At 51.4% G+C, this 57,671-nt stretch carries 48 protein-coding genes and 1 riboswitch (1 of these 49 running past the window's edge); of the genes, 14 read left to right on the forward strand and 34 right to left on the reverse strand.

Features of this window, described 5'->3' with window-relative positions:
* Nucleotides 1-163 precede the first annotated feature (163 nt).
* The 7 genes from ACFQ2I_RS13085 to metA all read right to left on the reverse strand — a co-directional run bounded on the left by ACFQ2I_RS13085 (nt 164) and on the right by metA (nt 7,751).
* Nucleotides 164-337 (reverse strand): hypothetical protein, encoded by a 174-nt coding sequence (locus ACFQ2I_RS13085; RefSeq protein WP_377564786.1) that lies wholly within the window; start codon nt 335-337, stop codon nt 164-166.
* A 75-nt stretch (nt 338-412) separates the two neighbouring features.
* Nucleotides 413-955, reverse strand: a complete 543-nt coding sequence (locus ACFQ2I_RS13090; protein WP_377564787.1) for a 3D domain-containing protein — start codon at nt 953-955, stop codon at nt 413-415.
* 64 nt (nt 956-1,019) lie between these two features.
* A complete protein-coding gene (gene thrS / locus ACFQ2I_RS13095) occupies nt 1,020-2,954 on the reverse strand; it encodes a threonine--tRNA ligase (protein ID WP_377564788.1) in 1,935 nt (644 codons plus the stop codon).
* 381 nt (nt 2,955-3,335) lie between these two features.
* Nucleotides 3,336-4,265: a putative sporulation protein YtxC gene (locus tag ACFQ2I_RS13100; RefSeq protein ID WP_377564789.1), complete on the reverse strand. Its 930-nt coding sequence runs from the start codon at nt 4,263-4,265 to the stop codon at nt 3,336-3,338.
* Nucleotides 4,266-4,397: 132 nt separating this feature from the next.
* Nucleotides 4,398-5,534, reverse strand: a complete 1,137-nt coding sequence (gene mqnC, locus ACFQ2I_RS13105) for a cyclic dehypoxanthinyl futalosine synthase (protein WP_377564790.1) — start codon at nt 5,532-5,534, stop codon at nt 4,398-4,400.
* Between the two features lie 115 nt (nt 5,535-5,649).
* The gene (locus ACFQ2I_RS13110) at nt 5,650-6,807 is read right to left on the reverse strand and encodes a PLP-dependent transferase (RefSeq protein ID WP_377564791.1); all 1,158 of its coding nucleotides are present in this window, start codon (nt 6,805-6,807) and stop codon (nt 5,650-5,652) included.
* Between the two features lie 26 nt (nt 6,808-6,833).
* The gene (gene metA / locus ACFQ2I_RS13115; protein ID WP_377564793.1) at nt 6,834-7,751 is read right to left on the reverse strand and encodes a homoserine O-acetyltransferase MetA; all 918 of its coding nucleotides are present in this window, start codon (nt 7,749-7,751) and stop codon (nt 6,834-6,836) included.
* Between the two features lie 83 nt (nt 7,752-7,834).
* A riboswitch (SAM riboswitch) is annotated at nt 7,835-7,939 on the reverse strand.
* Between the two features lie 397 nt (nt 7,940-8,336).
* Between metA and corA the strand changes: the two genes are divergently transcribed.
* From corA to ACFQ2I_RS13135, 4 genes are all read left to right on the forward strand, one after another.
* A complete protein-coding gene (corA, locus tag ACFQ2I_RS13120) occupies nt 8,337-9,272 on the forward strand; it encodes a magnesium/cobalt transporter CorA (protein ID WP_377564794.1) in 936 nt (311 codons plus the stop codon).
* A gap of 92 nt (nt 9,273-9,364) precedes the next feature.
* Nucleotides 9,365-10,267, forward strand: a complete 903-nt coding sequence (locus ACFQ2I_RS13125) for a LysR family transcriptional regulator (protein WP_377564795.1) — start codon at nt 9,365-9,367, stop codon at nt 10,265-10,267.
* A gap of 17 nt (nt 10,268-10,284) precedes the next feature.
* Nucleotides 10,285-11,094, forward strand: coding sequence for a histidinol-phosphatase (locus tag ACFQ2I_RS13130; protein ID WP_377564796.1), 810 nt, complete (start codon nt 10,285-10,287; stop codon nt 11,092-11,094).
* Nucleotides 11,095-11,457: 363 nt separating this feature from the next.
* Nucleotides 11,458-11,751, forward strand: a complete 294-nt coding sequence (locus ACFQ2I_RS13135) for a winged helix-turn-helix transcriptional regulator (RefSeq protein ID WP_377564797.1) — start codon at nt 11,458-11,460, stop codon at nt 11,749-11,751.
* 105 nt (nt 11,752-11,856) lie between these two features.
* Here ACFQ2I_RS13135 and ACFQ2I_RS13140 read toward each other — a convergent pair whose 3' ends face one another.
* Genes ACFQ2I_RS13140 through ACFQ2I_RS13150 form a run of 3 tightly spaced genes read right to left on the reverse strand, consistent with a single transcriptional unit; the run spans nt 11,857 to nt 15,875 of the window.
* The gene (locus tag ACFQ2I_RS13140) at nt 11,857-12,618 is read right to left on the reverse strand and encodes an SDR family NAD(P)-dependent oxidoreductase (protein WP_377564799.1); all 762 of its coding nucleotides are present in this window, start codon (nt 12,616-12,618) and stop codon (nt 11,857-11,859) included.
* Between the two features lie 17 nt (nt 12,619-12,635).
* Complete coding sequence (gene ilvD / locus ACFQ2I_RS13145; protein ID WP_377564800.1) at nt 12,636-14,366, reverse strand: dihydroxy-acid dehydratase; 1,731 nt, start codon at nt 14,364-14,366, stop codon at nt 12,636-12,638.
* Nucleotides 14,367-15,875 (reverse strand): M81 family metallopeptidase, encoded by a 1,509-nt coding sequence (locus ACFQ2I_RS13150; RefSeq protein ID WP_377564918.1) that lies wholly within the window; start codon nt 15,873-15,875, stop codon nt 14,367-14,369. It abuts the gene before it with no gap.
* A gap of 184 nt (nt 15,876-16,059) precedes the next feature.
* Here ACFQ2I_RS13150 and ACFQ2I_RS13155 point away from each other — a divergent pair, with 184 nt between their 5' ends.
* Complete coding sequence (locus tag ACFQ2I_RS13155; RefSeq protein ID WP_377564801.1) at nt 16,060-16,725, forward strand: GntR family transcriptional regulator; 666 nt, start codon at nt 16,060-16,062, stop codon at nt 16,723-16,725.
* Nucleotides 16,726-16,831: 106 nt separating this feature from the next.
* On the opposite strand, the gene ACFQ2I_RS13160 is transcribed toward ACFQ2I_RS13155, so the two are convergent.
* From ACFQ2I_RS13160 to ACFQ2I_RS13185, 6 genes are all read right to left on the reverse strand, one after another.
* Nucleotides 16,832-20,041, reverse strand: coding sequence for an S-layer homology domain-containing protein (locus tag ACFQ2I_RS13160; RefSeq protein ID WP_377564802.1), 3,210 nt, complete (start codon nt 20,039-20,041; stop codon nt 16,832-16,834).
* Between the two features lie 202 nt (nt 20,042-20,243).
* Nucleotides 20,244-21,011, reverse strand: a complete 768-nt coding sequence (locus ACFQ2I_RS13165) for a class I SAM-dependent methyltransferase (protein WP_377564803.1) — start codon at nt 21,009-21,011, stop codon at nt 20,244-20,246.
* A gap of 100 nt (nt 21,012-21,111) precedes the next feature.
* A complete protein-coding gene (locus ACFQ2I_RS13170; RefSeq protein ID WP_377564804.1) occupies nt 21,112-22,977 on the reverse strand; it encodes an SLC13 family permease in 1,866 nt (621 codons plus the stop codon).
* A 205-nt stretch (nt 22,978-23,182) separates the two neighbouring features.
* Complete coding sequence (gene sdhB, locus ACFQ2I_RS13175) at nt 23,183-23,950, reverse strand: succinate dehydrogenase iron-sulfur subunit (protein WP_377564806.1); 768 nt, start codon at nt 23,948-23,950, stop codon at nt 23,183-23,185.
* 2 nt (nt 23,951-23,952) lie between these two features.
* Nucleotides 23,953-25,716 (reverse strand): succinate dehydrogenase flavoprotein subunit, encoded by a 1,764-nt coding sequence (gene sdhA / locus ACFQ2I_RS13180; protein WP_377564807.1) that lies wholly within the window; start codon nt 25,714-25,716, stop codon nt 23,953-23,955.
* A gap of 24 nt (nt 25,717-25,740) precedes the next feature.
* Complete coding sequence (locus ACFQ2I_RS13185; RefSeq protein WP_377564808.1) at nt 25,741-26,412, reverse strand: succinate dehydrogenase cytochrome b558 subunit; 672 nt, start codon at nt 26,410-26,412, stop codon at nt 25,741-25,743.
* A 203-nt stretch (nt 26,413-26,615) separates the two neighbouring features.
* Between ACFQ2I_RS13185 and ACFQ2I_RS13190 the strand changes: the two genes are divergently transcribed.
* Both ACFQ2I_RS13190 and ACFQ2I_RS13195 read left to right on the forward strand, forming a co-directional pair.
* Nucleotides 26,616-27,557 (forward strand): LysR family transcriptional regulator, encoded by a 942-nt coding sequence (locus ACFQ2I_RS13190; protein WP_377564809.1) that lies wholly within the window; start codon nt 26,616-26,618, stop codon nt 27,555-27,557.
* A 145-nt stretch (nt 27,558-27,702) separates the two neighbouring features.
* Nucleotides 27,703-29,337 (forward strand): CPBP family intramembrane glutamic endopeptidase, encoded by a 1,635-nt coding sequence (locus ACFQ2I_RS13195; RefSeq protein WP_377564811.1) that lies wholly within the window; start codon nt 27,703-27,705, stop codon nt 29,335-29,337.
* A gap of 664 nt (nt 29,338-30,001) precedes the next feature.
* Here ACFQ2I_RS13195 and uvrC read toward each other — a convergent pair.
* Nucleotides 30,002-31,996, reverse strand: coding sequence for an excinuclease ABC subunit UvrC (gene uvrC, locus ACFQ2I_RS13200; protein WP_377564812.1), 1,995 nt, complete (start codon nt 31,994-31,996; stop codon nt 30,002-30,004).
* 163 nt (nt 31,997-32,159) lie between these two features.
* Between uvrC and ACFQ2I_RS13205 the strand changes: the two genes are divergently transcribed.
* Nucleotides 32,160-32,306, forward strand: coding sequence for a YqzM family protein (locus tag ACFQ2I_RS13205; RefSeq protein WP_262677537.1), 147 nt, complete (start codon nt 32,160-32,162; stop codon nt 32,304-32,306).
* Between the two features lie 62 nt (nt 32,307-32,368).
* Here ACFQ2I_RS13205 and dnaI read toward each other — a convergent pair whose 3' ends face one another.
* The 3 genes from dnaI to ACFQ2I_RS13220 form a co-directional block, all read right to left on the reverse strand.
* Complete coding sequence (gene dnaI / locus ACFQ2I_RS13210; RefSeq protein WP_377564813.1) at nt 32,369-33,328, reverse strand: primosomal protein DnaI; 960 nt, start codon at nt 33,326-33,328, stop codon at nt 32,369-32,371.
* A gap of 88 nt (nt 33,329-33,416) precedes the next feature.
* A complete protein-coding gene (locus ACFQ2I_RS13215; protein ID WP_377564814.1) occupies nt 33,417-34,946 on the reverse strand; it encodes a helicase DnaB in 1,530 nt (509 codons plus the stop codon).
* Nucleotides 34,947-35,078: 132 nt separating this feature from the next.
* Nucleotides 35,079-35,390 (reverse strand): YuiB family protein, encoded by a 312-nt coding sequence (locus tag ACFQ2I_RS13220; RefSeq protein ID WP_377564815.1) that lies wholly within the window; start codon nt 35,388-35,390, stop codon nt 35,079-35,081.
* A gap of 198 nt (nt 35,391-35,588) precedes the next feature.
* On the opposite strand from ACFQ2I_RS13220, the gene hemQ reads away from it, so the two are divergent.
* A complete protein-coding gene (gene hemQ / locus ACFQ2I_RS13225) occupies nt 35,589-36,335 on the forward strand; it encodes a hydrogen peroxide-dependent heme synthase (protein WP_377564816.1) in 747 nt (248 codons plus the stop codon).
* 156 nt (nt 36,336-36,491) lie between these two features.
* Here hemQ and ACFQ2I_RS13230 read toward each other — a convergent pair whose 3' ends face one another.
* Both ACFQ2I_RS13230 and ACFQ2I_RS13235 read right to left on the reverse strand, forming a co-directional pair.
* A complete protein-coding gene (locus ACFQ2I_RS13230; protein WP_377564817.1) occupies nt 36,492-36,755 on the reverse strand; it encodes a hypothetical protein in 264 nt (87 codons plus the stop codon).
* Nucleotides 36,755-37,948, reverse strand: coding sequence for an NAD(P)/FAD-dependent oxidoreductase (locus ACFQ2I_RS13235; protein ID WP_377564818.1), 1,194 nt, complete (start codon nt 37,946-37,948; stop codon nt 36,755-36,757). Before ACFQ2I_RS13235 ends, ACFQ2I_RS13230 begins: the two co-directional genes overlap by 1 nt.
* A 390-nt stretch (nt 37,949-38,338) precedes the next feature.
* On the opposite strand from ACFQ2I_RS13235, the gene ACFQ2I_RS13240 reads away from it, so the two are divergent.
* Nucleotides 38,339-39,346 carry an NAD(P)/FAD-dependent oxidoreductase gene (locus ACFQ2I_RS13240; RefSeq protein WP_377564819.1) on the forward strand — a complete coding sequence of 336 codons (1,008 nt, stop codon included), beginning with the start codon at nt 38,339-38,341 and terminating at the stop codon, nt 39,344-39,346.
* A 426-nt stretch (nt 39,347-39,772) separates the two neighbouring features.
* Here ACFQ2I_RS13240 and sda read toward each other — a convergent pair whose 3' ends face one another.
* The 3 genes from sda to ACFQ2I_RS13255 form a co-directional block, all read right to left on the reverse strand.
* Complete coding sequence (sda, locus tag ACFQ2I_RS13245; RefSeq protein ID WP_377564820.1) at nt 39,773-39,922, reverse strand: sporulation histidine kinase inhibitor Sda; 150 nt, start codon at nt 39,920-39,922, stop codon at nt 39,773-39,775.
* Between the two features lie 268 nt (nt 39,923-40,190).
* On the reverse strand, nt 40,191-40,913 hold the full coding sequence (locus tag ACFQ2I_RS13250) for a YheC/YheD family protein (RefSeq protein WP_377564822.1): 723 nt from the start codon (nt 40,911-40,913) through the stop codon (nt 40,191-40,193).
* Nucleotides 40,914-41,063: 150 nt separating this feature from the next.
* Entirely contained in the window at nt 41,064-43,211 is a 2,148-nt protein-coding gene (locus ACFQ2I_RS13255) for a DNA topoisomerase III (RefSeq protein ID WP_377564823.1), read from the reverse strand.
* Nucleotides 43,212-43,427: 216 nt separating this feature from the next.
* Between ACFQ2I_RS13255 and ACFQ2I_RS13260 the strand changes: the two genes are divergently transcribed.
* Entirely contained in the window at nt 43,428-44,600 is a 1,173-nt protein-coding gene (locus ACFQ2I_RS13260; protein WP_377564824.1) for a metallophosphoesterase, read from the forward strand.
* Between the two features lie 84 nt (nt 44,601-44,684).
* Here the strand turns inward: ACFQ2I_RS13260 and ACFQ2I_RS13265 are convergent, their stop codons facing one another.
* Both ACFQ2I_RS13265 and ACFQ2I_RS13270 read right to left on the reverse strand, forming a co-directional pair.
* The gene (locus tag ACFQ2I_RS13265; RefSeq protein ID WP_377564825.1) at nt 44,685-44,924 is read right to left on the reverse strand and encodes a hypothetical protein; all 240 of its coding nucleotides are present in this window, start codon (nt 44,922-44,924) and stop codon (nt 44,685-44,687) included.
* A gap of 223 nt (nt 44,925-45,147) precedes the next feature.
* A complete protein-coding gene (locus ACFQ2I_RS13270) occupies nt 45,148-47,382 on the reverse strand; it encodes a helix-turn-helix domain-containing protein (protein ID WP_377564826.1) in 2,235 nt (744 codons plus the stop codon).
* A 190-nt stretch (nt 47,383-47,572) separates the two neighbouring features.
* Here ACFQ2I_RS13270 and ACFQ2I_RS13275 point away from each other — a divergent pair, with 190 nt between their 5' ends.
* The 3 genes from ACFQ2I_RS13275 to ACFQ2I_RS13285 all read left to right on the forward strand — a co-directional run bounded on the left by ACFQ2I_RS13275 (nt 47,573) and on the right by ACFQ2I_RS13285 (nt 51,048).
* On the forward strand, nt 47,573-48,481 hold the full coding sequence (locus ACFQ2I_RS13275) for an ABC transporter permease (protein WP_377564827.1): 909 nt from the start codon (nt 47,573-47,575) through the stop codon (nt 48,479-48,481).
* A 24-nt stretch (nt 48,482-48,505) separates the two neighbouring features.
* Nucleotides 48,506-49,384 carry a carbohydrate ABC transporter permease gene (locus ACFQ2I_RS13280; RefSeq protein ID WP_377564828.1) on the forward strand — a complete coding sequence of 293 codons (879 nt, stop codon included), beginning with the start codon at nt 48,506-48,508 and terminating at the stop codon, nt 49,382-49,384.
* Nucleotides 49,385-49,458: 74 nt separating this feature from the next.
* Nucleotides 49,459-51,048 (forward strand): extracellular solute-binding protein, encoded by a 1,590-nt coding sequence (locus tag ACFQ2I_RS13285; RefSeq protein WP_377564829.1) that lies wholly within the window; start codon nt 49,459-49,461, stop codon nt 51,046-51,048.
* A gap of 55 nt (nt 51,049-51,103) precedes the next feature.
* Here ACFQ2I_RS13285 and ACFQ2I_RS13290 read toward each other — a convergent pair whose 3' ends face one another.
* The 7 genes from ACFQ2I_RS13290 to ACFQ2I_RS13320 form a co-directional block, all read right to left on the reverse strand.
* Entirely contained in the window at nt 51,104-53,071 is a 1,968-nt protein-coding gene (locus ACFQ2I_RS13290) for an ABC transporter permease (RefSeq protein WP_377564830.1), read from the reverse strand.
* Nucleotides 53,046-53,822 (reverse strand): ABC transporter ATP-binding protein, encoded by a 777-nt coding sequence (locus ACFQ2I_RS13295; RefSeq protein WP_377564831.1) that lies wholly within the window; start codon nt 53,820-53,822, stop codon nt 53,046-53,048. The genes ACFQ2I_RS13290 and ACFQ2I_RS13295 overlap by 26 nt, the downstream gene beginning before the upstream one ends.
* A gap of 122 nt (nt 53,823-53,944) precedes the next feature.
* Entirely contained in the window at nt 53,945-55,033 is a 1,089-nt protein-coding gene (locus ACFQ2I_RS13300; protein ID WP_377564833.1) for a sensor histidine kinase, read from the reverse strand.
* The gene (locus ACFQ2I_RS13305) at nt 55,030-55,800 is read right to left on the reverse strand and encodes a response regulator transcription factor (protein WP_377564834.1); all 771 of its coding nucleotides are present in this window, start codon (nt 55,798-55,800) and stop codon (nt 55,030-55,032) included. Before ACFQ2I_RS13305 ends, ACFQ2I_RS13300 begins: the two co-directional genes overlap by 4 nt.
* Before the next feature lie 154 nt (nt 55,801-55,954).
* Nucleotides 55,955-56,260 carry a hypothetical protein gene (locus ACFQ2I_RS13310; protein ID WP_377564835.1) on the reverse strand — a complete coding sequence of 102 codons (306 nt, stop codon included), beginning with the start codon at nt 56,258-56,260 and terminating at the stop codon, nt 55,955-55,957.
* A gap of 26 nt (nt 56,261-56,286) precedes the next feature.
* Nucleotides 56,287-56,826 carry a DoxX family membrane protein gene (locus ACFQ2I_RS13315; protein ID WP_377564836.1) on the reverse strand — a complete coding sequence of 180 codons (540 nt, stop codon included), beginning with the start codon at nt 56,824-56,826 and terminating at the stop codon, nt 56,287-56,289.
* A gap of 108 nt (nt 56,827-56,934) precedes the next feature.
* A protein-coding gene (locus ACFQ2I_RS13320; RefSeq protein WP_377564837.1) for a PAS domain-containing sensor histidine kinase crosses the window boundary here: on the reverse strand, nt 56,935-57,671 show its 3' portion. 385 nt of this gene lie beyond the right edge of the window; only the last 737 of its 1,122 coding nucleotides appear in the window; its start codon lies off the right edge, out of view — the gene reads right to left on this strand; it ends in the stop codon at nt 56,935-56,937.

A 57,671-nucleotide genomic window follows, 5' to 3' on the forward strand; every position in this document is an offset into this window, starting at 1 on the left:
TTAAAAAAGATGACCCCTGTTCAATACAGGAATCATCTTTTGTCTGCCTCGTAAATCTTCAATACCACTCTTTTTTAAAGTGTCCTTGACAGAGGGTCCAGATTAGGGATATCTCCCTCTGGCTTCTCTTTTTTTTCAACTTATGGACGATACAGATAGCTTGCTATTGCTGATTTTGTTGATTTTGTTGATTTTGATTTTTTTGCATTGCATTCGCTTGGTTAGCTGCGTTTGCACCATTGTTAGTGGCATTCTGGTTGAACTCTTCTGCGAATTCAGCGTTATATTGTTGGTTATTTTGCTGCGCTGTCGCTTTGTTGTTTTTGTTTTTTGCCATTGCTATCACCTCCCCGTTCAGCTTTAGTATGGCAATTGAATCTCAATTTATTCAGGAGAATTTACTACTTAACCATTAAGATTCCAGATAAGCCTGGGGTATCGTCTTGTCCGCTTGCACAGCCCGATTGATCTCATTGAGCCAAGCCTGGCTCAGCTTGCCGGATCCCCGTCTCAGCACCTGGACCTCCACTTTTCGTTTGCCCCACTGTTCATATACTTCCTTTATCGTGTCAAAATAGAGATCAATCCGTCTGCCTTTAATGGCCGATCCTGTGTCTGCGACAACACCGTACCCGTATCCCGGGATGAACAAAAGGGTTCCGATTGGCAGTACCTTGGGGTCTGCAGCGATTGTCGATACGCCGTCGCGCCGCACTTTCACCCCTGAATACGTAATGCCGTAACCGGGATGTCCGGGCCGCTTGCCTGTAGATTCATATCCCGCCGTATAGCCGGTGGCAATCACTTCAACCATCTCTACCTTGTCAACAACTTGCTTCAGCCCGGCAGGCTCCGCTGCCGCTTCCAGCTTCGTGAAGGGGCTCATCGCAACATATAGAGCTGCAAGCACCATGACCAGCATTTTCCTCCAATATGCAAAAAAGCTTGTAGCCATCTGGGTAACTTCCTCCTTCTAAAGAAGAAGATTACCCAAAGCTACAAGTCTTATTCCTGTAAAATTATTCCTTATTGTCAATTTCCTTAGTTAGCAACGCAATCAGTTCAACTAGCGCCATGGAGCCGATATCTCCTTCGCCACGCTTGCGGACCGATACGGAGCTGGCATTCATCTCGTTCTCTCCCACGACAAGCATATACGGCGCTTTCTCCAGCTGCGCTTCGCGGATCTTGTAACCCAGCTTCTCGTTACGCAGATCGCTCTCGACACGAATACCGGCTTCCCGCAGCATCTCGGCCACTTCACGGGCATAAGCCTCGTATGCGGTCGATACGGGTATAACCTTCGCTTGTACCGGCGATAGCCATAATGGCAGCGCCCCGGCGAAGTTCTCCAGCAAGTAAGCCGTCATTCGCTCCATCGTACTGATAATGCCCCGGTGAATGACGACCGGACGATGCTTCTTCCCATCCTCGCCGACATATTCCAGCTCGAATCGTTCCGGCAGCAGGAAGTCTAGCTGAGCCGTAGACAGCGTCTCTTCCTTGCCCAGTGCCGTCTTGATCTGCACATCCAGCTTCGGACCGTAGAAGGCCGCTTCACCTTCCGCCTCGAAGAACGGCAGCTTCAGTTCCTCCACAACCTCGCGCAGCATGCGCTGCGACATTTCCCACATCTCATCATTCTGGAAGTACTTCTCCGTATCTTGCGGATCACGGTAGGACAAGCGGAAGCGATATTCCTTAATGCCGAAGTCTTCATATACTTTGCGGATCAGATTGACGACGCGTGCGAACTCTTCTTTGATTTGATCCGGGCGACAGAAGATATGCGCATCATTCAATGTCATCGCGCGAACGCGGTGCAACCCCGTCAATGCGCCGGACATCTCGTAGCGGTGCATCGTGCCAAGCTCCGCGATGCGGATCGGCAGATCGCGATAGCTGCGCATGCCGCTCTTGTACACCATCATATGATGGGGACAATTCATGGGTCGCAGCACGAGTTCCTCGTTGTCCATGACCATCTTCGGGAACATGTCCTCGCTGTAGTGCTCCCAATGGCCGGATATTTTGTACAGGTCGACATTGGCCAGCACCGGCGTATAGACGTGCTCGTAACCGAGTCGCTCCTCCAGATCGACGATATAGCGCTCCATCGTTCTGCGCACCTTCGCACCGTTAGGCAGCCATAGCGGAAGCCCTTGGCCCACCTCGCGAGAGAAGGAGAACATGTTCAATTCACGTCCCAGCTTGCGGTGATCTCGCTTCTTCGCCTCCTCCAGGAAGTGCAGATGCTCATCCAGCTGCGCCTTCTTCGGGAATGCCGTACCGTATATACGCTGCAGCATCTTGTTCTTGGAATCGCCGCGCCAATAAGCGCCGGCAATGCTGAGAAGCTTGAATGCCTTGATCCGACCCGTCGACGGCAGATGCGGTCCGCGGCACAGATCGAAAAATTCACCCTGATCGTACATCGTAATGACAGAGTCCTCGGGCAGATCGTTGATCAACTCCAGCTTCAGATGATCTCCCAGCTCCTCATAGATGGATAACGCTTCTTCCCGGCTAACTTCGCGGCGGCGAATATCCAGATTCTGACCGACGATCCGGTTCATCTCCTTCTCGATCTTAACCAGATCCTCAGGCGTAAGCGATTGCTCCATATCGATATCGTAATAGAAGCCGTCTTCGATCACAGGTCCGATGCCCAGCTTTACATTCTTCTCTCCAAATATACGCTTGATCGCTTGCGCCATCATATGAGCCGTGCTATGACGGTATACTTCCATTCCATCCGCAGAATCCAACGTGACAATCTCAATCTGAGCGTCCTGCTGAATCGGCGTATACACATCTACAGTTTTTCCGTTCAATTTGCCTGCGATCGCATTCTTCCGCAGCCCCGGGCTAATGGAGCCCGCCACTTCTTCAATCGTAGTCCCGGCAGCGTACTCTCGCACCGCTCCGTCGGGAAAAGTCACTTTCACACTCATTGCCATTGCCTCCTATAATTGATGTAACGCTATATGACCAGCCCCCGCGAAACACAAAAAAAGCACGCATCCCGCAAAGGGACGAGTGCTTGTGCTCGTGGTTCCACCCTACTTCAACCCGGATCGCCGCATGCCTGCATCCATGGTCCTCGTATGCTCTTATAACGGAGAGTTCCGGTACGGCTTACTGCCGCTCGCTTCATGAAAGAAACAGCGTGTTCAGCTATACAGCTACATAAGGGGTATATCCGCCAGCGTCTTGGAAGGAACTTGCAGCCCCGGGTTCCTCTCTCTGAACCAATCGCGATTGGCAGATACTTGTCTTTGTCATTGCTGTTGCATCGTATATGGTCAACATTATAGCCCTCCAGCAGCCATACGTCAAGGCTGGATCAGTTCGTGTAGGCTTCTGGAGCAAGCCGAGCAACCGACGCACACCGTTACTCGACCATCGAATATCGTCTCGATTGTGCGGATGACTCCCATCTCTGGCAGACGAGTATGAATACGAATTTGCTTGGGCGATGCCGATATAAGCGAGCTGATCACCATATCCTCAATATTCATTTCCGTCTCCAGCATTTCCGCAACGATCCGGTCTCCTTGCGGCTTGCAATCGATCAGTTTGAAGCTTTCATTGTACATGACGAATTCATGGCCGCCTTTATGGAGCAGATGCACAAGCGGAATTTTGGTCTCCTGTAGCTGAACGAAATACTTCAGCAACGAAATGAATTCCTGATATTGCTTGTCAAGCACATATTCATCCATGGCATATTCCACAATTTCCGTAAGCTCCGTACGGTAAGATGCTACACGAAAGGTCAGGAAGCCCTTCAAGTTCAATTCCCCATCCATCTGCAAATAGTGATGCAGCTCATCCGCTATCTTGCTCTTTCTTCTGGCGCGATCCGCATCGTGGAATCTTTTCCCCATTCCATCCCAATCATTGCCGAACAACAGCTCGTGGCAATACTTCTCGATGATGGAAGTGTCAATAGCGGGGTTGCTGCTATATTTTTTTCGAATCATGCTGGATAGTAACAGCGGCTCCAGTTCATTAATGACGAACTCGGCAATAATCCCCGCTGCCGCTTCAAATATGGCTGGCCCATGCTCCTGCAATCTGAACTGCGGCAATACGCCTTTGCAGCCAATGGATTCACGATTATTCATGTGAACTTCCACTAGAGGAGCTCCTTTCCCGTCAGCCATATGTAGTTCATTTATCAACCCTGTCAGCAATTGCTGTTTCAACTTGTCAATGCCGTCATGAAGACTTGCCTGCAACGTTACGGAGAACAAGTCCATGCGCTCACCCCTTTCCTTCCGTTACAGTATATGGCCTGAGAGTGCCGTATATACGAAGGAAAGATTGGTACAAGAGGATAATGAGAAAATAAAAATTCCCCCTTTCGCCTATAAAGACAAGGGGGAACGCTCCTAATTCTGCATGACGAAATCCTTGTCCGCTCTGTCGGATTCGTTGTACATGCGCAGAATATTGTATTTCGTATCGCGCTGGGCCGGAATTTTGCCCGCTTCGCGAATCAACTTCAAGATCAGATCGATATTGACCTTATGCGTCGTGCCGGCAGCGGATACGACATTCTCCTCAATCATCGTGCTTCCGAAGTCATTGCAGCCATATTGGAGCGACAACTTGCCCATCTCTGGCCCCATCGTCACCCACGACGATTGGAAGTTATCGATGTTGTCCAGCATAATACGGCTGACTGCGACAATACGCAAATATTCTTCCGGGCTTGCTTTCTCCAGCTTCAAGTTCGTGTTGTCCGGCTGGAACGGCCACGAGATGAAGGCCAGGAACCCCTTGGAATCGTAACCGCTAGAGATGCATTCATCCTGGGCGTCGCGCACCCGCAGCAGATGCAGTGCCCTCTCCTCGATACTCTCGCCAAGTCCGTATACCATCGTTGCCGTCGTGTTCATACCATGACGATGGGCCGACTTCATGACATCCATCCATTCCGTCCACGAGCCCTTCAGTCTGCTAATTTTCCGCCTGGTACGATCGTCCAGAATCTCCGCTCCGCCGCCGGGAAGAGAATCCAGCCCTGCCGCCTTCAGCTCGGCAACCACCTGATCCAGGGAAAGACCGTCCGACACGTCCTTCATCTTCATAATTTCCGCCGGAGAGAAGGAATGCATCGTAATGTTCGGGAAGCGGACTTTAATTTTGCGCAGCAAATCTGTGTAATAAGTAAACGGCAGATCGGGATTCGTTCCGCCTTGCATCAATATTTCCGTACCGCCTACGTCTACTGTTTCCTGAATCTTCTGCAGTATGGTATTGTCGTCCAGCACATAGCCTTCTCCAGACTTCGGAGACCGGTAAAATGCGCAGAAGCGGCAGTACACGTCACATATATTCGTATAGTTGACGTTACGTCCTACTACGAATGTCGTAATGGGGTCGGGATGCCGCCGCAGCATCAGCTGATTGGCAGTATGCCCCATCTTCTCTATCGCGTCGGAAGCAAGCAGCTCCATACATTCGTCCATGTTAATTCGCTCGCCTCTTAGAGCTTTGTCCAGTATTGGGTCTATCGCGCTCATCCGCCAGACCTCCTTAAATTTGCTTATCCTATCAATCGTAACATAGAAGCTTCTTCGCAGTCACCCACCTGATCAAGGGTCAATATGTCAAAAAAGCGAATAATGATGTCAGCTTCTATTGTTCCAATTCCAGTCTGGCCGCTTCCAGCGCCTGCTCCAAATCCGCAATCAGGTCGTCGGCATGCTCGATTCCGACAGAGAAGCGAAGCAGCCGGTCGTCGACGCCCACCGCTCTGCGAATCTCCTCCGGAATATCAGCATGAGTCTGTACGGCGGGATAAGTCATTAGCGACTCGACGCCACCCAGGCTTTCCGCGAAAGCGATCAATCGGATATGACACAGCACCGGCTCTACATAGCGGGCATCCTTCAGACGGAAGGAGAAGATGCCGGTATTGCCCGATGCCTGCCGCTTCTGAATGTCATGTCCGGGATGATGCGGCAACGCCGGGTAATAGACGTCCTCGACAGCAGGATGCTCCAGCAAGTATTCCGCGATTGTTGTCGCATTGTATTCATGACGCTCCATACGGAGCGCAAGCGTCTTCATGCCGCGCATAAGCAGCCAGGAATCCTGCGGTCCCAGCACCGCTCCGATAGAATTATGCAGAATCGCCATCTCCGAGGACAACTCTTCACCCTTGGTAACAATGAGTCCCGCAAGCACATCGTTATGACCGCCCAGGTACTTGGTTGCACTATGCACGACGATATCCGCCCCCAGCTCGATCGGCCGCTGCAAGTAAGGCGTCAGCAGCGTATTGTCCACGATCGACAGAAGCCCCTTGCTCTTCGCCCAGCTGCATGCCCGCTCCAGATCCGTTATCATCATTAGAGGATTGGTGGGCGTCTCGATCAATAGCGCTCGCGTATTGACCTGCAACGCAGCCGTCATGTCGTCGATATCGTTCGTATCTACATAAGAAGCGCTGACACCGAATCGGCTCATAATTCTCTCCAGTAGCCGGTAGGTGCCGCCGTACAGATCTAGCGATACGATGAGGTGATCGCCTTGACTGAAGTAAGCGAATACCGTCTGCAGCGCCGCCATACCGGAACTGCACGCGAAGCCGGCATCCCCTTTCTCCAGCTGTGCCGTAGCTTCCTCCAGCACTGCACGTGTCGGGCTCTTCGTACGGGAATAATCGAAGCCCGTGCTCTGTCCCAGCTTGGGATGCCGGAACGCGGTTGCTTGATAGACAGGACAGCTAACCGCACCCGTTTCAGGGTCCACTTGCGAACCGATTTGCGCCAACTGACTTTCCATTTTCATAGTCGATCGCCACTCCTATTCTTCATCTATATCCCGCCGCCAAGCTCATACGGGGTTTGCTGATATACATAATAATTAAGCCAATTGGAATACAACAGATTGGCATGCGCTCTCCACGTTGCAAGCGGCATCGCCGAGGGATTATCGCCCGGGAAATAATTGCGCGGCAACGCGCATGTCATCCCTTTCGCGATATCCCGGTCATATTCGAATTTCAAGGAGGTAGGATCATATTCAGAGTGGCCGGTCACGAATATTTGACGGCCGTCCTTCGACGCTACGATGTACACGCCCGCTTCCGGCGACTCCGACAGTATCTCCAGTCTGTCTACACGCGCAATATCTTCGCGGCGCACCTCCGTATGACGAGACTGCGGGACGAAGAACAGCTCGTCGAACCCTCTCAGCAGCGGTACGTTGCGCTTCTCGATCGTATGAGTGAAGACGCCGAACATCTTCTCCTCCAGCTCGTACTTCGGGACGCCGAAGTGATGGTACAAGCCCGCTTGCGAGGCCCAGCATATATGGAAAGTAGACGTCACGTGACGCTTGCTCCAGTCCATAATCGTCTTGAGCTCTTCCCAATAGGTGACCTGCTCGAACGGCAGGTGCTCTACGGGAGCTCCCGTAATAATCATGCCGTCGAAATATTGATGGGCGATTTCATCGAAGGTTTTGTAGAATGACTCCAAATGCTCCGTAGACGTGTTCTTGGAAATGTGCGTAGCGGGATGCAGCAGCACCACTTCCACCTGAAGTGGCGTATTGCCGATTAACCGCAGCAATTGCGTTTCTGTCGTTTCCTTCGTAGGCATCAAATTCATTATCGCTATGCGCAATGGACGAATATCCTGATGGTAGGCTACGCTTTCGTCCATGACAAATATGTTCTCGTTTGTTAGTATTTCCTTTGCCGGCAAATGGTCAGGCACTTTAATCGGCATTGTTCATCACTCCTCCTGGTCGTTATGATCGAAAAAAGGACCCTTTCTCTTGAGAGAAGGGGCCACACGAAAAAAATGGACCTCTCTCATCTCTCAGAAACTGTTCGTTTCCGCAAGAATTAGCACCGTGCTTCATGCCGGTTGCCGGGCTTCATAGGGCTAGTCCCTCCGCCTGCTCTTGATAAGAAAGTTACCTATTCTGTTGTTGTAGTTATAACTAGCTTATACTTTAATGCATTATGCAATCGCCGTCAAGCGTCAGCTTGCATAAGTTGTATGAAGAGGGATCGGTCCCATTTTCTCCTTGAATGATAAGCCCTCGCAGGAGTATACTAGACAAGGATTGACATGAAGAACAATGAGGACAGAGGGGTGAATGGCGATAATGGAAGGGGACGAACGATCAGTCCGGGACATCAATTGCCAGGCAGTCTGCCGGCATAGACTCCGCTGCAGCCCAATCGCTATAGATACCCTGCACTTCGATTAAGCAGTATGCCGGAGTGAACGGAGCGATGAAGCGCGATACAGCATGCAGCTTGCCCGCCGGCAGTCTCCTGCAAGAAGCGAGAGGAGATACTGCGTATGAAAATCAGACATGTAAGCAATGGCGTATTCAGCACGATCGATCATATTGAACAAACCCTTGTCGCACCGGCAGAGGGCTTCTATTGGATTGACGCCGACGTAGAGGATCTCGTAGAGCTCCAGCCGCTGTTCGGCATGCACGATCTGGCTGTAGAGGATTGCTTGAACGAAGAAGAACAGCGTCCAAAGATTGAAATATACGAGCATCACTATTTCATCGTCATTAACAGCATTCGGTTCGATGACGAAGAAATTTTCCTGAGGGCTCTGAACATCTTCCTTGGCAGGCATTATATCATTACCGTTACAAAACAAAAAATCAACGAACTGCGCACATTTAAACCGATTCTATGGGAACAGGAGGTCAACCAGCCCGATCAGTTCCTGTATTATCTGGTCGATCTGGTCGTAGACAATTACTTCCTGGTAGGAGATCGTATCGACACGCGTATCGAGACGCTGGAAGAGGACATTCTTATGCATACGAAGAAATCCCATCTGAACGAAATTATCGGTCTGCGAGGCGAGATTCTGTGGGTCAAGAAGGTGCTTGGCCCGCAACGCGAGGTCATCGCCACCTTGAACAAAAAAGAGCTAAAGCTCATCGACGATCAGCTGCAAAAATATTTCAGCGACGTCTACGAAAACGCTCTGAAAATCGCGGAATCATTCGATACGTACCGCGACCTGATGGGCAACCTTCGCGAGGCGTACCAGTCCTCCCTGTCTAGCCGTGCTAATGAAATCATGCGTGTCTTCACAGCCATTACGACGATTTTCATGCCTCTTACCTTTATTACCGGCATATACGGCATGAACTTTGATAACATTCCCGGACTGCATTTCCGTTACGGCGCGTATATTTTGCTTGGCGTTATGCTATTGCTCGGTTTATGTATGGCAATTGTTTTTCGCAAGAAGGAGTGGCTGTAGCGCCATTCCTTTTTTTTGATGGCAATCGGAATTTTCGTTATAATGAGAAAGCCAGTGTGCTTTCGACTGTTGAAAGGAGGGAATAACTGGTTATGAATATGAGCCAACTGGAAACACTGCTCACCATATCCAAAACGATGAGCTTCCGCAAGGCTGGCGAACTGCTTAACTTGACTCAGCCCGCCGTCTCCGCTCAAATCAAAAGCCTGGAAGACGAATTCAAAACCATGCTGATCGATCGCAATCAGCCTGTTACATTAACAGACCACGGTAAAGTATTCCTGGAGCATGCGGAGCAAATACTATCTATCGTAGAAGAACTGAAGATGAAGCTGTCCGACTTGAACCAGACGCCGCAAGGACATATTATATTGGGAACAACCGCATCTATAGCCGTTCAAATATTACCGCGTGTACTGTCCTATTTCCAAAATCAATATCCGCTTATTAAAACAACAATATATACGATGCCTTCTACACAAGTGATGAACAGTGTCGAGAGCGGCACTCTGGATGTAGGCATTACTTACTTGTCTGAGAAAAATCCCAATATCGATTCATCCATCCTATATTATGACACGTTCGAGCTTGTCGTCTCGCCTGATCACCCCTTAAGCCACTTGAATCATACCACTATCGACAAATTGAAAGACGTGCCTATGATAATGCTGGCTCCCGACACGCTGGGCCGCCGCTTCGTAGACGGTATCTTCAGCAAGTACAATATCCAACCGAATATCGTCATGGAGTTGTCCAGCAGCGAAGAGATCAAGCGTATGGTGGAGATCGACCTTGGCGCCGCTATCGTATCCAAGCTGTCGATTCCCAACGAATTGAGGCTGGGTACGCTCAAGATGATCAAGGTAAATGAACTGGAGACGCCTCATCCCGTAGGAGTCGTGTACAAGTCGGGCCGTTACTTGAATACAGCCATGCGGCAATTTCTAAGCGATTTGAAAGGAATGCCGGAGCATCACTTCATTAGCAGCGAGTAAACGAGGAGGAATGAAAAGTGAAATTCGATTTACATACCCATCATTTTCGATGCGGTCATGCCGACGGCAACATTGAGGATTATATCGTAGCAGGGATAGATGCCGGGCTGAAGGTCATCGGCATCTCCGATCACAGTCCGTTCTTCTATCACGACGAGGATCAGCCCTTTCCCGGAATTGCCATGGCTACAAGCGATTTGCATCATTATGTAGAGGAAGTGCTGCGCCTGAAGCGAAAATACGAGGGCCGCATCGAAGTGCTGCTGGGCATGGAGTCGGACTACTTCGCTGAACATGCCGATGTCTATCGCGAAGCGTACCGGGACATCCCGTTCGATTACTTGATCGGCTCAGTACACCAAGTCAGGGGCGTCAGCATATTCAACCGCAATCGCTGGAAGAAGCTTGATGAAGCGGGCCATGTAGTGGAGAAGGAAACGTATTACGATCTGATCAAGCAATCCGCGCGAAGCGGCATGTTCGATATATTGGGGCATATCGATGCGATGAAGGGCTATTATCCGGCCTTCTCCGCAATTCCCGCTGCGGACAGCATCGATGACTGCCTGCGGACGATCGGTGAGTGCGGCGTCTCGATCGAGATCAACACTTCCGGCAGTACGAAGGATGTAGGCGGCTGGTATCCGTCTGACGATATTTTGGAGCGGGCGCTCCACTTCGGCGTTAACGTCACCTTCGGGTCGGATGCGCACATCCCCGGGCGTGTCGGCGACGAATGGGAGCTCGTGGCGAAGCGGCTGAAGGAGATCGGCTTCAAGCAATGGCTTTTTTACCGCCAGCGGCAGCCCGTCATTGTGCCGTTGTAATACTGTTTTTCGCTTAACAGGACAACCTCCCTCCCGCCTGACTGGTGGCTCGGGAGGTTTTTTTAGAGTCTCGATTTTCCTGCGCTGGCACCGAGGCAGCCTAGCTTTAGAAGCGATTTATAGACCAGACAAAAAAAAGCGGACCTGCTCTCGGCAGGTCCTCAATATATGATATGAAAAGGGGGTCTTGCTACTATAATACCCCCTGGATGTAAAACGAACGTAACAGAAACATTTCATTTGTGTAACAAATGCTGGAGTGTGTCGGACATGTCCCGTCATACGGTTCAAACTTACTTTTTGTTCGTTAATATGTTACAATATTGAATAAGAAACGGGGTGATAGCATTGGATTATTCTACAATGTGCCCAAGGTACGAAGCCGCGGCCGATCTGCTAGGGAAGAAATGGACAGGAAGAATTATATTTGTCTTGCTCGGAGGACCAAGACGGTTCAAGGATATGAAGGAACAAATTCCAGAGATGAGCGACAAGATGCTTACAGACCGCATGAAGGAGCTGGAGACATTAGGTATCGTCAATCGCCACGTCTACCCGGAAATGCCGGTGCGAATCGAATATGAGCTCACGGATAAAGGAAGAGACCTGAAGCCAGTCATCCAATCTATTCAAAAATGGGGAGAACAGTGGATGTAACAGCAACTGGAATCTTCTCATGCACGAAGGAAAGAAGCCTCTAGTCCTCATAATCGAGGAACTGGAGGCTTTCTTGTTGACTATGTCCTAGCAGGAGCATCGTAATTAATGCATGATCCAGCCGCCGTCCACGTTAATTGTCTGACCCGTCAGGAAGTCGCTGTCAGCGGATGCGAGAAAAACGAAGCTTCCCTCCAGATCAGAGCTGTTCATCCGTCGGGCGAACGTCTGCCTGGCTGCCAGAAAATCTTCAATGCCGATTAGCGCCTCTGCCCCCACCTTCTCCTCCTCCGTCTCCGTCCAGACAGCTCCGGGAGTAATGCAATTCACATTTATCCCATACGCTCCCACTTCCCGCGCAAGCGCACGGGTGAAGCCGACGACAGCGCCTTTGGAAGCAACATAATGAAGGAATTCCGCTTGTCCTGTGAAGTAGGTAATGGATGATACGTTAATGATTTTGCCGTATTGATTATCTTTCATGGATGGAAATACCGCTTTCGCACACAAAAACTGAGATTTGACATTCACATTCATAATATGATCCCATTCATCAGACGTAATCTCATACCACTTCTTCCGGGGATCAATCGCCGCATTGTTAACCAATATATCCACCTTGCCGTAGCGACGAATCGTCTCGCCTACCATCTCCAGCACATCCGCTTCAAGGGACACATCCGCTTGATGAAAGAACGCCTCTCCTCCTGCTCTCCTGATCTCCTCAACGAGCTCGCGTCCATGCTCAGCATGGGCTATATCGTTAACGACAACCGTTGCACCCTCCTCTGCGAAGCGCTTTGCAATAGTGGCTCCAATAGAGCGCGCAGCTCCGGTAATAATAGCCGTTCTCCCTTGTAATCTCATGCCTGATTCCTCCTCGTTCATGAGCAAGATCCGCCTTCCAATGCAGGTCGCGCCGATCGAGTATATTGCAATAATGCTCCCTTATGATTCATCTTGGGCGGAGCCCAGCTGCTCATACGTCGTTCGATAATTGCTTTCACTTCATCTGAAGACTGCCGCTTGCCTTCCGTACCCACAATATCGATTGATCGGTTCGGAATATCGATCAAGATGATATCGTTATCCTGCACGACGGCAATTGGACCGCCATCCATCGCCTCTGGGCCCAAATACCCGACGCAAGGCCCCCTCGTAGCGCCAGAGAACCTGCCGTCCGTCACTAATGAAGTCGTACGAGATAGCTCGGGATCGGATGCAATAAGCTCCGACATGAAGAACATCTCCGGCATGCCGACCGCCTTCGGCCCTTGATAACGAATAATAATAATATCGCCGGGCACAATTTCCTTCGCGAGAAGCGCGTCCACTGCCGAACGCTCCGAATCGAACACTTTGGCGGGGCCACTATGTACCTGCATCTCCTGCACAACTGCCGACTTTTTGATCGTGCATCCGTTCGGAGCTAGGTTCCCTTTCAATACGGCAAGCGAGCCTTCCGTCTTCAACGGCTTCTTGTACGGATAGATGACATTGCGCCGATTCAGCTTGTAGTTCGCCAGGAACATCTCTGCGAATCTGGGCATCTCATTATTGCGGAACGCTTCCAGATTATCACGAATCGTGTGTCCCGTCACGGTTAATTGATCCAGATGCAGCTCATTCTTCAGCTCCTGCATGACGGATGGAACACCTCCCGCATACCAGAACAACTCGGTTGGATATTGCCCCGCTGTCTTCGTATCGACAAGCACCGGTATATTGCGATGAATACGGTCGAATGTGTCCGCGTCAAGCTCGATTCCGATCTCCCTGGCGATCGCGATGAGATGCATGACCGCATTCAGTGATCCGCCGACCGCGGAGTGAATCATAATCGCATTCTCGAACGCTTCGCGCGTCAATATGCTTGACGGCGTAATGTCTGCCTCCACAAGCCGCATCACCTGCTGACCCGCCGCACGGGCGGCACGCTTGATCTCGGCATTCGTCGCCGGAATAAGCGCCGACCAAGGCAGCGCAAGGCCAAGCGCTTCCGCCATGACCTGCATGGTAGCTGCCGTGCCCATATATTGACATGCCCCGCAAGTTGGACAACAAGAGCGCTGGAATGCCAGGAATTCCTCCTTCGTCATTTTATTCTGATCCACTTCCACGCTCATATGCCACAGCTCTTCATTGGAGCGCATGCAGGGCCCCGCGCCCATGGCGCCTCCGGGCACATGAATGGCGGGAATATTAAGCCGCGCTATCGCCATAAGATGCGCAGGCACGGCCTTGTCTCCCGCAGACGACAATACCATCGCATCGAACGGTGTAGCCATGGCGTGAATCTCTACCATCGACGCAATCATATCCCGGGACAGCAAGGAATAGTGCATGCCATTGTGAGCTTGCGCTACGCCATCGCAAATATCGGTCGTCGTATACAACGCGGGCTTGCCGCCCATCTGAAAAACGCCTTTCTCCACCTCGCCTACCAGTTCACCGAGATGATAAGAGCTGGGATGACTGGCCCCATGCGTGCTTTCCACAAGCACCTGCACTTTGTCCAGATCTTCGACCGACCAGTCCATCGACATCCGAAGAGCATCCCCTTCGAAGCTGATCTTCCGCGCTTTCTGACTCTCTAGTTCCCTTCTATCGTCCATCTATCTCTCCGCCTTTCCTGAGCCGCCGCTCTTCTCGCTTGTCCACTGGAATGTCTGATCGAACGGATACATCGGCCTCTCAATTCTGTGATAAGTTAATGATAATAAATTAGCCGTGCTGCTGCCTGGAGTGTCCAGAATATAAATATGATCGGACAGCTTCTCGTACTCTGCCCGGAATTGATTCGCCGACTTGACCATCACGATATCGTAAGCCAGAGGCTCCAGTCCCATGGAACGATACATGGCAGGGTCTCCTGTGAAAGTAGGCTTCTCGGACAGCAGCACCGTAATCGTGCCGATCTGGAACACAACGCATCTTCCCATGTCGCCTGTCGTATTCTCAGCATAGCCTTGACCGAACCGGAACTTCCCGTCTCCGATGCGCCGAACGGTTCCCTTCACTTGCAGCGGCTCACCTCCGCCGACATGCACGGAATAGCCCAAGCTGAGCAGCGCATCACTTCCAACACCCGCTTCAATCGCCCGGGCAACGGCAGGCGCATCCACCATCGTTATGAGACAGGTAAGCTTGTCCTCCATACCCATGGAGAGCAGTTGCTTCAGCACTGCATTGCTGTCTCCTGTCGAGCCTGCGCCTGGACTGTCCGCCGAATCGGACATGATGATCGGTTGCCCGCTCTTCTCGGTTAATGCGATCTCTGCAACTTCCTCTACGGAATACAGCCGTACATCGAATTGTTCTCTGAGTTGCCATGCGAGATCGGCCAACCGCGCCGCCTCCCTCTGCGCGCTTAATTCATCAGGTCCAACGACGACGGCAGCGAACCCCATCTCCTGAATATCCAGCCAAGGTTGAACCGGGAACAGAGAGGACGCAAGCGAGCAACCCGACAGTTCCCCCTTCTCCGCCTCCCGCCACAATTCGGCGAACGGACCGCGCAGCGTACCTCCATTCTCTGCCGGCACAATCATCGGTACTTTCACCATCGCAATGGAAGGGACAACTTGCTGACGTATTATGGAGAACAGCAGCTTCGCCGCTCGCGAGCCGGTCTCGATGAAATCAATATGAGGAAATGTTCGGAATCCAATGAGTCCATTAACTTGCTCAACCATCCTTGAAGTGACATTGGCATGTAAATCCAGCGAAATCACAAGCGGGACATCGTCTCCAATAACATTTCTTATAACGCCTAACAATTCACCTTCCACATCATCGCAGCCCTCCGCCACCATCGCCCCATGGAAAGCAAAGTAGACTCCATCGTAATTGTCTGCCTTCCGTAGATGATCTTCCACAATTCCCTTCAACTGCTGAAGCGCATCTTTCTTGAATGTGCCGGATGAGACCGCATGGCCGAACACCGTTGGGATGCAGTTGACCCCTTCTTCCTTCGCTGCTTGATAGAAGCCGTTAATTTCATTGGCAACGTTCATGCTCTCTAATTCACTGCCCTGCACGTATAATTGATTATAGAAATTCTCCATCGTGCTCGGAGATGGGCTAAATGTATTGCTTTCTTGCGATATTCCTCCGACCAGCACCCGCAATGATCGCCACCCCTTTCGGATTTTTATGGTTACACTATACACCCATTTTGTATTATTGTCTACAATCTTACAAACTTATTTTAGAATGTTGTCTATCATATCGTTTACTTCCATCTTTCAATTCAGTAGTATATAAAGATACATAAAATGAAGTTATGAAAGAGAGCGGGTAAGTAAAATGAGTGAATTCCGATTCGAAGAGCAAAAAACAACATCACTTCGTCATAAAATCACGGAAGAAATTCGCAAAGCCATCTTCCAAGGCAAGCTTAAGCCGGGCGACCGGCTGCGCGAGACCGAAATGGCGAATCAAATGGGAGTCAGTAGAGGGCCGATCCGGGAAGCGATCCGCATGCTGGAACAGGAAGGCGTGCTTTATTCCCAGCCTTATAAAGACACAATGGTGGCGGAAATTTCTCGTGAGGAAGTAACGGAGGTGCTGCTTCCGATGCGGTTGACGCTGGAGACGTTCGCGATTTCCAAAGCACTGCCTGCACTAGATGATCAGCACATAGCGAATCTGAGCCAATTGATTGAGGATATGAAGAAAGCGGCCGCAGACAACGATCTGTACAGGCTGGCGGATTGCGATCTCGCGTTCCATGAATACTTGCTGACGATGTCGGAGATGCCGAATATGCTTGGCATTTGGACTTCCATCTGCAATCGTATCCGATTGCACTTTATTGTAGAGGGAAGAGCTTATGAGGATTTCACCCCTTTACTGCAAGATCATGAATTGCTGTTGCATACGATCCTCGAAGGCGATATGGAACGAATAAAACCACTGCTTGCGCACCATATTTTGGGTGACCCGAGTGCAGGAGGACACCGTCACGGCTAAATATCGCGGATGCGAAAAAAAGGTTATCCTGACGAAGCACTTGTTAGTGCTTCGTCGGATAACCTTTTCATATACCAGGGTAATCCATCGTCAGACTAAATTTACTTTAGATTAAACCCGCCTTCTCAAGCAGGCGCTGAACAATAACCGCGACCTCGGCATTGGTCAAGTAAGCGTCAGGCGACAGCTCATGCTCGCTTCTGCCTCTGATGATGCCAAGCTTCACATTCAAGGCGATACTTGCCATCGCCCAGTCGGAGGCTTCTTCGATATCGTTGAATTGCTCCAGCAATACTGCCGTTTCCTGAGCGGAAAGCTCGCTGTGCAAGCCTGCAATTTGCATAGCGTGAGCCATCGATACCATAACCTGCTCTCGTGTCATCCGCTCTACTGGACGGAAGGAGCCGTCTTCGTACCCGCTCAGCAGCCCATAATGATAGGCGGTCGCAATGGCATCATAATAGGCATTCTTCGCAGATACGTCCCCGAATGGAGTATCGCCGCTTACGGAAGGGAGTCCAAGCGCCTTGACGATAATCGCGGCAACCTCTTCACGCGTAATGTCCTGATCCGGCATATAGCTTCCATCCCGGGATCCGTTGACAATCATACGCGAACCCATATCATTCACTGCGTCTCTCGACCAGTGATCGGATACATCCTGATATTGTGTAGAATTGCTGATAACCGCATACGTTCCGTTCAGCATGCTGTTTATTTTGACGAAGTACTGCCCATTTCTCTCTACAACTTGTGTAGGGACATGATGATAAGTCCCGTCCGGTGTAATAATTATTGCTGTCGCAATAGAATCTGCTTCTGACTCCGATATCGCAATGAATCTCTCCACATAGGTTGCGAACAGCTCTACAGGAACGGTGCGATCATTATACTGAGCGCTTACGTCAAAACGCATTGGCGGGACGGCAAGCGTGTATCCGCCTTCTTCTGCGGCTTTTTCCAGCAAGGCTATGTCCTCATCGGACAACATCTCCAACGCAATGGAGATAATCAGTTTATCCAAATCCGATTGCGCTCCCGCTTGCCGCGCTAATTCAATCAAGTTCATTTGCTCTGCCGGAAGCCGATAGGTGCCCGTATCGGTTGTGACCTCAAGCATCGCCTGCTTCAGGATTAGCTGCTCCATCACTTTCCCGTTCAGCTGGCTTATCCATGCATCAGCCGAGAAGGCGATTGGAATGTGGATGACGACACCAGCTTCGGAAGCGGCAAGCTGCTTCAACAGCTCCTCTTCATCCACCGTCAACGTTGCCGTGCTGCGTCCATTGCTCTTGTACGACTTGATTGTTCCAATCAAGTATTTGACTCCATCAATGTATACTTCGGCATTGTTGCCGGACCCCTGTTCTGGATTTGAAGTGGATACAGGAACCATGAACGGGGTAGCGGATACTTCATTGGAAGCGGCGCTGACTCCTCCTTCGTTCCCAGCCTCCACTTTGAAATAATAAGTGGTTCCGTTCTGAAGCCAGTTCATGGTGTAGGTGCTGTCGGTGACGGTAACATCGGGCATGGCGTTGTAAACGCCCGGTGCAAGCCCTTTATAGACGTTATAGTACGTAGCGCCTGTTACTGTATCCCATTTCAACAATACGGTTGTATTGCCTGCTTGAGCGGACAGATTCTGCGGATTGGCCGGCGCATCTGGCAAGTTGACAGCTTGGGTCACCTGGAAAGTGACAGGCGTCATATTGTCTGCGCTAACCGTTACCGTCCCTGTATAAGTACCGGCGGGCAGTCCATTGTTCGCTTGAACGGTAAATGTCGTAGAAGGCTCGCCATCGTTCAGCATCTGGAGCTGTGGTTGCGTGATGATAAAGTCCGCACGATCCACTAACGCGGACAAATTGTTCAGATCCTGGTTGCCGGTTCGCGTAATCGTAATGGTCTTCACCTCTTGCGTACCATCCCCGTAATGCAGCATCAATGGCGCAGCCGACCAATTCGTAATTGGAGCTATGGTGTACGTCTGGATCGGCAGTATCGTTACGCTTACATGGAAAGACTTTGATTCAAGATCATCGGCCGATACTGTGATCGTTTCCGTGTATGTACCGGGGATTAGTGATAGATTTGGGCGAATCTGGAACACCGTAGAAGTACTGTTTTGTCCCAGCGCATTCGAATTGATCGTCCCAATCATAAAGTTGCTGTCAGCCCCCGCACTGGACTCCACCTTCAGACCCGCAATGGCGCTATGTCCAATTTTTTGCAGCGTAATATTCTGGGCCATGTTGTCGATAACGGTGTTGCTATACCCTTCTATCAGCGTCGGGAACGTTACCGTGCTGGTGGATACCGTAAAGTCTGTCGTTGGGTCGGGCACCACCGTAACGCTTACTTGGAACGACTTCTGCGTTATGTCGTCGGCAGAAACGGTGAACGTCTCGCTGTACGTGCCTGGAGTCAAATTCAAGTGAGGGCGAATCGGGAATACCGTCGATATTACACCGGAACTCATTGTGTTCGGATTAATTATCGGAATCATGAATTTCGTTGCAGCTTCTGCGCTGGATTCCACCTTCAGACCTGTAATGGCGCTCTTCCCCGGATTGGTTAGCGTAATATTATGAGCCACACTGTCGATTACTGTGTTGCCATACCCTTCAATCAATTGCGGGAACGTTACCGAGCTTGGGGACACCAACACGTCCGTCAGCGGATCGCGCACAACCGTAACACTAACCTGGAACGTGTGCGAGATGTCATTGTCTGCGGATACAGTAATCGTCTCCGTATATGTGCCAGACTTGAGGAACATGTTCGGGTAGATCTCGAATACGGTGGACGATATGTCAGATCCTAACGCATCTTTTCCAACATTTTCAATTGTGAACTTCGACTTATCGCCACCGCTCGCCGTGACGCTGAGGTTCGTTATTGCGCCGGTGCCTACTTTGGTTAGTGTTATATCTTCAACCATCGCATCTCTAGTATTCCTATCATAGCCTTCCGTCAGACTCTGGAATGTCAGAGTTCCTGTTTCCGATACGGTTATCCCTGTTGCCACAGGTGTTGGTGTTGGTGTTGGTGTTGGTGTTGGTGTTGGTATCGGGGGTAATGTTGGTATCGGCGGTGGTGTGAATATTGGCGGTGGTGTGAATATTGGCGGCGGTGTGAATATTGGCGGCGTTGGTATCACACTCGACTCCATTATCGGTGGTGGTTCCAACGGATCTGCCGCTACCGATACACTCCCCATCCCTCCAACGTTGACGATACCAATGAGATAACAGAGCACAATAAACGAAATAAATCCTTTTCTGAAAATAAAACTGTGGCGACTAGCCTTCATCCATACACACTCCTCCTAGAAGAATAAATTACATTAATTACCAACTATTAATTACCAACTTACCCCCTTCGACAATTATAGTCAATTAGTGCTATGTTGGCTATAAAAATTAAATATTCATTATAAAGATATGATCATGTAAATAGTAAAATAGACTCTGTAATCATGTTTAAATGATTTCAGAGTCTTAGCAGATCAACTTCTATTGACGTGTCGCTTCGAACACAAATGCTTGCCCGGAATGACCAGGCTGCTCCCCGAGCTTAAAATCTGCAGATACAATCACATCTCTGAAGCCGATCTCCGCAAGCACGAGCTTGAATTCCTCCACACCATACCAACGAAGTGCAAATCGCTGCAATTCTGTCTGGACTAATGCTCCGTCGCGCCACTTCTCATACTTCAGATGGGATACGGTATATTGATGCAGGAAATCCGCCTCGACCAGCTTCTCCTCCAACGTTATGATCTCTCCGCCAGGCATATGGAATGTTGAGGTTCCTGAAAATTTACCGCATTGGAAGTCGGTGTCGGGCAGAAACAAATCCAGAATGAGCCGCCCTCCCGGCAACAAATGCTCGTAAAGACGCCGCAAGGCAAGCAGAGACTGCTCACGCTGTTCGATTAGCAGGAAGGAGCCGCTTGGAATAATGATCGCTTCATAGCGATGCGGCAACGCAAGCTCCTGCAAGCCGGACTCGTACAAGTCCGCTGTCAGCCCCCTGTCTTCACAACGCTTGCGGCAGCTTGCCAGCATATCGGAAGAATAGTCCACTCCGTCTACTGCAAGACCGGTCTCCAGCAGCGGAATCATCACCCGCCCCGAACCGGCCATAGCTTCCAGTATGCGGCCATTGCAGCCAGTGAGTCGCTTCAGATAATAATCGATATCCCCATTAATGGACTGACCGATCGCCTTCGTATGATCATATACCTCCGTACATAATGGCCCGTAATTGCTGAATGACATCTCCAATCCCCCCGTTCATCCTAAATGGGAGTATACACCATATCAGCCGTCACTCGCGAGGAATAATCTCTTATAATCATTATGTCTCGTAACTATGGAGTTAGAAAGGAAAAAACAGCGGCAATACCAGCACCATAATGATGCCAAGCAGCACCTGTGCCGGCAATCCGATGCGCACATAATCCATAAACGTATAGCGTCCCGCAGACATAACGAGCGCATTGGGCGGCGTGGAGAACGGCACGGCGAAGCAGATGCTCGCAGCCAGCGTGACGGCAAACAAGTACGGCACCGGATTGACGCCAAGCTGAAGAGCCGCACCCAGCGCAATAGGAGCAAACAATACAGCCGATGCAGTATTGCTTATGAACAAGGTGACGAAGGATGTGGCGAAATATACGCCTGCAAGCAAGGCAAGCGGACCGAAGCTTCCCAAGCTGAGCACAAGCTTATCCGATATTAGCGCTGCCGCTCCCGTCTTCTCCACCGCGATCGACATCGGAATCATTCCGCCGATCAGCACAATGCTTTCCCAATTGACCGTCTTGTAAGCTTCTTCCATATTGCGCAGACAGCCCGTAGCTACCATAAGCACCGCTGCGATCATGACAGATATGACCGCAGGGAATATATCCGCTATCATAAGGACGACCATTGCGATCATAATCACAGCCGCAATCGGAGCTTTGTGGCTGAGCGGAACGGAAGCCTCCGCTTCCTCCGGCTGTCCGACGACGACTACGTCAGCATGTTCCTGGGACAGCTTCGCAATGCTCTTCCAAGCTCCTTGCACCAGCAGGGCGTCGCCGGAACGCATCCTCTCCTCCTTCAGCTCATGAAGCAGGTATTCGCCTCTGCGCTGGATGCCAAGTATATTCAAGTTGTATTGCTCGCGGAAGCCGGAATGCTTGACAAGTTGATTGATATGCTTGGAGTTCGGCGGTATTAGCACCTCCGCAATCCCTACCTCCGCAGAAGCAAATCCTTCCGTAGGCAACTGTTCCCGCTCCGCCGCATGCTGCCCCATCAGCTCAAGTCCGCAATCGTTAGCGAATGACTCCACCTGTTGGAAAAATCCCTTCACATATAATATATCGTTCTCCTCTATAATCGTATCCGGTCCCGCTACTTCTCCGTTCAACGTCTTGAAGAAGGGATTCTTGTGGGAGGACTTCCGTCTCACTTCACTAATATGTATACCGTATTGACTCGTAAGGGACAGCTCTTTGAGCGACTTGCCTATAAGAGCACAATTCATCTTCGCTTGTACGCGGTACAGATTGTCCGACAAGCTGTACTGCTGCGCCAGCTCCTGAAGGGAGCGCCTCTTCTTGCCTCCTTCTTTATCGATGCTGGACTTGGGCAGCAGGAACTTGCTAAGTACAATAATTAAGACTGTGCCTGCTATTAGGGCTACTGTTCCTACAGGTGTGAAGGAGAAGAAAGTCAGTTCCGTCACGCCAGCCTTCATCAGTGTCTCTCGAATGACCATATTCGGCGGCGTGCCAATCAGAGTCAGCGTCCCTCCCAGACTGCTGGCGAATGCAAGCGGCATAAGAAGCCTTCCTGGGCTGACTCCTGCGCTCATCGCCAAGCTGACGACAATCGGGAGCATGACCGCGACAGTTCCCGTATTGCTGACGAAAGCGCCGATAAAGGAGCTGGCCAGCATGACCGTTACAAGCAGCTTCGTCTCATTCTGGCCCGCCAGCTTAAGCAATCGCCCGCTCACCTGCCGGGCGAGTCCTGTATGGAAGATGCCTCCTCCGACGATAAACAAGCCAATCATCATAATGACGACGGAATTAGCAAAGCCAGACAAAGCTTCAGCCGGATTCAATATATCCAGTACAACCAATAGGATAAGCGCCATGATAGCAACCATATCCGATCGTATCTTGCCGCTGGCGAACAGGGCAGCTGAGCCTGCAAGTATAGATAGCGTAATTAACATCTCCGTATTCATGACCAGATACCCCTTCTATCACCGTTTGTCGCCGCTTCAATCGCAACATGCCTATAATAGCACAAGTCAGGATCAGCCGTATGTGACGTAACTCATACTGCCATGCTGGGCAAGGGAATGATTATCCGTATGCATGTACGATAAAAAGCAAGGCTGCTCCTCAAGCGGCAAACCGCTTGAGGAACAGCCTGATAAGTGCTATGTGCTACATGCCTAGCCACTTCTTGAACAGATGCTTCGTCGTATCCTTGTTGATCGCTGCGATCGATGTCGTCAGCGGGATGCCCTTCGGACAGGAGCGAACGCAGTTCTGCGAGTTGCCGCAGCCTTCGATGCCGCCATCTGTCATAAGCGCGTCCAGACGCTCGTCCTGATTCATCTCGCCCGTCGGATGAGCGTTGAACAGTCGAACCTGCGAGATGGCAGCGGGACCGATAAAGCTGTTGCGATCGTTCACGTTCGGACAGGATTCCAGACAAACGCCACAAGTCATGCACTTGGAGAGTTCATATGCCCATTGGCGCTTGGATTCTGCCATACGCGGACCGGGACCAAGATCGTATGTGCCGTCAATCGGGATCCATGCTTTCACCTTCTTCAAGGCGGTGAACATGCGCTCGCGATTGATAACCAGGTCACGCACGACCGGGAAGGTACGCATCGGCTCCAGGCGGATTGGCTGCTCCAGCTTATCAACAAGAGCGCTGCACGCCTGGCGCGGCTTGCCGTTGATCACCATGGAGCAAGCGCCGCACACTTCTTCCAGACAGTTGGAATCCCAGCATACTGGCGCCGTGCTCTTTCCGTCAGACTTGACGGGATTACGCTGTATTTCCATCAGCCCACTGATCACATTCATGTTGGGACGGTATGGAATTTCGAATTCTTCCGTATAAGGCGCGGAATCCGGCGTATCTTGGCGTGTAATAACGAATTTTATCGTTTTCTTAGCAGCAGCAGTCGTTTCGGCCATCATTATTCTCCTTTCTTCTTCTTTTTATCCGTTGTGTAGTCGCGCTTGCGCGGAGCAATCAGGCTGACATCGACGTCCTCATAGGAGATCTTAGGACCGTCCGGCGTCCAGTCTGCAATCGTCGACTTCATGAATTGATCATCATTGCGATCCGGGAAGTCCGGCTTGTAATGCGCGCCGCGGCTCTCGTTCCGCATCAGGGCGCCCAGCGTCATCGCTTCAGACAGCTCAATCATGTTCCACAGCTGGCGTGTGAAGGCTACGCCGGCATTGTTCCATTTCGCTGTGTCATTAATGTTGATGTTCTGATAGCGCTGCTTCAGCTCTTTAATTTTGTTGATCGTCGCTTGCAGCTTGTCGTTGAAGCGGACGACGGTCATATTGTTCGTCATCCATTCGCCCAGCTCCTTATGCAGCACATAAGCGTTCTCCGTACCGTTCATGCTGACAATGCGATTGTACTTGTCGTTATGACGCTTGTTGTCACGATCGAATACTTGGGAGGAGATGTCATCAGACAATTTGTCCAGCCCTTTAATATATTCCACAGCTTTCGGACCAGCTACCATGCCTCCGTAGATCGCGGACAGCAACGAGTTCGCGCCCAGACGGTTCGCGCCGTGGTATTGGTACTCGCACTCTCCTGCCGCGAACAGGCCAGGGATATTGGTCATCTGATTGTAATCGACCCACATGCCGCCCATGGAATAGTGAACGGCCGGGAAGATCTTCATCGGTATCTTGCGCGGATCGTCGCCCATGAATTTCTCATAGATCTCGATAATGCCGCCAAGCTTGACGTCCAGTTCCTTCGGATCCTTGTGAGACAAATCGAGATATACCATATTCTCGCCATTAATGCCCAGCTTCTGATCGACGCACACAGCGAATATCTCACGAGTCGCAATGTCCCGCGGCACAAGGTTGCCGTATGCCGGGTATTTCTCTTCCAGGAAGTACCAAGGCTTGCCATCCTTGTATGTCCATACGCGCCCGCCTTCGCCGCGCGCGGATTCCGACATCAGACGTAGCTTGTCGTCGCCTGGAATAGCCGTCGGATGAATCTGAATAAATTCGCCGTTGGCGTATTTCACGCCTTGCTGATACACAGCGCTCGCCGCAGTACCCGTATTAATGACTGAGTTCGTCGTCTTGCCGAAAATGATGCCAGGTCCGCCGGACGCCAGAATAACCGCATCCGCTCTTACCGTATGCACTTCCATCGTACGCAGATCCTGTGCGGATACGCCGCGGCATACGCCGTCGTCGTCCAGCACAGCGCCCAAGAACTCCCAATGCTCGAACTTGTTGACCAGACCCGCTGCTTCCCAGCGACGTACTTGCTCATCCAGCGCATAGAGCAGCTGCTGGCCAGTCGTTGCGCCGGCAAATGCGGTCCGATGGTGCTTCGTGCCGCCGAACCGGCGGAAGTCAAGCAAGCCTTCCGGCGTACGGTTGAACATAACGCCCATCCGGTCCATCAAGTGAATAATGCCAGGCGCCGCATCGCACATCGCCTTCACCGGCGGCTGATTGGCGAGGAAGTCGCCGCCGTATACCGTATCGTCAAAGTGCTCCCAAGGGGAGTCGCCTTCGCCCTTTGTATTAACAGCGCCATTAATGCCGCCTTGCGCACACACGGAGTGAGAACGCTTGACGGGCACAAGCGACATGAGATCGACATGCATGCCGGCCTCCGCCGCTTTGATCGTAGCCATCAAGCCTGCAAGACCGCCGCCAACGACGATTACTTTATTTTTTGCCATTATGCTTCGCTCCTTGTCTTCAAACTATCCGATGTTGCTCCAAGCCGCAGCTGCGCTTGCAGCTTCCTTGAACTCATCGCCGCCGAACGCGATCAGCGAGAGAATGAACAGGGCAGATACGATTACGAATACGCCCATGCAAATGTAAGACGAGATGCGCTGCGCTCTCGGTCCGATCGTAATTCCCCAGCTGATGAGGAACGCCCATAGGCCGTTGCTGAAGTGGAACACCGCCGCCAGCACACCGATCACATACAATACGAACATAACCGGACTGGTCGAGATCGCATGCATGGTCGAACCAAGCTCTTCATGGGTAAGATTGCCAAGGTACACTTGCATCCTCGTCTGGTATACATGCCAGAAAACGAATACAAAAGTTATCACCCCGGTAATCCGCTGGGCCGTGAACGCCCAGTTCCGACCATACTGGAAGCGCCCCGTATTGGAGTTGGATTGATACGCTACGTACAGGCCGTAAATACCATGAAACAATAGCGGTAAGTAGATGCCGAAGATTTCCAGCAACGGCAGCAGCGGCAAGCTGTTGATCAGATGCACGCCATTGTTGAAGCCCTCAGGTCCGCGCTCGAACGCTTGATAGTTCGTCACCGCATGCACGACAATAAACCCGCCCAAGGGAATAATGCCCAGCAGCGAGTGCAGCTTGCGCGAGAAGTACGAATTTCCTTTCATCTCATTCTGTTCTCCTTTCAAGACTGTGAATGCTTCATCTGTTGTCCATAAACCATTCTACATTGTACCTCTAGCCTGTACCCCCGTCAACAAATGTTGACACAGATTTGCCATACTTCCATCCTACTCCTTTTCAGCTTATAATGGAATTGCTTATTTTTTATTAGTTGTTATAACAATACAACATAAGAGAGGGACGCAATATGAATGAAGAACTGCACATCTTCTCCGTCATCGTGGAGCAATCCAGCATGAACAAGGCGGCCGTCTTGCTTAACATCTCTCAACCCGCCTTATCCCGCAAGCTGGCCAAGCTGGAAGAGGAGATCGGCGTGGAGCTGTTCCGACGCGTCGGGAAGCGGCTGGAGCTCACTCGAATCGGCCAATTGACCTATGAATACGCGCTGGAGCAGCGTGAGCTGTATATGCATTACTTGAAGACAGTAGCTGAATTCAAGGAAACCGGTCGCACCTCGCTGACGATTGGAGCTAGCTTGACAACGCTGCAGACGACATTGCCAGACATCATCCAGTCGCTGACGAGCGCACATCCCGAAGTTGATATTAAAGCGATCACAGGCAAAACGCATGAAATCGTCGCTGCTGTTCGTGAGCATCGCGCCGAGCTAGGACTAGTGGCTTCCACCATCGACGATCCGTCGCTTACTTGTCTGCCCTTGTTCGACGACCATCTCATGCTGGTGCTGCCTCGCAATCAAGTGATCACGGAGAAAGGGAGGCTGGACATCGAAGATCTCGGCGGCATGCCGATGATCCTGTTCGCCAAGGGAACCTGGTACCGCCTGCTCACTGACGAGTTGTTCGAGAGCTATAAGCTGTCGCCTGACGTGCGCATGGAGATCGACTCCTTCGAAGCGATCCTTCGCTTGCTTCATACTTGCCGCGCGGGAACGCTATTGCCGCAGTCCTATCTGCGCGAGCAGCTGCTCGTTGACAATGAACTGGTCGTCATCCCGATTCGCGAGCTGGAGAATGCGAAGCGGACGACCTCCCTGATCTTCGGAGAGGCGGACGACTTAAGCCCGGCTGTGAGAATGTGCATTAACGAAATCGCCGTCAAATTCCCTGGCAGCAAGAAAAGCAGAGGCTACGGGTATGAGGTGACGCGCAAATCATTAAAATAAGCAGCCGTCTCCTTTCTATAGTTATTTCCATTATACTGGGCTGAAATCCAATGAATTTGCATATGCCATTAAGGAGATGATGGCATATGCATTCTCTATTGTGATATGGTAATGAAGGACTGAGACATCTATATTGAGGTGAGCTATGACAACACTGATCAAAGAAAAAGAATGGAAGAAATACATACTGGCGGCAATTCTGTTCTCGATTCTATTCGTCGTCTTGGAAGTAGTTCCAATGATCGCATCCACATCCACGATGCCTTACGATAATGGCGTAATAGCGAAAGAAGAGGCGGCTAATCAAGCTTCCATCTTCGCCGAGAGGTTAACGGGCCGCAGCGTTAAGAGCGCTCATGCGTTCCATCAAAGCGACAAGCTGCTCAACGGTTACTTGGCGAAAGAGAAGCTCATCGAGCAATATGTGAACGAATATGATGGGAAGTTCCCAACCGACACGTTCCAGGTCAATGTGACCTTCACCGAGGGCGGCATAGGCTTCCTGTATGTCCATATGTATACCGGTGAAGTCGTTGCTTGGAATATGTTGCCGGATGAGTCCATCCCCAGTCAGCAGCTCCGGAATACCAATATCACCGAGCTGATGATGGAGCGAGGACTGAACGGAGCAGAGGTAGACCGTCTATGGGTAGCTGCTGGGGAGGGCTGGGTAGCGAATCTGCCACAGTATAAGATTGGCGAAGCGGAGCTTCAAGTGACAGCGAGAGCAGGCGTGATTCAGGATCAGACGGTGGTTACCCAGTTCAAGCCTACGTTCCATGTACCGGACAGCTATGATCAATATGTGAAGAAGCAAGACTTCTGGGCAGGCGTTCTCACGAGTGTGGGTTATCTGCTCATGAGTATCGTGCTATGCATACTGGCTATTATTTACGCCATTCTTTATCGCAAGCATACGTCCTTCAAATACGGCATCGTGCTGACGATCATTTTCCTGATCACCTACATCATCATGAACGTCAATATGCTGGACGGCATAAGAGCAAGCAGCGGCGAGGAATATATGGGAGAAGGCTTCGTCTTATTCACCACGTTGTTCATGCTGCTGATGACCATTCCGATGGCAGGCTCGGTCTATATCTCCATCGTTGCCGGAGATGGACTCTGGAGAGCGCAAGGCTTCCGGGTGTGGCCCCGCTTCCGTGAAGCCGGATACGGTCAATATGTATGGCGCAGCGTTGGGCTGTCCTACCTGCTTGCGCTCATTATGCTTGGTCTGCAACCGATTATCTTCCGTGCTCTGGAGGCGATTATTGGCACTTGGGGTACGAGTGATGTAACAATGTCGCCATATAACATGAAGCTGTTGTGGCTTATGCCTGTATTGGCATGGGCGGCGGCAATCTCGGAGGAAGCCGTCTTCCGCTTCTTCGGCATCGGGCTGTTCCGCAGATGGTTCAGGCATACGTTCGCAGCGGCTATTCTACCGACCTTGTTCTGGGCGCTGGGTCACGTCATGTACCCGTTCTATCCATCCACGACAAGGTTGTTCGAGCTTATGATTATAGGCCTGTTGTTCAGCTTCATTTTCGTCAAGTACGGGTTCATTACGGCGATGTTCACCCATGCCATATTCAACAGCGTAGCCGTAGGCAGCAGTCTGTTCATGGTTGGCAACACAGTTGATGTGATCTCCGCGATCTTCTTTATTCTCTTGCCGGTGCTCATCGCCTATCTGATTAAGAAGTGGCATGAGAAGCGAGCAGGCGGCACACCGGCCATCACGTCGGGCGTGCCGGACCCCACCTCGCGCTTTTAGCGCGCCTAACGTAGTTATTTGCTTAAACGTTGTTTGATGGCATGAAGAATTAGCTTGAGAAGCCCCCTTACTCCACTTGCCCATGGAATAAGGGGGCTATCCAGTTCCTGCATGTGCACACTAATATTCAACTTTCCTCCGCCTATCTGCCTAATCACTCCACTAATTTCCTCTTCACTGTCCATCAGCCTAAGCGCACCAATACTTACCTATCTTCGCCCAGCCGCCTAAACACACCACTACTTCCCCTTCTCCACTCTTTTGCCTAAATACACCTAGAAATGTTACGCCAACCGGCCACTTTTGTATGAAATTTCGTACAACTTCCCCGACTTTTTGCTCGTATCAGCCACTTTTGTATGAAATTTCGTACAACTTTCTCGACTTCTTGCTCGTAACGTTAAGGATCAGCTACTTGAGGGCGGACGTGGCACGTTTGTCGGGGCCATGTGACCTTTTTGAGCGATGGAGCGCACATTCCAACTAACTATGAGGGGTTATGTGAGCATATTGAGCGATAGACAGCTACGTATTAGGGGTCCTGGCACGTTTGTCGGGACTATGTGAGCATAATGAGCGATAGACTGATACGAATAAGCGGAGGGGCAAGCTGGGAGCAGATCTTCCTCATGTGACTACTACAAACTGCTCCCTAACTTCGATCCTATTGCTCTTGCCGCTCTTCCAGCTGACCTTGACCAGACACGGACTCGGATACGGGGTCCGATATAGGGTCCTGCACGGACTCGGATACGGGGTCCGATATGGACTCGTATTCGGCTTCAGACACCGACTCCACCGCTGACGCCGGCTCATCCCTCAAGGCGGCCAGAATCGTCTGAGCCAGCTTGTCGCCGATAGATAGCGGCCTGAAGTCTTCCACAGTCGCTTCCTTAATCCGCTTAATGGAGCCGAAGTGCTTCAATAGCAGCTTGCGTCGCTTCTCTCCGATGCCGGGAATGCTGTCGAGCCGCGACTCCACCATTGACTTGGCCCGCTGCTGGCGATGGAAGCTGATGGCGAAGCGGTGAACCTCGTCCTGTATCCGCTGCAGCAAGTAGAACTCCTGGCTGTCACGCGGCAGAGGCACAATGCGGGGCGGATCGCCTGTCATAAGCTGAGCCGTCTTATGCTTGTCGTCCTTCACGAGACCGCATACCGGAATGGCCAGCCCCAACTCATTCTCCAGCACGTCGATTGCCGCCGCGATCTGCCCTTTGCCGCCATCCACAACGATCAGTTCGGGCGGCGTTCCGCCTTCCTTCAGCATCCGTTCATAGCGGCGGCGGACTACCTCCCGCATCGTCTCGTAGTCGTCGGGACCGGCTACCGTCTTCACCTTGTACTTCCGGTACGCTTTCCGGTCCGGCTTGCCATCGGTGAACACCACCATCGCAGAGACGGGATTCGTCCCTTGAATATTGGAGTTGTCGAACGCTTCGATCCGGTGCACCGAGGGCAACTCCAGCCATTCCGCCAGCGCTTCCGCAGCCTTCACGCTACGCGCTTCATCCCGCTCGATCAGCCTGAACTTCTCCTCCAGCATCATCCGGGCATTGTCGTATGCCATCTGCACCACTTGGCTTTTCTTGCCGCGCTGCGGAATAAGCACCTTCACCTTCAGCCAGTCCTGCAAGGAAGAGACGACCGTCTCCTCCTGCTCGTCATCCCCCTCAGGAGGATGCGGCAACAGTATCTGCTTCGGAAGCGCTGGGTTGTCACTGTAGTATTGCGTGACGAAGGAGATGAAATCATCATACTCTTCACCGTAATATGGGAAGCTTGTCCCGTGCCGTTCAATCAATTTGCCCTGTCGCATATACAGAATTTGTACGCACATCCAGCCCTTCTCCACTGCATAGCCAAAAATATCGCGGTCCATCGCGTCGGACATCGTAATTTTTTGCTTCTCCATCACCGCATCAATCGCTTGCAACTGATCACGGTACTCCTTCGCTCTCTCGAACTCCAGCGCTTCCGCCGCTTGCTCCATCTTACGTTGCAGCTCTTCTTTCACAATGTCATGCCCGCCCTTCAGGAAGCGGCTGATCTCGCCAATCATACGGTCATACTCCGTCTGCTCCACTTCGTATTCGCAAGGGGCAATGCACTGGCCCATATGATAATACAGACATACCTTGTCTGGCAGCGTATTGCATTTGCGAAGCGGATACAGTCGGTCTAGCAGCTTCTTCGTCTGCTGGGCAGCATAAGCGTTCGGATAGGGACCGAAGTACTTCCCTTTATCCTTCACGATGCGGCGTGTGACCTCCAGTCTGGGATGGCGCTCATTCGTTATTTTAATATAGGGGAACGACTTGTCGTCCTTCAGCAGTACGTTGTACCGCGGATTATGCTGCTTGATCAGATTGCACTCCAGAATGAGCGCCTCCATGTTGGAGGATGTCAATATGAATTCAAAATCGCGGATTTCCGACACTAGCCGCTGCGTTTTGCCATCGTGGCTTCCGTTGAAATAAGAACGGACGCGATTTTTCAACACTTTGGCCTTGCCGACGTATATAATCGTTCCTTCGCCGTTCTTCATCAAGTAACAGCCCGGATTGTCCGGCAGCAGCGCCAGCTTGTTGCGAATATGTTCTCTGACTGCCTCGTAATTCCCCGCAGTCGTATGGTCTTCGTTTTTTTCTCTATTCATCGAGAGTCCCTCCCCTCAACTTGCTTCAGCGTAATTCATTGTAGCATATCGTCAAGACGATCAGCATGCATTGTCTAACAATTGTCATCATATTGGCTTTACAATCCTTCCGAAGTTTGGGTATACTAATGAAAGCATGAGGTCTGTCAAGGAGGACTTTGGAATGGAGAATGTAAGAGATCCGCGCGAGCATGTGAATGAGGAGCCGCGCCATGATTTGATGGACGTCGTTTTCGGCTTTGGCGGCATGCTTGGATTCATGACCATTGTGTTCGCCGCAGCTGTTATTGTGAAGTTTATCATTTCCTAGACATCGCGAAGGAAAGCTCCGTAGGAATCGCCATTTGGCGATCCGTACGGAGCTTTTTTCATTCACGCTTTTCGCCCTCGCTTGTTCTCTCCCGTCACCATCACATTCTCCACATAAGGCTTGATGCGGTCCATAATTCGCTCTGCCTTATGAATGTCCTCGCCGTCCTTGTTCGTGAAGCTGAAGTGACGCTCCAGCGCATCCAGATCATAGTTCGACGTATAGAACGTCGGCTTGCGCTCCATCCGGTAGTTCAAGATTGCGCCCAGCACATGATCGCGCACCCATGGATTCAAGTTCTCCGCACCGATATCGTCAAAGACGAGCAGATCCGTCTCTTTCATCAGCTCCACCGTCTCCTTCAGCTTGCCGGGCTCGTGCATTAGGGATTTCAGATCTTCCACGAAATCCGGCATGTACACGATTACTCCGGAGTATCCTACCTTCGCAAGCTCCTGTAGGAGATAGCACATCAGGAAGGTCTTGCCCGTGCCGAATCTGCCCGCAAGATATAACCCCTCCTGCTGCAGCCCGTGCTCGCGGGTCCGGTCGATATAGCGTAACAGCTGACCCACAGCCTTCGCCCGTTCCAGATCTCTTGTTAATATATCATCGGAGGAATATACCCGCCGCAGCGCCTTCTCATCTACATAAAAGCTGCGGATACGGCTGCGCACGGCCTCTTCCGCCTGTCGGGCAAGGAATTTCTTGCAGGATACCTTCCGGTCATACAGTTGCATCGCTCCGTTCAATTCCTCGGCATGAATCATCGTATAATGGCCTTCGTAATCGTTAGGACAGACATCCAGTCCAGGACAATTGGAGCAGTTGTTATACTCTGTCACGTATTGATAGACACGATTCAAATTACGACGAAGCAATCCTTCATCCACCTGGGGATACTTCGTCCTCAGCTTCGCAACGAGCGGATCATCCCTCAGCTCAGCCAGCTTCTGTTCAGCCTGACGCGCGATATTCTGGCCTGATGGCCATGATTTCAACAAGTCGCCCAACGATTCCATGCGTCATTCCTCCTCCCGCTAAATGTGCCATGCACGAATGGTGTTTGTTCCTGCAGTCAGTCTAACTGCCATGCAGGCTTGTTCAGCATTATGACTTCCCATCCAACTTATGCGCCAGTCGACGCAGCTCCTCCAGTTCCGCTTCCGTAACGGACGAATCTCTTGTTCCCTCCTGCACGATCGGAATGGAGGGCTTCCGTGATGGGGTGCGGCCATTGCTGCCGCCTCTGCCTCCGAATGCGCGCTTGCCCGATGCGGCTCCCGCGCCTCTCTCTCCCCCTTGGCGAAGACCCTTGTCCTGTTCCATCTGCGCCTGTTCCCTCACGTAGACGACCGCCTTCTCGAAGGTATCGAGCCCTTTCATCAGCATGTTGGAAGCAACGGCATCCAGGTAGGTGCGCGTTATCCGCCCCGCTTCCTGACCTCCGATCACATAATGAATCAGTACATTGATCACCGGCCCTGCCAGCTTGTAGTGCAGATCGATCCGTTCGAACACATTCACAATCCAGTCCGGAACTGCACCGGGGAAAAACCGCCTCAAAAAACGCGTATGCGGCTCATTGCGCATCAGCATATTATATTGCTGAATATCGCAGCGCCCTTGAAGCGGAGACGGCACCGGCAGAAAATATTGCTCCGACACCTCATACTCCGGCTCGTCGCGCTCATCTTCACCCACTTCTCCTGCCATTGCCTCCGATCGCGCGAGCGCCTTCTCCCGACCTTCATCCCGCTTCAGCTGATGGCGATACAAGCCATTGGCCTTCAACTGAAGCTCATCCACATTCAATTCCCCATTGCCGTCGAAAATATCGTCTTCATCCAACAGCCTGCACAGCCCGGTTACGTTCAAGTTATACTTATAAGCAACATAATTCACCTGGGCAAGACTGTCGGGACGATGCCGCAGCCGTTCCACAGAGGAGCGGTTGGCGGAATTGCGGGGGAACCGCAGGATGATCTCCCCATAAGGTATACGAGCTGAAGCCAGCTCCGCACGCGGGGAAGCCTGTCGCGCCGGAGCCACCTCCGTCAGCGCCTGCTCCAGCTCCGTATCGAATGATTGCATATTCAGTTGGAACAACTCATAGAAAGGCACCGATATGTTCTCTTTCTCCAACTGAGCGTGTGCCAGTTCATCCGGTTCGCTTGAACCGAACATTTCCCGAAGCGAGATGACCGCATATTTGCCCACCTTGTCGCGCAGCAGCATTGTCAGATGCACCGTCTGGAAAAATTCCCCCGGGGATAAAGGGGACATTAATTCGTATTCATAAATGACTTCTGCGTGATCCGGTACGGCCAACCGACTGCTCTGCAGCAGACCGACCGCCTCCAGCTTGGATGCTTGCTCGATTACGAGCCTCCTGCTCCTCTCGTCCATGGATAGGCCAAGTCCCAGGAACAACTTGCGCTGCGGCTCCAGCCGGGAGTAACCACTCCTCCCTTCTTCAATCCCCTGATAGAGCAGGTGATAGAGGGCGACGGCCAGTCCGCCCACAATTGGTTGATAGATTAACGTCAGCATTTTATGGTCAAGACCGCTTAACGAAAAATCACGAAATATGTAATATCGGTGATGTTCCGTGAACTCCAGCATACTTCCAATCCGCATAAATCTTCTCCATCCCAAACATACTTTCTATCATTTTAGCATAAATCGACCTCTAGCGAACGATCTGAAAAAATAGAAAAATCCCCCGATTGAGGGATTCTCATTGCTTGCTGCCATAATATTCAGCATTCATTAAAACATCTTGTAACCGCCCCTGCGGAGCGCCCGAATCGCCCAACCGCTGACAAACGCGCCAATGAGCGCGCCCGTAATGGGGATGTAATAAACCAGTGTGTAAGTGCCGATATTGTTCATTGACGGGTTCTGTGAAGAGTCCCAGGGGGACCATATGGCGAGTCCAATCAACACGATGAAGAACAGCACAACAGGAAACCAAGTCGTCTTCAGCAGCATATTCAATATAAAGCCAATGCCGAACATCATGACAAAGAACAGCACTGTAGCAACGATGATTTGAATGATGTTAACGACTAACTCAGGCATTGCAGCAGCTCCTTCCCTTACTCCGCTCACACACGGCATGCTTCAGCCGTCTGCGCAGTGATAACTTGTTCTAGTGTAATGAAAGCGGAAACCAATGTCAATCTGCCCACGTCAAATGTCACAATCCCGCCATTTGCTACCCATGAGCACATTACGCTACAATGAAAGCAGTATATCTAGAGAGGAGCATCACGTGCAATGAGTGAAGCCGCACAAACATTGGAAGGATGGTACGCGCTGCATGACTTCCGCAGCATGGACTGGACAGCATGGCGACTCGCCGAGGAGAGCGAGCGGAAGCATGCGCTGGACGAGCTCCACGCCTTCCTGGCACAATGGGGAGGCGTGGAGCAACAGAAGCAAGGCAGCACCGCCGTCTATTCCATCGTCGGTCAGAAGGCCGACTTCGTATTCATGCATCTTCGAGAGACGCTGGAGGAATTGAACGAGATTGAAGTCGCCTTCAACAAGACCACGTTCGCCAGCTATACATATCCCTCTTACTCCTATGTGAGCATTGTAGAGCTGAGCAATTATATGGGAGCGTCCGGCGGCGATCCGATGGAGAATCCCGAGGTTGTCGCACGTCTGAAGCCTGAACTGCCGAAGTGGCGACATATCTGCTTCTATCCCATGAACAAGCGCCGCTCGGGCAACGATAACTGGTACATGCTGGACATGGAAGAGCGCCGCGCCATGATGCGCAGCCACGGCATGATCGGCCGCAAGTATGCCGGGAAGGTGAAGCAGATCATTACCGGCTCCGTCGGCTTCGACAATTGGGAATGGGGCGTAACACTGTTCGCCAACGACGCGCTTCAATTCAAGAAGCTCGTCTACGAGATGCGCTTCGACGAAGTAAGCGCTCGATTCGGCGACTTCGGCGACTTCTACGTCGGCAACCTGCTCGATGGCGAGAAGGTCGACGAACTGCTGAAGCTGTAAGCCAATAGAGACCTAACGACCAACTTCACTTCAACAATAAACTGTCTGCCCGGTTCCATTCTTGTCCAGAACCCGGCAGGCAGCTCTTCGTTATGTAAAAAAACGCCGAAGCAACGGCCTATGCCATTGCCCCGACGTTGATAACGGGAACCCCGTTCACTCTTGATCCTCGTCCACCTGCTCGGCTTCCAGACGCTTCGCATCCAGATACTCTTGCGTCGCCTTGTCTCTGGCGCGACCTTTATCCTTCAGTCGCTCGATCGCAGGCTGGATCAGCAAGTCAATCTCCTTCTGAACCGTATATGCCAAGTCATGACGGAGCTGAGACTCCAGATAGGAGCCCACCTCCATCAAGGCATTGTAACGATCCAACTCGTCTCTCGTCAGCAGCCCCCGGACTTGAACGCTGCAGTGTCTCATTACAAGAATTTACCTTTGCGCAGAACAAGCGGAATACCGCCGATAATGAACAGGTAACGGATATCGATCATTTTTTTCAGCCATGCAGCTACGCGCCCTTTGTACTTCTTGCCGAAAGCGATGCCGATCGCTTCGCCTTTGCCCAAGGAAGCCACAGTGCCTTTATTGGAGAACTCGAATTTTTTCAACGACTGGTTGCGAATCGACGCCACCAGATTATGCGCACATACGACACCTTGCTGCATCGCAATCTGAGCAGTAGGCGGATATGGACGTCCTTCCGGGTTGAACATCAGCGAATTATCGCCTACAACGTAGATATTGTCGTTGTCAGGCGCACGCAGGAACTCGTCCACCTTGACACGGCCGCGCATCGTCTCGAAGCCCGCTTCCTCGATCAGACGATTGCCGCGAATGCCGCCCGTCCATATGACCGTGGCCGACTTGATCTCTTCCCCTTCTCCTACCACTACACCCTCAGGCGTGCACTCCTTGATCGCAGTACCGATGCGGAATGTTACGCCTTTATTTCTAAGCACATTCATCCCGTATTCAACAAGCTCCGGGTCAAAGCCAGGCAATGCAGTCGGAGCAGCCTCGACATTGTATATTTTCACCAGGGATGGATCTACGTCAAATTGCTTGCACAGCTCAGGAATACGGTCAGCCAACTCGCCAATGAATTCGATGCCTGTAAAGCCGGCGCCGCCTACGACGAAAGTCAGATAGTCGGTTCGATGCGGCTCGCGCTTATAGCGTGCGAATTGATATTCGATATGCTCTCGAATCAAGCGAACGGAGTTAATGCTCCGAATGTTCATAGCGTGCTCGCCCAGGCCAGGGATGCCGAAGGTTTCAGGCTCGCCACCTAGACCGATGACCAGGTAATCGTAGGAGAGCGTACCATCCTCCAGTATGACCTTCTTGTCTTGAGGACGAATTTGAACGACTGTCGATTTAACGAAGTCAATTTTGAACTCGTCAATCAACTTGGAGATGCTGACACGCGCATTCTCAGGATTGTCTGTACCGGCAGCAGGCATATGAAGATGAGTCGTAATGTAATGATAGTCATGCTTGTTGACCAGCGTTACATCCGCTTCATTATAGTTCAGTTCTTTTTGCAGACGAAGAGCTGTCAGCACTCCGCCATAACCTGCACCGAGAATAACAATTTTCGGTATGTTGCTCATTGTGTGATCCCATCCATTCCTTATATTCTTTTCCTCATCAGCACGAATCGCTTTGGAACATGCCGCTTAAGATTGTGAAAAATTACACAAACCCAGTCAAAAAATAATGTGTTTCATAGTTTGTGTTCAAAAACAAAACTTATCAAGGCTGCGGATCGCCAATCATTGACAAATAGTCATTTGTCTAGAGGGCGGTCGCGCTTCATCCAAAGGCCCCGTAGAGGTTTTTATATACAACAGACATATTACAGACTTTTCTAAAAAAGTTCAAGAGTAAAATATACGAAAATGTTCAGCATTGTGCACAATAAATGATTTCCCTCTCACGATGGGAAAGCTTATAATGGATAGCGTACCCAGATATTATCAATTCAGATGGAGGTGCTGTAATTGTCAAGCTCACAAGTATCGGACAACAATATTGCGGATATCATTATAATAGGCGGTGGACCGGCCGGATTGTTCGCGGCATTCTATGGAGGAATGCGGCAAGCGTCTGTCAAAATTATTGAATGCATGCCTCAGTTAGGCGGGCAGCTTGCCGCTCTGTATCCTGAGAAGTATATATATGACGTCGCCGGGTTCCCAAAAGTAACGGCTCAGGAGCTCGTTGAGCGGTTAAAGGAGCAAATCGGACTATTCAATCCGGAGGTATGTCTGGAGGAGAAAGTCGTCAACGTCATTAAACGCGACGAGCGCTTGTTCGAGGTCGTAACCGACAAAGCATCCCATCATGCCAAAGCCGTCGTCATTACGGCGGGCGTCGGCGCATTCTCGCCTAGAAAGTTGTCGCTGCCAGAAGCGGAATCGTTCGAAAAAAACAATCTTCATTATTTCGTAGGTGATCTGCAACGCTTCAAAGACAAGCACGTCTTGATTAGCGGTGGCGGTGATTCCGCAGTGGACTGGTCGTTAATGCTGGAGCCGATCGCCGCCAGCGTCAAGCTCGTACACCGCCGCGACAAGTTCCGCGCTCATGAGCACAGCGTGGAGAACTTAAGGCAATCACGAGTTCAAGTGATGACGCCGATGGAGATTACGGCGCTTCACGGTGAAGAAGGAACCATCAGGAAAGTGACGATAACGGATGTAAAATCCGGCGATGCCGAGATTATCGAAGTGGATGATGTTATTGTCAACTTCGGGTTCGTCTCTTCACTTGGGCCGATTGCGGAGTGGGGCATCCAGATTGACACCAATTCCATCGTAGTCGACTCTCGGATGCAGACCAGCATCCCAGGCATTTTCGCAGCAGGCGACATTACGACCTATCCCGGCAAATTGAAGCTCATAGCAGTCGGATTCGGCGAAGCGCCTACGGCAGTCAACAACGCGAAAGTATACATTGATCCAAGCGCGAAGCTGTCGCCAGGTCATAGCAGCAACATGAAGTTCTAACTTCCAATAAGCGCAGCTCATCGTTTATTCAATAAAAGGGTATCCTAATCTTGGACGATTACTTGCCGGTCTAATGTGTCAGACTGACGTTTCCAAGGAGGATACCCTTATGCTTTGTCCAATATGCAATGGATTAAGAACGGTTCAGGAGAATTGTTCCGTCTGTGGTGAAGAAATCGCGGATTGCGGAAGAGTTGCGGATTGGGTAGGTCCTTATTCTCCATATGAACCTGCTCTTATAACTGGTTCGTCCGTGCGGTCTGCAACTGATGACGTTGAGGACTTTGAGCCTATTTGTCATCATCTGGTATGCTGCAAAGTCTGTGGAGAGTACCGTGAGGTTGCAATCGCCTTATGGCGACAGTAGCTGCTAAAGAAAGCTGCATGACTGCCTATTAAGGCGGCCTGTTGGTTAACGCTTCAACTTCAGGCAGAATGTTTATGATCCTGATCCTTGGCTTCCAGTCCTCTGCGTTTCATCTCGTATACAAGCATACGAATAAATTCGGTATCCAGTCTGTATTCGATAGCCGCATAATACGTATCAATCAGAAGCTTATCAGAGAGCTGATCCATCTCGCTTTCCTCCTTTCCCGTTTTTCCTTAACGGCTTGTTTTTATCGTAGCATGGCTCTTATTAGGGGACAACACGCCTCTTATTCACACTAATTTGTGGATATGATGTGAATGACTTGTGCATAGCGGTGTAATGACGAGGAATGACGCCGTGGATACTGTGGACAGACTTATCCACATCATATTGGAGCAACATTTCTATAAAAAACTTTAATAGATTGATAGAAAGCCATTAATGGAATATTTTAACGGCGTTAATATTGCACCCCTATTGCGGTCTTGTATTGACTTCGAATATCCACACTCCGCCCTGCTTGTCAATACCGTAGTCGAAGCCTAGATGAGTTATTCCAGGAAACTGTTGCTCCAGCACTCTGGTGCACAACTCAGTAAGCTGTCTCAGCTTGCGCTTCTTCGCCTTGACATGCACCGGTCCCAATGATGCGCGTATCCCTTCGCCAGCCAGAACCATGTCGCCTCCTTGGCACAGATTGGTCACGAACAAGCCGCGCCTCGCAATTCTTCCTACTAGCGAGCGGTATTCCCATCTTCCATTCGTCTTCACATATTTCACCCGATAGTCGATTGGCCTTCCGTTCACTGTTGCCAACGCAATCCCTTTCTGAATCATATAGCTTCTTCTGGCGGTCTTCCCCTTCAGCGCCGCTGCAATCGCTTCAAAGCTAGTATAACGATTGGTTTGATCCCTGAGTGTATAGGCATATCCCTGTGCCGTGCGCATTACCTTAATGACCCCGCTTCCTCCTGAACCGACAATCGGCTTGATGACGACCATTCCGTGAACGTCCAACATGATTTTGAGTTGACCAGGCGAATAGCGCCTCGAAGGAGGAATATGCGGCACGATGCCGGGATGGGACATTAATGCCTCCGTCTTCGACCATTTGCTGGCTAGCTGTCGTCCTCCATGATTGGGCGGCGCTTTATGAAGCTTGTAGCCTCCTTGCAACAGCCCTTGCAACACCTTCATTGACACTGCTCCTTCCTGCCGCTATAGCGTACAACCTATCTATACAATATATGGCGGAACAGGCTGCGAAGCTTGGATGATTGTCTCTCGGAATATTAAAAACCTGCCGCAAAGCCGATTCGATCGGCTTTGCGGCAGGGCATCAATCATTTATTGCTTATTCTCCAGCGCTGCCTTCAGCTTGTCGGCCAGACTGTTCGTCAGAGGCGCATTGTCGCTATACTTCTCAACCAGCTTATGCTGTTCACGCTTATTCATACGAGCGCTATTCTTATCCTCCAGCATCTCGATAACATTGCACGGCTTACATTGCGCGAACTTGCCCGCCTTGCCGTCCCGCAGATCCATCTTCTTATGACACTGCGGACAGCGCTTGTTCAGCTTCACTGGCTCCGCCGCACGACGATAACTGCACTCCCGGTCGGAGCAGACAAGGGATTTGCCCCGCTTGCTCTTCACCTCCATCAGCGGCTTTCCGCAATCCGGGCATTTCGAATGCGTCAAGTTATGCGGTTTGTACTCCTTCGTCTCCCGCTTCACTTCCGCCACCCACTTCTCCGCCTGCCCGCGAATACCACGCATGAACGACTTGGCATCGCCCTTCCCCTTGGAGATCCGCTCCAGCTCGTTCTCCCACTTCGCGGTCAATTCCGGACTGCGCAGCTCGTCGACGACAAGCTCGATCAACTGCTTGCCCTTGCCCGTAGGCACGAGCTGATTCCGCGTTCGTTCAATCGTATCCGTAGACAGTAGCTTCTCAATGATGTCGGCCCGGGTCGCGGGAGTGCCAAGACCGTGCTTCTCCATCCTGGACAGCAGTGTCGCTTCCGTATACCGCGCCGGCGGCATCGTTCGCAGTTCCTTCACAGACGCTCCCTTGAGCGGAATGCTGCCACCTTGCGTCATCGCGGGAAGCAGCTGCGCCTGCTGCCGCTCCTCGCGGCCGCCGCGGTCATCGTCTTCATCCTCTTCGTCATCCGCATAGCTGCTGCCATACAGTTCCTTCCAGCCGGCATCCTTCTCGATCTTGCCCTTGGCGTAGAAGCGGTCGCTGGCGACAGCCAGCACGACACTCGTCTCGTCATAACGATAGGGCTCATAGAACAATGCTATGAAACGGCGCACGATCAGATCGTACAACCTTCTCTCGTCATTGCCGAGCGCAGTCAATTGCACATATTGCTCTGTCGGAATGATGGCGTGATGGTCGCTGACCTTGCTGTCGTCGACGATCCGCTTCGTGATGCTAAGCGGCTTGCGCAGCGCTTTGCGCGCGAGCGGCGCATACGGGCCGACTGCGACACTCTCCAACCGCCCCTTCAACGTCGGCGCCATATCGCTTGACAGGTATCTGGAATCCGTACGCGGGTATGTGACCAGCTTATGCTGCTCGTACAGCCTCTGCAGCACGTTGGACGTCTGCTTCGCCGAGAAGCCGAGACGCTTGTTCGCATCCCGCTGCAGCTCCGTCAAGTCGTACGCATGCGGATGCGGCTCCGAGCGCTGGGTTGTCTTCAGTCGTTCCACCTTCGCCGATGCGGCCTTGTTCACGCGAGCGGCTACGGCATCCGCTTCCTCCTTGTTCCACAGTCTGGCTTCCTGACCGTCACCGGAGCGCCACTGTCCGGAGAAGCTGCCGAAGCTCGCCGATACCGTCCAATAGGGCTTGGACTTGAAGTCCTCGATCTCCCGCTCGCGGTCCATCATCATTCCCAGCGTAGGCGTCTGAACCCGGCCGGCCGCCAACTGGGCGTTATATTTGCACGTCAGCGCCCGCGTCATGTTCAGGCCGATCAACCAATCCGCCTCGGCGCGGCATACGGCAGACGCATACAGATGATTGTAATCCTTGCCCGGCTTCAAGCTGTTGAAGCCATCCTTGATCGCCTTGTCCGTCTGGGACGATATCCACAGCCGCTTGAACGGCTTGCGCCAGTGCACCAGCTCCATAATCCAGCGGGCAACCAGTTCCCCTTCCCTTCCGGCATCCGTCGCGATAATTAGTTCCCCGATATCGTTTCGCTTGCACAGCGAAGCGATCGATTTGAATTGATGCGACGTCTCCTTCATCATTTTAATATTCATCTTCTCGGGGAGCAGGGGCAAGTCCTCCAGGTTCCACGTCCGGTATTTCTTGTCGTAATCCTCCGGTTCCGCCAGTTCGACGAGATGCCCGAGCGCCCAGGTCACCACATACTTGGGCCCCTCGATGTAGCTCTTGTTCTTCCCCTTGCAGCCCAATACTCTCGCTATCTCCTTGGCGACGCTTGGCTTCTCCGCCAATACCAATGACTTCATATATCTACTCGCTCCAATCCCACTGTCGTTATGGAGACAATACCATATGAGCCATGCCTGCGCAATGCTAGAGGCCTTGTGCTGCTAGCCCTTCTTCCGATGGTATGTTCGTCAGAATAAGCATCGGTAGCGTATCCCCTCATGCGTACGAACAGGAAAATATGGTATGATCTTTTCTGTACTTATTATTTATACAGTAAAGGAGACTTTCGAGCCATGAGACGACGCTTTGTCGCCATAATTGCCAGTATTCTCATTGTATACAGCGCATTAACCTTCTATATCGGATGGAACGTCTGGCTGTTCATGTCCCGAGTAACCGGCTGGGAAGCCCCGCTCCCGTACGGAATCGTTATTGGCATACTGGGGTTCGGCTATATCGTCGGCCGTATAGGGCAATCAACCCGCTTCCACTTCATCGCACAGCCCGTTAAGCACCTGGGCGCATACTGGTTCGGCTTCTTTCAATACGCGTTACTACTATTCCCGGTCGCTAACGTCATCGCTTTACTTCTCAAGCGAGCAGGCGCTTCGGAAGCCGTCTACATCACCGCGGTAGGAAGCATCACCGCTTCGCTTCTAATTCTCACGATGATCAGAGGCGCATGGAACGCATGGCGGCCTGTCATTCGCAAATATCAAGTAACGGTGAAAAAGGAGGCTGGCGCCAGAACGAAACTTCGCATTGCGATGGCATCCGATCTTCATCTGGGCACGGTCATTGGCAAAACTCACTTGAAACGGCTGCTCAAAGCCGTTGATGACATACAGCCCGACATGATTCTGCTTGCTGGCGATATCCTGGACGATGAGCTGGATCCTTATATAGAGAAAGGAATGTCAGACGTGCTTGGACGGCTGAATGCGCCGCTTGGGGTGTATGCCGTCACGGGCAACCATGAATATATTGGAGGCAAAGTGCCGGAATTCGTGAGTGAGATGGACGCGATCGGCATTCGCGTACTCATGGATGAAGCAGAATTGATCGACGACAGCTTCATCGTCATTGGCCGCAAGGACAAGGCTGCGGCGGGAATGGGAGGCAGGCAGCAGGATGGTGGCGGAGCGGGAAGAGCAAGTATAGAAGAGCTTGTACAGCCGCTTGACGCCAGCTTGCCTCATATTTTGATGGACCATCAGCCATCCAGCCTAGAGGAAGCCGCGGCAAGCGGCATCGATATCAGCTTGTCGGGACATACGCATCGCGGACAGATGACTCCGAACCATTGGATTACGCGCCGATTGTTCCTGCTGGATTGGGGATACAGGCGCATCGACGGCCTCCATGCTTTCGTTTCCTCCGGCTTTGGCTTCTGGGGCCCTCCTATGCGTATCGGCAGCCGCTCCGAAGTGCTGCAGATCGATGTTACGTTTGACAGGGAGCGGTAGGCTGGTGAAAGAAAGCTAGTTTCAGCGCGAGGCTGCTGTGTGCGGTGTTATGGCAGTATTCGGCGAGGAGCTGCGGCGTCCTTGTCATCCTTTAAGCTGCCGTTTCATCTGTGGAAGCTTGTCCATCCTGTCCGTCAGTACAGTCTCGCTCCATACCGTGCTTGCCGCCGGCTCGAAGGCTTCAATCTTGCTTATATGCGCCTCCACGATCGTCTCCAGATCGACGCCCTTTTCCTCCGCCAGCGCTGCAATGGTCTTGCCATCCCTTAAGGATGTCCGCAGCTCTCCATGCGTCATGCCCAGCGCCTCTGCTACTCCGTCCATCATCCGATATATTGTACAAGATCAACTTTTTGCATCGCCTACATGAAATGGCGGGATCATCGGCGCATCGGCATGGATACGGGAGCCAAGCACTTCTATCGGCTTACTCTAATGGATCTGTCCAACTAGCTTTCCTACTCCTGCGCAACGCATACCCGCTATCGCTGCATCGACTTCAAGGTGGAAGCATTGGACTGGTCGATGGGAAGACTGACTCCTCACGCTATGCGGAGTCGGTTGCGCCGGCGTTCAGATTGTTCCGCCGATATTCGGTTGGCGTAACGCCTGAGAACTTCTTGAAGGCGCGATTGAAGGAACTAAGCGATAGATAGCCGACCTCCTGGGCGATATCCTGTATGCGCAGCTCCGCCTGGAACAGCAGATCCATCGCCTTCTTCACCCTGAATTCGTTCACGTAATCAACGAAATTAATGCCCGTCTTCTCCTTGAAGTATGTCGACAAGTACCCCCCGGTAATGTTCATCTTCTCCGCCACCCCCTCCAGGGAGATCTCCTCCCTGTAATGCTCCTCCATATACTCGGTGACGAAATGCACGATCGGGTCATGCTCTTCCTTCTTCAGGCGAATAAGCCGGCCCGCCTCGCTTAGCAGCGTATCGAAGTAATCGTGAAGCTCTTCAACAGTATGGATGTGACTGATCACTTCCGGAAGACCGCTCACGCACACCGTATCCAACTGCAAGGCATGCAGCTTGCGGAACACTTTGCCCGTAACTTCCTTGGCGAATTCGTGGAAGTGGGCTCTGCTGTATTTTTTCGCCATCTGCACGGTTAGCTTCTTCAGCGACTGTATGACATGCGCATCATTGCCTTCATGCAAGTTCACGTCAATCTCCTGCTCGATCGAGCCATACGGGAGAAACGGCATGTCCGGCTCTGCTCCCGGGCCGACAATCCGCGTCTCATCGTCAAATGGGCGATGACGCGTCAATTGCTGCACCTCGCGATAGGCATCCTTCATTTCGTTCGCTTGCTCATAGAGTGAGCCTACCGCAATCGTGAAGAAGCAATACGTGCGGTCTTCCGCCAGCACGCTGCATATCGGATGCAGCGGCTCCATCACTCTCTCCTCCGTCTCATAGCCGTACACGACTGCCAGAATCTGATCCCCTTCAATCTGGAAGATCAGCGTATCCATATCCGTACGGCGGATCGTCTGATAGATATACTCACGGATATAATAGCTGGCATCCTTATGAAGCTCCTCCTGGAAGCCCTGACGGAAGTTCAGATCGAATAGCACGAAGCGATAAGGACGGTTGGAATCCTGCTCTCCATGCACATAAGGCAAATTATCACGAATGCGCTTCAAATTGTTCATGAACGAATAGTAGCGCAGCTGATCTCGCTTCTCCTCCAAGTCCTGCAGCACATCCTGGTTCATTTGCATCATGCGGCTAATATTTTTTTGAATAAGCTCGAATTCATTGCCTTTTCCATCTTGCGAAGAGCCCGTCCCTTTTCGAATCGTTTCCACAATTTTCCGGACAGGATTGCTATACCTTACACTGAAATAAATCGAAGCCACAGTGCCGATAGCCGTAGCCAGCACAAGAAGTACGATAAGGAGAATGTTCAGTCGCTCCATCGGTTTGGAGACGCTCGTATCGGGAACGACGTTCACATACGTCAATCCTGTCGCCGCGCCTTTCTTATAGAAGTAATAGTTATCTCCGCTCTTCATCCAATTCCGTTCGGAGTCCAGGCTTGGCAGCTGCGCAGCCGGGTCGGAATCGTAGGCCAGCAATGCGTTCCCCTGCTCATCCAGTATATACAGGTTCTTGTTGATCGACTGGTGCAGTTGGCTAATCAGTCCATCCGCATCGATCAGCGCGAGAATGAAATAATCTGTGTTCCATTTATTTTTCATCATGAAAGGGAACACGCTCGTTCGCTTCTCCTCTTGAGACTCGACAAAGCTGGTCATCGCTTGCAGTTTCATCGTGAAAGGCTGTTCCAATTGCTCCAGCCAATAGGCAGGAGGGTGCTCCGCATTGCTATGATGCTTGCCGAACATCGCTTCCCCGCTGCTGCCTCTAACCTTGTCCAATGCAAAGTTGAGCTCTTTGTTATACAGAATGACATCATGTAAATACAATTGCGAATTGTTGGTGATCGCATAAAGCGCCTCGATCAACTTGGCTGCCTTGATGTAATCCAGTCGAGAGGATTCCGTGAACGCCGCAAAGGCTTCGTTATTCAATTGCATATCCATCAGCACGCTTGTCAGTGTCTGAAAATACTGTTCAAAGCTTCGGGTGGTCACATTCAGATTGGCATAGTTGTATTTAACAATTTCCTCGTGCATGCTTTTTTTATACATCCATAGTGAAGCCAGACTGAAGCCGACGAACATCATAATGACAACCATGAAATTCAAAAACAATCGGAGCATTAATCTCCTGTTGCCAATCGCTCTTCTTAATCGCTGCTTCATGCCCCAATCCCCTTTCAAATCGCATTACTATCAGTACTTGTCATTTTTTCGAATACTGCGCAAAATTGCGAAAAACCCTTGAAAACGCTAACAAATCACAATACCGATTATTTTCTTGCAGGTCACTATCTTATACGATAGGCCCATAAGCTTGCAACACCAGCACAACAGAAAAAGAGGAGAGGAATGTATGAATAAAAGAATTGGAATGCGGCTGTGGAAAGAACGCTATCTGTTCCTGCTCCTGCTGCCGGGGCTTATGTATTTTCTTGTATACCGCTATCTTCCTATGGCCGGCAATGTCATAGCCTTTCAAGATTTCAGCGCGTTTCGCGGGTTCTGGCAGAGCGAATGGGTCGGCTTCAAACACTTTGCCAAAATATTTGAAGACCAAGAAGTCATACGCGTCATATGGAATACACTTTACCTGTCTTTCCTGCAAATTCTGTTCGCCTTCCCCGTATCCATCGTGCTAGCAGTCATGCTCAATGAGGTGCGCAACAAGGCATTCAAAAACATCGTTCAGTCCATTGTTTATTTGCCTCACTTCCTGTCATGGGTTGTGGTAATCGGGATCGTGACAACCTTCCTGAAATCCGACGGCATCGTGAATCAGCTGCTTGGCGCGCTGTTCGGAATGGAAGCGATTCCATTCCTGCAGGACTCCTCGTGGTTCATGCCGCTAATCGTACTGGAGGTCATCTGGAAGGAATCCGGCTGGGGCACGATCATCTTCCTGGCTGCGCTCGCTGGGGTCAATCCCAGTCTGTACGAAGCAGCAGTCGTCGATGGCGCGAACAGATGGAAGCAGATATGGCATATCACGCTGCCTGCCATTCGCAGCACTATCGTTATCCTTCTCATTCTGCGGCTTGGCAGCGTTCTGGATGTCGGCTTCGAACAGATCTTCCTGATGCTCAATCCGCTTAATATGGATGTCGGGAATGTGCTGGATACGTATGTGTACTTCAAAGGAATCGAGCAATCCGACTTCAGCTTCGCCACCGCTGTCGGACTATTCAAATCATTAGTCGGCCTCGTGCTCATCGTAGGGGCTAACCGACTAGCCAAGCGCTTCGGCGAAGAAGGCGTATTCTAAAGGCAGATAGGAGGAATTACGACAATGAACATTCATACGCCAATGGACAGGCTGCTGGGCGGCGTCAATATTGTATTATTGATCTTCGTCACGTTAGCGATGCTGTTCCCGTTCTATTACATGGTCATCGTCTCATTCACGTCGTATGACGAATTCGTTACGAAAGACCTGCTACTCTTTCCGGAGCGCTGGGTGACCGACGCCTATACGTTTATTCTAGGCACGAAAACATTTTTCCGCTCTATTCTGGTCACAATCTTTGTAACGGTCGTTGGTACGCTGCTGAGCCTGCTGCTGACGACGATGATGGCCTACGCCCTTACACGCAACATTACCGGCCAACGCGTCTTCTTGTTCATGGTGCTGTTCACCTTCGTATTCGGGGCAGGCATCATTCCGACTTATATGGTCGTTCGGGAGACCCAAATTCTGGATACGTATTGGGCGCTTATTATACCGACAGCTATCAACTCGTTCAACCTGATCGTCATGCGTCAGTTCTTCTTAAGCATTCCGAAGGATTTGACGGAAGCCTCTGTCATCGACGGTGCGAACGATCTGCAAATATTCGGCCGTATCATCGTACCGCTCTCCAAGCCGGCTCTCGCGGCGTTCGGCCTGTTCTATGCTGTCACGAACTGGAACACTTACTTTAACGCGTTGCTCTATATTTCCGATCCCGCCAAGTGGACTGTACAAGTCGTGCTCCGCCAGATCGTCATTCTGGATCAGGCCTCATCCTTGTCGGACGGCGCTCAGATGGCGCTTGGACAGAACCCGCCACCGGCGGAGACGATTGGCATGGCAGCTGTACTAATCGCCACCATTCCGATTCTAATCGTCTATCCATTCCTGCAGAAGCACTTCGCGAAAGGGGTGATGCTGGGATCCGTGAAAGAGTAAGGCTTGTCGACATGCCCTGCTATTGAATGAAAGGCGGTCAAACGATTATAGTGATAAAAGGGAGGACAACGATCTTGAAAAACAACAAAAAAATGCTTACTACCCTGCTAGCCGTATCCATGACAGCCGGACTCGTCGCTTGTTCCGGCGGCAATGACGCATCTCCGGGTACAACCGGTTCCGCATCCGATGGCCAATCGGAGAAGAAACAGACGATTACATGGTTCGAAGGAACATGGGAAAGCCCTGTGCCAGAGCCGAAGAGCGATGCGGTAGCGAAAATCAACGAAAAATTCAATGTTGACTTCCAGCCTCAGTATATTCCTTGGGATACCTATGAGGAGAAGCTGGCCGTCAAGATGGCATCCGGCGATCTGCCCGATGTCATCGGCATGGAGGAAGTAAACTCCAACTATGTAAAGTGGGCCCAGGATGGCGCATTCCTGCCGCTGGAAGACTTGCTCGACGATTATGATACGATGAAAATCATCCCGCCATTCGTAAGGGATTCCTTAACCGTCGATGGCCATATCTACGGCGTTCCGACATACTTCTCCGCGAAGGGCGGCAAGAAGATGGTGATCCGTCAGGACTGGCTGGACAAGCTGGACCTTACGATGCCAACCAACTATGAGGAATTGAAGCAAGTTGCCATTGCATTCGCCAAGCAAGATCCGGATGGCAACGGCAAGGACGATACGCTTGGTCTGGGCCTTGCGAAGAACATCTATTATGATCCGCAGAACGGCGCTTACTACCATAATGATGCCTGGTACCACAAAAATGAGAACGGTCAGTATATCCCGGGCATGATCTCCGAGGCGAACAAGGAGAAAATCCAGTTCCTGATCGATCTGAGCAAGGAAGGCGCCATCAGCAAAGACTGGGCGGTTACGACTTACAAAGACGTCTTCAAGGAGTTCAACGCTGGCAAAGTCGGCATCTGGTACGAGCAGCCGGGCGTACAATCTGCCAACGGCATCTACCCGCCAACGTTGATGGCGAACGCGCCTGAAGCGGTAGTCGCTCCCATCCCTCCGTTCATATCGCCTGACGGAAGCGAAGGGTTGAAGATGGGCTCCGGCTGGTACCGGATGTACCTCGTCTCCTCCAAGCTGAAGGATCAGCCGGAAAAAGTGGCGAAAATTTTGGAAATGATCGACTACATGCGCGGCAGTGTGCCGCTCAATGAGCAAAATCCGCAAAACGAATTTTTCGATTGGAAAATGGGCGGCGAAGGCGAAGGTTATATGATGGCAGACGGCCTCGCACAGAAAAATCCGGAAAAGCGCTCCATGACCGCTCCGGCCGCTTATATTCTGGACTTCAGCTGGGCTGAGAACGACGTCGACCTTGAAGAATTCATCGAGCTGTCTCCTACCCAGGAAGGCAAGGACTTCAATCGAATGATGACGGACATGCTGAAATCGACGAAGTGGTATATCGATCCGTCCAGCCGCATTATCGCGCCTGGCTATATGGAAAAGAAAACGGAATTGAAGAAGTATATTACGGATGAGACAACGAAGATGATTATCGGTCAGCGCTCCATTGACGAGTGGGACAAGATGGTCGAGGAATGGCTGGCGAAAGGCGGTCAGGAGGCGATCGATGAAGTGAACAAGGCGATTGCCGACAGCAATCTGCAAGGGGAATGGCAATAACGAAGCAATGAAGGCAGTCTGGCGGGCTTATGCTCGCCAGACTGCCTTTCTTTCGTTACGTTGACCGCTCCTGAAGCACACTCTTCATATAACTTCTGCTTGCCATAAGGAAATAAAGAAGCTGCATCGCAATATAGATGCCGATGACGACGAAGGAATACGACCAGTTCGACATTTCCATCATATTATCCAGCGACTGCATCGCGAACAGGGCGTGACTAATGCCTACCGCGCATGGAATGAAAAATACGATGGCGATCTGGGAGACGATAATGCGACGAATCTCACCTCGTGTAATGCCGATTCGCGACAGGCTGCGGAACTGCTCGCGCTCCTCCTGCAGCTCCGTGAACAGCTTGAAGTAGATCATGCTGCCCGCAGCGACGAAGAACAGCAGGCTGATGAACATGCCGATGAACAGCGTCAGCCCCATGGACTGGTTGCTGGAGACAAATCTCTCCGGTCGGGACATATCCACTTCGTCAGCCAGCTCTTCAGGAACAAGCTGCCGTAGATGGGATATTGCATCTGCGGCTTGCTCCCACTTGTCCAGCTCATAACCGTAGAAGACGAGACGCTGCTTTTCCGGTATACCATTGATCAATTCGCCATAGGTGTGATCGTCCATCACGAACGTCAATCCGTTCGATGATACCCAATTATTCATGACGCTCTCTTGATGGATTCTATCCACAGAGAAGGTCACTTTTTTCCCATTCAACCCTCCATGTACAACTCCGGAGGACATATCCATCTCATTCCTATAATGCCGATAAATGATAATTAGCTTGCCGGACTCCACTTCAATCGACGTTTTCCCTTGTTGCTTCGCCATCGTATTATAATCCGTATTGGAAATGATCATCCCGTTCGACTGAGAATCGGCTTCCGAAGGCCTGCCGAATAGAAGACGGTCATCCACATAGACTTGATAGCCCTGCAAGCTTATACCTGTCGTGTTCATCTTGTGCTTGACTGTAATCCCGTCCTCTTTCAGAATTCGCTGCAGTTCATCCGGGTTCAGCACTTCATGGGTATGAAGCCCCTTCTCTACATAAGCAATCGTATACGGAGACAGCTCCAGCATATCCGCCTTATTCTGAATCGAGACGATATATATCGTCCCCATCGCCGTCATAATGACGGCGCTCATGATGGAGACAATGAACAGGATGCGGGCATTGTCCTTAATCTTATACCCCAACTGCGCAAAGATGAGCATATTGGTCCGCTTGTAATAGAGCCCCTTGCGCTTGCCTGCCCAGCGCAGGAGCAGTATGCTCAGCTGTGTGAAGAGGAAATACGTGCCAACGACCACGGTAACCAATATCGGCAGCGCAAAGACGCCGAACGTTGCAACGTCCATCATGACGGCCATCACATACCCCGTTGCGAGACTAATAACGCCAATTGCAACGAGAATGGGCGAATAGCGCAGTTCGCCCTTCGGCTTCTTGCCCGCCTTGAGCAGCTCGATGATTTCGGTGCGGCGCAGCCGTATGACTGTCCAGAGGGATATGACAAGGAACAAGACAGAAAAACCAATTGCCGTAGTAAGCAGTGCCTGCGGAGGAACTGTGAACGGAATAGGCTCCGTTAAATCCAGCAGCGCTCCAATCGCCATAAAGAACAGCTTGCTGAAGAGCATGCCGATGCCGATGCCTGCCGCTATCGCAAACAACGCGATAAATATATTTTCATACATAATCAGCTTTCGCAGCTGCATTCTGGTCATACCGAACAGGGAGTAAAGTCCGAATTCCTGCTTCCGTGTCTTAAGGAAGGCGGAGTTGGCGTACAGAATAAACAGGAACGAGAAAATAATAATCAAATACAAGGCGAACTTCATGCCGTCCTTCACTGCGGAAGCCCCTACAATATAGCCGCTCGTCACTTCAGGGTGAAAAATGAAAGCTGTATACATATAGAAGATACACACGGAAAAGATGCTGCTGAGGAAGAAGGCGCTGTAAGAACGCCAATTGCCTCTTATGCCGCTAAGCGCGAGAGAACGGAACGTCATCGAAATTCCCTCCCATAACGCTAAGTGCATCCAGTATTTGCTGGAAGAACGCCTGCCGGTTGCTTCCGCGTCGAATTTCGGAGAAGAATCTGCCGTCCTTGATGAACACGATCCGCTGGCAGTAGCTTGCCGAGAATGGATCATGCGTAACCATCAGAATCGTCGCTTTCAATCGCTCGTTCATGTCCTTCAAAGCGTCCATGACATCCTTCGCCGCCTTGGAGTCCAGATTGCCTGTCAGCTCGTCAGCAAGCACCAGCGAAGGCTCATGAATAATTGCCCGGGCAATAGCCGCTCGCTGCTTCTGGCCGCCGGATACCTCATAGGTGCGCTTGTCCATGATAGGCGCAATCTGCAGAAGCTCCACGATTGGCTTCAGTCGCTGTTCAATAACTTTCGGAGCCATCCCTTCCATAACGAGCGGTAAAATGACGTTCTCCTTGATCGACAATGTGTCCAGCAGATTAAAGTCCTGGAAGACGAAGCCAAGCTCTCTTCGCCGGAACAGAGCCAGCTTGTTGTCCGTGAGACGTGTCGGATTGATCCCGTTAATCTCCAGCTCTCCGCTCGTCGGCCGGTCGATTGTGGCAAGCAGGTTCAGCAGCGTCGTCTTGCCGCTGCCCGATGGTCCCATAACGCCAACGAATTCTCCTGCTTCTACTTGCAGATCAATATCTTCCAGCGCTTTATAGGTGACATTGCCTTTCGTACTGTATATTTTGCCTAGCCCTTGGGCTCGAAGTACACTCATTGCTTCTTGATCCTCCCTAATCATTCGTCATATCGTTCTCGTGATAGGATCAGTATATACGGAAGCAGTGCAGGAACCCATCGATCATCCTTTCATTGTTCCACTGGAACCTTACAATTCTGTCACTCTGACATGACGTGAATACCGGCGGGCTTGAACGATAGACTGAACGTAGTGCCCGTCCCCGGCTCGGAGGACACCGAGATGGCGTGTCCCAGCTTCATGCACACTTGCTTGGTCAGGTAAAGCCCCATTCCCGTCGATTCTCCGCTCGTCCGGCCATTCTCACCAGTGAAGAAAGCATCGAATATGCGGGACAGCTCTTGCTTCGGTATACCGATGCCTTCGTCGATAATAGCCAGTACTACTTCTCCCCCAGCATGCTCCGTTATTCGGTAGATCAGCTTCTTGGAGCCGGGCTTGCTCTTGCTGTATTTGATCGCATTGCTTGTCAGTTGATTCATGACGAAGATCATCCACTTCTCGTCCGTCTCCACCCACGCTTCGCCTTGGATCCGGGGATAGATGGCGTACTGAATGCATAGCCGCTTATGGGCATTGACCGAAGCTCTGATCAGATCGTGCAGCGGCTTGCGGCGAATATGCACATCCAGCTCGAACTTCTCCAGTCTTGCCGTATGTAGCATCATCTCCAGCCCGCGCGTCATGCGTTCTGTCTCCTCCCTGACGCTGCGGGCAAGCTCTCCAAGCTCCGCTTCGCCGATGGCGCTCGAGCCTTGCGCTTCCTGCATATGCAGATCGATGACGGATATCGGCGTCTTCATATGATGCACCCATTGCATGACATAATGATTGTGCATCTCCTGCTGGCGCCGGTAGCGTCCCAGCTCGTTCAGATAAGCGCGATGCTGCTCCTCCAGCAGCTTGACGACAAGCTGCTGCTCGCTCGTTACGGCCGCTCCGATCATCATCGACGCTTGCAGTTCGTCAGATTTGATAATGGCTTCTTTCAGTTCATTGTAATAATGCCGCTGTCTCACGTAATCCAGTACGAGCCATACGCCAAGCATGAACAGCGCCAGCAGCACGAAATAGACCATCGTCCCCGTCTCCACAAGTCCCGGATGCCGTGCCGTCTCCAGCAGGAAGAGGCTTGTAGCGAGACCGATTATGACGATTATGAGTCCCATATACAATAAGCGGTCCTTCAGGAACAGAATAAGCGACAATCCCTTGCCCGTCGTCTTCATGTTGCCGCACCCTCGCGCAATACATCTTCAGACAGCTTGTACCCCTGCCCTCTCATCGTCTCGATCACCTTCGGCAGCCCCAGCTCCTCCAGCTTCTTGCGCAGCCGCGTCACATTGACCGTCAACGTATTGTCGTCGACGAATTGGACGTCGTCCCATAATGCCTCCAGCAACGATTCGCGGGGAATGACATGGCCCGGCTTCCGCAGCAGGCATTCCGCAAGCAAGCCTTCATTCTTCGTCAGCTCGATTTTCCGCCCCTTCCATTCCAGCTCGCTTCGGCTCAAGTGAAGCTTCAAGCCATGGGCCGACAGCTCCGAAGAGCCGTATCTCACGGCTGACCCGCTTCCGGCAAGTCCATCTGCATCGCCGCCCCCCGTCTTCTCCGGCAAAGCTGCATATTCCCCGTATGCGCGTCTTAGTGCGCTTCTAACCTTCGCCATCAGCAGCTCCAGTTGAATCGGCTTCGTAATATAGTCATCGCCCCCGTTCTCGATGGCCATCACCTGATCCATCTCCCCCGCGCGTGCAGAGATGTATATAATCGGCATGCTGGAGCGCATTCTGATCTGGCGGCACCAATAATAGCCGTCGAAGTATGGCAAGTTGATATCCAGCAGTACCAAGTGAGGGGTGAACGCCTCCAATTGCGGCATCAGTTCGCGGAATTCGCTCGCCGCAGCCGCCTCATATCCGTACTGCTCCATTCTCCCTCTCAATATCACCGCGATCTTCTCATCGTCTTCCACAATAAATATCCGATACATCCTGATTCTCCACCTTCTTGAATAGCCACTTGTACCTTTCCATCTATTTTAGTACTATCACCACTCGGTCGGCAAATTCATCCCTGTCACTAGAAAAAAGACAATCATCGCTTCGATCACGATGATTGTCTCCTTGTTCTATCACGTCTGTCAATTACCAACCCCGACGTACCAGATGCTCTAATATGGCTCTAAGCTCACCATCGTGCTCAGGCGCTTCCTCCGTCTCGCCTTTCACTTCAATCGAGGTAATATCCAGCTTATACGTCTCGCCAGTTGTAGCTGGAGCGAAGATTAGCTCCCGCTCGTTCTCAAGCACGACATGGTAGCCAAGCTGCGCGAATGCGCGAATGAAGTCGGATATCTCAGGCTGTTTCTCATTAGGCAGCATGATCAAGGCTCGCAGCATTTTACTACTTGCACCACGGATCAGCTTAAAGTGAACGATGCATTCTTTCATGATTCAACAAGGTCCTCCTTGCGTTCTTACTTCAATACGGTATCTGTCCCACTCCCTTTCCCGAACGGACCGGGAAGCTTGTTGCCTACCTTCGCATGCAGCCAAGGCGTCAGGAAGCGATCCAATCCGAAGCGTCCGGCGTTCGTGCCTGCGACTATGACCAGCATGCCCAGCAGCATCAGCCATGGGTTCGAGCTAACCGTGCCCGCGAACATGAACATGAAGTTCATCATAAGGCCGAAGAATGTAGCAGTCAACGTCAGCGTTCCCAGTATAAGACCAAGACCTACCAGGAATTCTCCCCATGGAATCAGGAAGTTGATGAGCTTAACGTTCGGCAGTGCGAAATGCTCGATAAAAGCGTTGTACGTCGGATACATCTCCGTACCCGATCCGCCGTCCATCACCGGGTTCTCCACTACTCGGTTCAAATAACCGGCAGCGTCGAAGGCTTTTTCGCCTGTAATTTTATCCCAACCGGCTATAAGCCATTTATATCCCAATACCAGCCTGATTACGGTAATGATGCCGGCCATCCATACATTCTCTCTCCAAAATCTCATCATTTCCATCACTCCTTTACTTGATGTCTCAAGTATATTGGAGATGATTGGTTTTCGAAGTGACTATTGTCACTTTTCCCATTTCAGTTGTGTAAAAGCCGCCACAGTCGTCTATTCTGTCAATGCGTCCCTCGGTACCAGCAGCTTCACTTCCGTCCCTTCTCCTACAACCGAAGTTACCGTCAGCTTGCCGCCAACCGTCCGGGCTCTCTCTTCCATACTGAACATGCCGACGCCTGTCGGGTCTCCGTCGGTAAGAAAGCCGGCTCCGCGGTCTGCAATCGTCACGGCGATGTCATGCTCCCGTTGCTCAATCGTCACTTCTGCCTCCTGAACCCCCGCATACTTGGCAATGTTGGTGAGCGCCTCCTGGATGACACGATAGATCGCCGTCTCCTTCAAGGAGTCCAGCCGATTCCGCAAGCCGTTCGCGAATTGCACATCAATGCCGAAATGCTGGGAGTAATTGTCGATATACGTACGAATTGCAGGACCTACCCCCAGGTCATCCAGTACGGACGGTCTGAGCTCCCATGCCATTCCTCTGACATCTTCCATGACGCCGGATACCTCATCCCGAAGCTGCTTCAAGCCGTCCATTTCCTCATGCTCGCTAATAAGCCGATCGAGTCCGATCAGCAGAGAGAACAGGCTTTGGCCCACCCCGTCATGCAGCTCCCGGGAGATTCGCTTGCGCTCCTCCTCCTGCACCTGCATCACTTTCTCCATCATCACCTTTAACTCACTCTCTGCCCGCTTCCGATCCGTCACTTCCGTACGAATGGCCAAATATTGATAAGGCTTGCCCTGTTCGTCCAAAAACGGGACAATCGTGGTGCTTACCCAAT

It is taken from the genome of Paenibacillus chungangensis, assembly GCF_042675905.1.
GTDB lineage: Bacteria > Bacillota > Bacilli > Paenibacillales > Paenibacillaceae > Pristimantibacillus > Pristimantibacillus chungangensis.

What these genes read in the sequence shown, in the direction of transcription:
- ACFQ2I_RS13295 (WP_377564831.1), bottom strand. Translation starts at nt 53,822, where the DNA reads ATGAGTGTACTTCGAGCCCAAGGGCTAGGCAAAATATACAGTACGAAA.
- thrS (WP_377564788.1), bottom strand. Translation starts at nt 2,954, where the DNA reads ATGAGTGTGAAAGTGACTTTTCCCGACGGAGCGGTGCGAGAGTACGCT.
- ACFQ2I_RS13250 (WP_377564822.1), bottom strand. Translation starts at nt 40,913, where the DNA reads ATGAAGGTGTTGCAAGGGCTGTTGCAAGGAGGCTACAAGCTTCATAAA.
- ACFQ2I_RS13135 (WP_377564797.1), top strand. Translation starts at nt 11,458, where the DNA reads ATGTGCCCAAGGTACGAAGCCGCGGCCGATCTGCTAGGGAAGAAATGG.
- ACFQ2I_RS13260 (WP_377564824.1), top strand. Translation starts at nt 43,428, where the DNA reads ATGAGACGACGCTTTGTCGCCATAATTGCCAGTATTCTCATTGTATAC.
- ACFQ2I_RS13160 (WP_377564802.1), bottom strand. Translation starts at nt 20,041, where the DNA reads ATGAAGGCTAGTCGCCACAGTTTTATTTTCAGAAAAGGATTTATTTCG.
- ACFQ2I_RS13185 (WP_377564808.1), bottom strand. Translation starts at nt 26,412, where the DNA reads ATGAAAGGAAATTCGTACTTCTCGCGCAAGCTGCACTCGCTGCTGGGC.
- ACFQ2I_RS13085 (WP_377564786.1), bottom strand. Translation starts at nt 337, where the DNA reads ATGGCAAAAAACAAAAACAACAAAGCGACAGCGCAGCAAAATAACCAA.
- ACFQ2I_RS13265 (WP_377564825.1), bottom strand. Translation starts at nt 44,924, where the DNA reads ATGGACGGAGTAGCAGAGGCGCTGGGCATGACGCATGGAGAGCTGCGG.
- sdhA (WP_377564807.1), bottom strand. Translation starts at nt 25,716, where the DNA reads ATGGCAAAAAATAAAGTAATCGTCGTTGGCGGCGGTCTTGCAGGCTTG.
- metA (WP_377564793.1), bottom strand. Translation starts at nt 7,751, where the DNA reads ATGCCGATTAAAGTGCCTGACCATTTGCCGGCAAAGGAAATACTAACA.
- ACFQ2I_RS13290 (WP_377564830.1), bottom strand. Translation starts at nt 53,071, where the DNA reads ATGACGTTCCGTTCTCTCGCGCTTAGCGGCATAAGAGGCAATTGGCGT.
- ACFQ2I_RS13255 (WP_377564823.1), bottom strand. Translation starts at nt 43,211, where the DNA reads ATGAAGTCATTGGTATTGGCGGAGAAGCCAAGCGTCGCCAAGGAGATA.
- ACFQ2I_RS13235 (WP_377564818.1), bottom strand. Translation starts at nt 37,948, where the DNA reads ATGAGCAACATACCGAAAATTGTTATTCTCGGTGCAGGTTATGGCGGA.
- ACFQ2I_RS13230 (WP_377564817.1), bottom strand. Translation starts at nt 36,755, where the DNA reads ATGAGACACTGCAGCGTTCAAGTCCGGGGGCTGCTGACGAGAGACGAG.
- ACFQ2I_RS13305 (WP_377564834.1), bottom strand. Translation starts at nt 55,800, where the DNA reads ATGTATCGGATATTTATTGTGGAAGACGATGAGAAGATCGCGGTGATA.
- ACFQ2I_RS13310 (WP_377564835.1), bottom strand. Translation starts at nt 56,260, where the DNA reads ATGAAAGAATGCATCGTTCACTTTAAGCTGATCCGTGGTGCAAGTAGT.
- ACFQ2I_RS13220 (WP_377564815.1), bottom strand. Translation starts at nt 35,390, where the DNA reads ATGCCTGAGTTAGTCGTTAACATCATTCAAATCATCGTTGCTACAGTG.
- ACFQ2I_RS13125 (WP_377564795.1), top strand. Translation starts at nt 9,365, where the DNA reads ATGAATATGAGCCAACTGGAAACACTGCTCACCATATCCAAAACGATG.
- dnaI (WP_377564813.1), bottom strand. Translation starts at nt 33,328, where the DNA reads ATGGAATCGTTGGGCGACTTGTTGAAATCATGGCCATCAGGCCAGAAT.
- ACFQ2I_RS13110 (WP_377564791.1), bottom strand. Translation starts at nt 6,807, where the DNA reads ATGAAAATGGAAAGTCAGTTGGCGCAAATCGGTTCGCAAGTGGACCCT.
- ACFQ2I_RS13300 (WP_377564833.1), bottom strand. Translation starts at nt 55,033, where the DNA reads ATGAAGACGACGGGCAAGGGATTGTCGCTTATTCTGTTCCTGAAGGAC.
- ACFQ2I_RS13315 (WP_377564836.1), bottom strand. Translation starts at nt 56,826, where the DNA reads ATGATGAGATTTTGGAGAGAGAATGTATGGATGGCCGGCATCATTACC.
- ilvD (WP_377564800.1), bottom strand. Translation starts at nt 14,366, where the DNA reads ATGGACGATAGAAGGGAACTAGAGAGTCAGAAAGCGCGGAAGATCAGC.
- ACFQ2I_RS13270 (WP_377564826.1), bottom strand. Translation starts at nt 47,382, where the DNA reads ATGAAGCAGCGATTAAGAAGAGCGATTGGCAACAGGAGATTAATGCTC.
- ACFQ2I_RS13155 (WP_377564801.1), top strand. Translation starts at nt 16,060, where the DNA reads ATGAGTGAATTCCGATTCGAAGAGCAAAAAACAACATCACTTCGTCAT.
- ACFQ2I_RS13090 (WP_377564787.1), bottom strand. Translation starts at nt 955, where the DNA reads ATGGCTACAAGCTTTTTTGCATATTGGAGGAAAATGCTGGTCATGGTG.
- uvrC (WP_377564812.1), bottom strand. Translation starts at nt 31,996, where the DNA reads ATGAATAGAGAAAAAAACGAAGACCATACGACTGCGGGGAATTACGAG.
- ACFQ2I_RS13170 (WP_377564804.1), bottom strand. Translation starts at nt 22,977, where the DNA reads ATGAATACGGAGATGTTAATTACGCTATCTATACTTGCAGGCTCAGCT.
- sda (WP_377564820.1), bottom strand. Translation starts at nt 39,922, where the DNA reads ATGGATCAGCTCTCTGATAAGCTTCTGATTGATACGTATTATGCGGCT.
- ACFQ2I_RS13190 (WP_377564809.1), top strand. Translation starts at nt 26,616, where the DNA reads ATGAATGAAGAACTGCACATCTTCTCCGTCATCGTGGAGCAATCCAGC.
- mqnC (WP_377564790.1), bottom strand. Translation starts at nt 5,534, where the DNA reads ATGAGCGCGATAGACCCAATACTGGACAAAGCTCTAAGAGGCGAGCGA.
- ACFQ2I_RS13165 (WP_377564803.1), bottom strand. Translation starts at nt 21,011, where the DNA reads ATGTCATTCAGCAATTACGGGCCATTATGTACGGAGGTATATGATCAT.
- ACFQ2I_RS13195 (WP_377564811.1), top strand. Translation starts at nt 27,703, where the DNA reads ATGACAACACTGATCAAAGAAAAAGAATGGAAGAAATACATACTGGCG.
- ACFQ2I_RS13100 (WP_377564789.1), bottom strand. Translation starts at nt 4,265, where the DNA reads ATGGACTTGTTCTCCGTAACGTTGCAGGCAAGTCTTCATGACGGCATT.
- hemQ (WP_377564816.1), top strand. Translation starts at nt 35,589, where the DNA reads ATGAGTGAAGCCGCACAAACATTGGAAGGATGGTACGCGCTGCATGAC.
- ACFQ2I_RS13215 (WP_377564814.1), bottom strand. Translation starts at nt 34,946, where the DNA reads ATGCGGATTGGAAGTATGCTGGAGTTCACGGAACATCACCGATATTAC.
- corA (WP_377564794.1), top strand. Translation starts at nt 8,337, where the DNA reads ATGAAAATCAGACATGTAAGCAATGGCGTATTCAGCACGATCGATCAT.
- sdhB (WP_377564806.1), bottom strand. Translation starts at nt 23,950, where the DNA reads ATGGCCGAAACGACTGCTGCTGCTAAGAAAACGATAAAATTCGTTATT.
- ACFQ2I_RS13280 (WP_377564828.1), top strand. Translation starts at nt 48,506, where the DNA reads ATGAACATTCATACGCCAATGGACAGGCTGCTGGGCGGCGTCAATATT.
- ACFQ2I_RS13275 (WP_377564827.1), top strand. Translation starts at nt 47,573, where the DNA reads ATGAATAAAAGAATTGGAATGCGGCTGTGGAAAGAACGCTATCTGTTC.
- ACFQ2I_RS13140 (WP_377564799.1), bottom strand. Translation starts at nt 12,618, where the DNA reads ATGAGATTACAAGGGAGAACGGCTATTATTACCGGAGCTGCGCGCTCT.
- ACFQ2I_RS13205 (WP_262677537.1), top strand. Translation starts at nt 32,160, where the DNA reads ATGGAGAATGTAAGAGATCCGCGCGAGCATGTGAATGAGGAGCCGCGC.